General features: G+C 39.3%; 39 protein-coding genes and 1 pseudogene (1 of these 40 running past the window's edge). 13 read left to right on the forward strand and 27 right to left on the reverse strand.

Going from position 1 to position 57671, the window contains the following annotated elements; genetic code table 11:
- The 12 genes from SAE01_RS21390 to SAE01_RS21445 form a co-directional block, all read left to right on the forward strand.
- On the forward strand, nt 1-419 hold a 419-nt coding region (locus SAE01_RS21390; protein WP_147205856.1), incomplete at its 5' end, for a T9SS type A sorting domain-containing protein.
- A gap of 457 nt (nt 420-876) precedes the next feature.
- Nucleotides 877-1674 carry a polysaccharide biosynthesis/export family protein gene (locus tag SAE01_RS21395; RefSeq protein ID WP_147205857.1) on the forward strand — a complete coding sequence of 266 codons (798 nt, stop codon included), beginning with the start codon at nt 877-879 and terminating at the stop codon, nt 1672-1674.
- A gap of 10 nt (nt 1675-1684) precedes the next feature.
- Complete coding sequence (locus SAE01_RS21400) at nt 1685-4012, forward strand: GumC family protein (RefSeq protein WP_170234231.1); 2328 nt, start codon at nt 1685-1687, stop codon at nt 4010-4012.
- A 208-nt stretch (nt 4013-4220) separates the two neighbouring features.
- Nucleotides 4221-5753, forward strand: a complete 1533-nt coding sequence (locus tag SAE01_RS21405; RefSeq protein WP_147205859.1) for a lipopolysaccharide biosynthesis protein — start codon at nt 4221-4223, stop codon at nt 5751-5753.
- 126 nt (nt 5754-5879) lie between these two features.
- On the forward strand, nt 5880-6686 hold the full coding sequence (locus SAE01_RS21410; protein ID WP_147205860.1) for a glycosyltransferase family 2 protein: 807 nt from the start codon (nt 5880-5882) through the stop codon (nt 6684-6686).
- Nucleotides 6687-6778: 92 nt separating this feature from the next.
- Entirely contained in the window at nt 6779-8011 is a 1233-nt protein-coding gene (locus SAE01_RS21415) for an O-antigen ligase family protein (RefSeq protein WP_147205861.1), read from the forward strand.
- 37 nt (nt 8012-8048) lie between these two features.
- Nucleotides 8049-9107, forward strand: a complete 1059-nt coding sequence (locus SAE01_RS21420; protein WP_147205862.1) for a hypothetical protein — start codon at nt 8049-8051, stop codon at nt 9105-9107.
- 15 nt (nt 9108-9122) lie between these two features.
- Nucleotides 9123-9974, forward strand: coding sequence for a glycosyltransferase family 2 protein (locus SAE01_RS21425; RefSeq protein WP_147205863.1), 852 nt, complete (start codon nt 9123-9125; stop codon nt 9972-9974).
- Nucleotides 9975-10070: 96 nt separating this feature from the next.
- Nucleotides 10071-11015, forward strand: coding sequence for a glycosyltransferase family protein (locus SAE01_RS21430; RefSeq protein ID WP_147205864.1), 945 nt, complete (start codon nt 10071-10073; stop codon nt 11013-11015).
- A complete protein-coding gene (locus SAE01_RS21435; protein ID WP_147205865.1) occupies nt 11012-12169 on the forward strand; it encodes a glycosyltransferase family 4 protein in 1158 nt (385 codons plus the stop codon). The genes SAE01_RS21430 and SAE01_RS21435 overlap by 4 nt, the downstream gene beginning before the upstream one ends.
- A gap of 341 nt (nt 12170-12510) precedes the next feature.
- Entirely contained in the window at nt 12511-13290 is a 780-nt protein-coding gene (locus SAE01_RS21440) for a WecB/TagA/CpsF family glycosyltransferase (protein ID WP_147205866.1), read from the forward strand.
- Between the two features lie 673 nt (nt 13291-13963).
- On the forward strand, nt 13964-14845 hold the full coding sequence (locus SAE01_RS21445) for an FkbM family methyltransferase (protein WP_170234232.1): 882 nt from the start codon (nt 13964-13966) through the stop codon (nt 14843-14845).
- 295 nt (nt 14846-15140) lie between these two features.
- Here SAE01_RS21445 and SAE01_RS21450 read toward each other — a convergent pair whose 3' ends face one another.
- The 19 genes from SAE01_RS21450 to SAE01_RS21540 form a co-directional block, all read right to left on the reverse strand.
- Nucleotides 15141-15656 (reverse strand): SRPBCC family protein, encoded by a 516-nt coding sequence (locus SAE01_RS21450; protein ID WP_147205868.1) that lies wholly within the window; start codon nt 15654-15656, stop codon nt 15141-15143.
- Complete coding sequence (locus tag SAE01_RS21455) at nt 15653-15973, reverse strand: ArsR/SmtB family transcription factor (protein WP_147205869.1); 321 nt, start codon at nt 15971-15973, stop codon at nt 15653-15655. Before SAE01_RS21455 ends, SAE01_RS21450 begins: the two co-directional genes overlap by 4 nt.
- A gap of 278 nt (nt 15974-16251) precedes the next feature.
- Nucleotides 16252-16554 (reverse strand): DUF1330 domain-containing protein, encoded by a 303-nt coding sequence (locus SAE01_RS21460; RefSeq protein WP_147205870.1) that lies wholly within the window; start codon nt 16552-16554, stop codon nt 16252-16254.
- 34 nt (nt 16555-16588) lie between these two features.
- Nucleotides 16589-16822, reverse strand: a complete 234-nt coding sequence (locus SAE01_RS21465; RefSeq protein ID WP_147205871.1) for a hypothetical protein — start codon at nt 16820-16822, stop codon at nt 16589-16591.
- 146 nt (nt 16823-16968) lie between these two features.
- A complete protein-coding gene (locus tag SAE01_RS21470) occupies nt 16969-17760 on the reverse strand; it encodes an alpha/beta fold hydrolase (protein ID WP_147205872.1) in 792 nt (263 codons plus the stop codon).
- Nucleotides 17761-18044: 284 nt separating this feature from the next.
- Complete coding sequence (locus SAE01_RS21475) at nt 18045-20210, reverse strand: outer membrane protein assembly factor BamB family protein (RefSeq protein WP_147205873.1); 2166 nt, start codon at nt 20208-20210, stop codon at nt 18045-18047.
- Nucleotides 20211-20252: 42 nt separating this feature from the next.
- Entirely contained in the window at nt 20253-21224 is a 972-nt protein-coding gene (locus SAE01_RS21480; RefSeq protein WP_147205874.1) for a hypothetical protein, read from the reverse strand.
- Nucleotides 21225-21275: 51 nt separating this feature from the next.
- Nucleotides 21276-22637, reverse strand: a complete 1362-nt coding sequence (locus SAE01_RS21485) for an enolase C-terminal domain-like protein (RefSeq protein ID WP_147205875.1) — start codon at nt 22635-22637, stop codon at nt 21276-21278.
- 569 nt (nt 22638-23206) lie between these two features.
- Nucleotides 23207-24499: a glycoside hydrolase family 99 protein gene (locus SAE01_RS21490; protein ID WP_218029216.1), complete on the reverse strand. Its 1293-nt coding sequence runs from the start codon at nt 24497-24499 to the stop codon at nt 23207-23209.
- A gap of 266 nt (nt 24500-24765) precedes the next feature.
- Complete coding sequence (locus tag SAE01_RS21495) at nt 24766-27687, reverse strand: pectate lyase family protein (RefSeq protein WP_218029217.1); 2922 nt, start codon at nt 27685-27687, stop codon at nt 24766-24768.
- Between the two features lie 158 nt (nt 27688-27845).
- The gene (locus SAE01_RS21500; RefSeq protein WP_147205877.1) at nt 27846-28577 is read right to left on the reverse strand and encodes a DUF3823 domain-containing protein; all 732 of its coding nucleotides are present in this window, start codon (nt 28575-28577) and stop codon (nt 27846-27848) included.
- Between the two features lie 18 nt (nt 28578-28595).
- Nucleotides 28596-30554 carry a RagB/SusD family nutrient uptake outer membrane protein gene (locus SAE01_RS21505; RefSeq protein WP_147205878.1) on the reverse strand — a complete coding sequence of 653 codons (1959 nt, stop codon included), beginning with the start codon at nt 30552-30554 and terminating at the stop codon, nt 28596-28598.
- A 6-nt stretch (nt 30555-30560) separates the two neighbouring features.
- Nucleotides 30561-33695 carry a SusC/RagA family TonB-linked outer membrane protein gene (locus SAE01_RS21510; protein ID WP_147205879.1) on the reverse strand — a complete coding sequence of 1045 codons (3135 nt, stop codon included), beginning with the start codon at nt 33693-33695 and terminating at the stop codon, nt 30561-30563.
- 285 nt (nt 33696-33980) lie between these two features.
- Nucleotides 33981-36398: a GH92 family glycosyl hydrolase gene (locus SAE01_RS21515; RefSeq protein WP_147205880.1), complete on the reverse strand. Its 2418-nt coding sequence runs from the start codon at nt 36396-36398 to the stop codon at nt 33981-33983.
- Between the two features lie 385 nt (nt 36399-36783).
- Nucleotides 36784-39318 (reverse strand): galactose oxidase, encoded by a 2535-nt coding sequence (locus SAE01_RS21520; RefSeq protein WP_147205881.1) that lies wholly within the window; start codon nt 39316-39318, stop codon nt 36784-36786.
- A 417-nt stretch (nt 39319-39735) separates the two neighbouring features.
- Entirely contained in the window at nt 39736-42141 is a 2406-nt protein-coding gene (locus SAE01_RS21525) for a hypothetical protein (protein ID WP_147205882.1), read from the reverse strand.
- 48 nt (nt 42142-42189) lie between these two features.
- A complete protein-coding gene (locus tag SAE01_RS21530; RefSeq protein WP_147205883.1) occupies nt 42190-42693 on the reverse strand; it encodes a T9SS type A sorting domain-containing protein in 504 nt (167 codons plus the stop codon).
- 534 nt (nt 42694-43227) lie between these two features.
- A complete protein-coding gene (locus tag SAE01_RS21535; protein ID WP_147205884.1) occupies nt 43228-43977 on the reverse strand; it encodes a LytR/AlgR family response regulator transcription factor in 750 nt (249 codons plus the stop codon).
- A complete protein-coding gene (locus tag SAE01_RS21540; protein ID WP_147205885.1) occupies nt 43955-46015 on the reverse strand; it encodes a tetratricopeptide repeat-containing sensor histidine kinase in 2061 nt (686 codons plus the stop codon). Before SAE01_RS21540 ends, SAE01_RS21535 begins: the two co-directional genes overlap by 23 nt.
- Nucleotides 46016-46205: 190 nt before the next feature.
- On the opposite strand from SAE01_RS21540, the gene SAE01_RS21545 reads away from it, so the two are divergent.
- Complete coding sequence (locus SAE01_RS21545) at nt 46206-46391, forward strand: hypothetical protein (RefSeq protein ID WP_147205886.1); 186 nt, start codon at nt 46206-46208, stop codon at nt 46389-46391.
- A gap of 1152 nt (nt 46392-47543) precedes the next feature.
- Here SAE01_RS21545 and SAE01_RS21550 read toward each other — a convergent pair.
- From SAE01_RS21550 to SAE01_RS21585, 8 genes and pseudogenes are all read right to left on the reverse strand, one after another.
- Nucleotides 47544-48470 (reverse strand): polysaccharide pyruvyl transferase family protein, encoded by a 927-nt coding sequence (locus tag SAE01_RS21550; RefSeq protein ID WP_147205887.1) that lies wholly within the window; start codon nt 48468-48470, stop codon nt 47544-47546.
- Nucleotides 48467-50104 carry a GNAT family N-acetyltransferase gene (locus tag SAE01_RS21555; protein ID WP_147205888.1) on the reverse strand — a complete coding sequence of 546 codons (1638 nt, stop codon included), beginning with the start codon at nt 50102-50104 and terminating at the stop codon, nt 48467-48469. Before SAE01_RS21555 ends, SAE01_RS21550 begins: the two co-directional genes overlap by 4 nt.
- Entirely contained in the window at nt 50097-51323 is a 1227-nt protein-coding gene (locus SAE01_RS21560; protein WP_147205889.1) for a glycosyltransferase family 4 protein, read from the reverse strand. The genes SAE01_RS21555 and SAE01_RS21560 overlap by 8 nt, the downstream gene beginning before the upstream one ends.
- 41 nt (nt 51324-51364) lie before the next feature.
- Nucleotides 51365-53080, reverse strand: coding sequence for an ABC transporter ATP-binding protein (locus tag SAE01_RS21565; protein ID WP_170234234.1), 1716 nt, complete (start codon nt 53078-53080; stop codon nt 51365-51367).
- A gap of 177 nt (nt 53081-53257) precedes the next feature.
- A pseudogene (locus tag SAE01_RS25225) lies at nt 53258-53407 on the reverse strand (acyltransferase); the annotation flags it as partial.
- Between the two features lie 445 nt (nt 53408-53852).
- Nucleotides 53853-54458: an acyltransferase gene (locus SAE01_RS21575; protein WP_147205891.1), complete on the reverse strand. Its 606-nt coding sequence runs from the start codon at nt 54456-54458 to the stop codon at nt 53853-53855.
- 4 nt (nt 54459-54462) lie between these two features.
- Complete coding sequence (locus tag SAE01_RS21580) at nt 54463-55653, reverse strand: glycosyltransferase (protein ID WP_147205892.1); 1191 nt, start codon at nt 55651-55653, stop codon at nt 54463-54465.
- Between the two features lie 103 nt (nt 55654-55756).
- Nucleotides 55757-57671, reverse strand: the 3' portion of a protein-coding gene (locus SAE01_RS21585; protein WP_246113299.1) for a glycosyltransferase. Its footprint extends 665 nt past the window's final position; the window shows 1915 of its 2580 coding nt (coding positions 666-2580); its start codon lies beyond the right edge, outside the window — the gene reads right to left on this strand; its stop codon occupies nt 55757-55759.

The following is a 57671-nucleotide window of genomic DNA, read 5'->3' on the forward strand; positions in this document are numbered from 1 at the left end:
TTGCATGGCAACTACCAAATGGAACTAAAGAAGCCCCAATGTTAGGCAAATATTTATCGCCTGCTACTATAACTCTCCAACAAACTAACTCGACTTCAGTAAAAGAAAAATTAAGTGTTATCCAGCAAATAGGTCTAGAAAAGACAGAAGAGTCAGGGGGTTTCCAAATTAAAATTTATCCAAATCCAATTATTTCAACTGGTAGTATAATATTATCTTCCGGGCAGGCAGGAGTGGCGCGACTAAAACTTTATGACGTTCAAAACCGGTTTATATCGACAATATTTACGGGATTGTTGGAAAAAAATTCAAATAAAGCAATTATTTTCAACAGTAGCAGATTGCCGACTGGTACGTATTTCATTCACTACTCCTTTAATAATATCAATAAAACTACGAGGATTGTGATCGCTAGATAAAGGGGAACCTCTCCGCAAAACTGCAAAGAGGATCAGAACGTTTACAACTTGTTGCCTTAAATTGAAAAAGACGCGTCTTATTTGTTTTAAGACGCGTCTTTTTATAATACAAAAATATATTTTAGGCTGTGTATGCAGCATTTGTTACTTATAATGCTCTTCTAGTAGCGGTCGTTTAAATTTTTGAACCGATCATAAGCAAATTTTTAATTATATTATAATTGGTATTTTAAAAATTTATTCAAATATTTGTCCTCGTCATAGTATTTTTACTATGTCTTCAAACTAATCCCTATATTCTATCGTATACCCTAACGAAAGTTGCTATTATGGGGAATACTGCATAAGCAGTGTTGCATTATTCATTTTAAGGGGAAATTAGCTAGCCGTCCGTTTAAGCACCCTCTGGTTGTATAACCAGGAGCTATTGCAGTGCCCCTTATAATAATAAAAACTTATGTTGAAGAAAAGACAGGTAAGTCTATTTGCTATCGTTTTAATGATAATACTTGGAGCAAGCTCCTGCATCAACTCAAGGAAAGCGCTTTATTTTGCAGATCGAAAAGATGAAACGATCGCTGCAACTAATGCTGTTCCCCAATCAGTAATTATTAGTAATGACTTACTTAGTATAAGCGTTAGCAGTTTAAACCCTGAAGCTACCGCAGTTTACAATGCCCCAAACACTATAATAAGTGCTACATCCGGTAGTCAAAATACTGGCTCGAGTGTTCAAACCACCGGGTATCTGGTCAAAACTGACGGCAATATTCTTTTTCCCATAGTAGGAAGTGTAAAAGCTGCTGGTCTTACCACTGCTGAGTTAAGTGACCAGCTAATGAAAATTCTTGTTAGTAAAAAATTGCTTATAGATCCTATTGTCACAGTCCGATATTTAAACTTCAGAGTAACTGTACTTGGAGAGGTCGCACGGCCTGCTGTTATTAATGTGCCCAACGAAAAAATGTCCGTACTTGAAGCTTTAGGATTAGCAGGCGACATTACTATTTTTGGTAAGAAAGATAATGTTATGTTGATACGGGAAGAGAACGGGCAAAAGTTGGTAACGCAATTAAACTTGAATTCCAGGCTATTCTTCCAATCACCCTATTATTATTTAAAATCTAACGATGTCATATATGTAGAGCCAAATAAAGCCAGAATTGCAGGATCAACACGAACAACGCAATTTCTGCCTTTATTACTTAGCGGGCTTTCTTTTGCGGCAATAATAATTGACAGGTTAACAAGGTAAAATAATGCAGATGGAATTTACAAGAAAGTTTAATAAGGAACAATCTTCCAATTTATTAAGTCAGGCAATATTTAAATTTCTACCCTACTGGCCACTTTTTATAGGCTTAATAATCCTAGGGGCAGGTTCTGCCTGGGTTTATCTTCGCTTTACGACCCCTCTCTATGAAACTACGGCTACTCTACTAATTAAGGATGAGAAGAAGGGTGCAGTCGAGTCGAAAACGATTGAGTCTTTGGACCAATTATCTTCCAAAAAAATAATTGAAAATGAAATGGAAGTCATACAATCGGCTTCTTTAATACATGACGTTATCAATCAACTTCATCTTTACGCGCCCATTTATAAAAAGGCAGAGTTTAAAAAAATCTCGGCGTATTCTACTGCACCTGTACAAGTACAAATCGAAGCTCCGGACGATATCGAACCAATTGAAAACATACAATTCAAATTTAATAGACATGACTCTTCTGTTGTTATAGACGACAAAATTTATCCTGTTAACACCTGGATTTCAACCACTTTTGGTCGAATAAAATTTGAATTAAACGTTTCAGGTAAAAAGGAAGACGGTGGGGAGTACTCCTTTTCTCTAATAAAACCTAAAAGTGTTATTTCTTCTATTAAGCAAAGGTTAAAAGTAACGACGTCTAATAAAATGACGAGTATTTTGAATTTAAGCTTTATTGACGAAGAGCCAAAAAGAGGTGAAGCTATACTCAATGAATTATTACTGGTTTATAATAAAGCAAATGTTCAGGATAAAAATATTCTTGCTGATAACACTTTAAAGTTTATAGATGAGCGCCTAAAGAGCGTTGAGCAAGACTTAAAGGGTATCGAAGGCAAAATTCAGAACTATAAATCACAACAGAACGCGGTCGATATCGGTCCTCAGGGAAGATTGTTCCTAGAAAATGTAAGTAACAATGACCAAAAGCTAAGTGATATAAATATGCAGCTCGCTGTCCTTGGCCAGGTCGAACGTTATGTAAATTCAAGCAACAATGCTATCGGCGTTGTTCCTTCTACCCTTGGTGTTAGTGACCCTACCCTTTCCAAGTTGGTTGAAAAATTATATGCTTCTGAATTGGAGTATGAAACTCTTAAAAAAACTACGGGGGAGAATAGCCCGACATTGATAGCTGTTGTTGATAGAATTGAGAAAATAAAACCGAGTATTATTAATAATATTCAAAGCCAAAGAGGAAGTTTATTAGCAACGCGGGAAAACCTTTCTGCTACCAATGGTATGTATACATCAGTTCTTCGTGCTATTCCTGAAAAAGAAAGGGAATTAATCGAAATCAATAGGGAGCAGGGAATTAAAAATGGGATTTATTCCTTTCTCCTCCAAAAAAAGGAAGAGACGGCTCTATCTTATGCATCTACAGTCACTGATAGTCGGGTAATTGACAAAGCACAATCATCTGATAAACCAGTAAGCCCTAAGAAAAAAATAGTGTATCTATCCTCGGTAATGATAGCGCTGCTGCTAGGGATGGGTTTAATTTTAGGACGAGAGTCTTTAAGCAGGAAAGTGATGTTTAGGTATGAGATTGAAAATTTATCTGAGTTACCTATTATTGGTGAAATAGGAATAGAGGCTTCAAATGATCCGATAGTCATCTCGGAGGGTAAAAAAACTTTTGTTGCTGAACAATTCCGAAAATTAAGGATGAGTCTTAATTATATTGGCATTAATTCGAAGCACAAAAAAATTCTTGTAACGTCCTCAATTTCAGGGGAAGGAAAAAGCTTTATAGCCACTAACCTTGCCTTATCTCTTGCACTAACTAATAAAAAGGTAATTCTTCTTGATTTTGATTTGAATAATCCTTCGATCACCAGTAGTCTAAATGTTCACAATGAGAAAGGAATTACAGAATTTTTAATGGGAGAAAGCGACATACATGAGATAATACAACAGACTGAACATAATCCAAATCTCCATATTATTTCCACCGGTAATCTTCCTTCTAACCCTACCGAATTAATCATGAACGGTAAGGCAGAAGAATTAATAAGTTACCTTGACTCTTCCTTTGATTATATAATAATCGATACTGCACCTGTGATGCCGGTGACAGATGCATATGTGCTATCGCAGTTGTGCGACGCAACTTTGTATGTTGTGCGCCACAATTTCACTCCAAAAGTATTTGTTGAACGTTTAGACGCAAATAATAAAATAAATAGTCTTAACAATTTAGCAATAGTCTTCAATGGCGTTACTGCCAGAGGTATTGGAGGTTCGGGATATGGCTATGGATATGGTTATGGATACATTTATGATGACAGAAATAGCCGCAAAAAGCTTTCATACCCTGGTTCTTAAAATTTGCCCCCTTTCGACGAAAGCTGCCTCCTCCAACTCCTGTTAAACCAATAATCTCTTCAACCGATTATGTGTAAAGATCAGTACTAATGTAACTGACCGTGGCGAAGCCGTATTTTTAAATGTCCAGTCCTCATCCATATGATATCGGCTTTATCGGATTAAACATAGAATGCAAATAGGGTAAAAGTTGTAACTGAAGTAAGCAATGGATAAAAAATTATTAAGGTGGAATTTTGTATTTCAATATGGCTGGGTTATCACGAACGTAATAAATTCAATTCTTTTATTACCCTTATATGTAAAACATATCGATGCAAATACATTAGGAGTATGGTTGGCGACCTCCAGTATTCTTTACTGGATGACAATAATTGATCCTGGCATAGGAGAAGTTTTACAACAAAAAATTGCCGAATTACGTGGAAGAAAAGAACACAATGAAATAGGTAAGTTAATAGGTTCGGGACTTATTTCCTCTTTAGTTATATTGATAATAGCTATAATAGTTGGACTTGTCTGTTATTATAGTCTGAGCTTGATAATTAATAAAGATGTATCTCAATATCCAGGCTTATCTAAAGCTCTATTTTTTACCATTATTGCCACTGGAATGTCTTTGGTATCTTTTACTTTAACAGGTATTAATCAGGGACTTCATAATTCTGCACATGTAGCTATTTCTTCTTTGACAGCAAACTTTTTATTTCTTATAGTGAATGTCGTCTTCTTATTCCTTGGCTTTGGCGTTATGTCTATTGCAATTTCAAACTTAGTAAGGGCCCTCTACATCAATGCCTTCAATTTTATTTCTTTGAAACAGCTCTTACGTACGATCGGTATCCCTATTTTATACGAATCATCCCACTTTAAAAAATTCATCAAGATTTTTTCTTTTACCTCTACCTCAAAAATAATTACAGGCTTGTCTAGCAGTATTGATATGATTGTTCTGGCGCGGTATATTACGCCGGGGATGATTACAGTTTATGAGATTAATAAAAGGCCGATAAATCTTACCACAAGCTTGATTGGGAGACACTCTGTTGCACTTATGCCAATCATATCACACGCAAAAGGTATGGATGATAAAAACACAATTACCAACTTAATAAACAAACAGTTTAAATTCTATTTATACGCCGCCTTATTTGCCATTTTCATGTTTGCCATAAATTATTATAACCTAATAAATCTTTGGATTGGAGCAGGTAAGTTTATTGGCAACAATATTCTGGCTTGTCTCCTACTCTCTAATTTTTTCAACTTACTCAGCTACTTTATGTCCAACATGGGCTATGCATTGGGTGATATTAAAAAGAATAGCCAATTTCTCATTATAAGAAATGTAATTTTTGGCTTCTTCGTTTTTTTTGCAGCAAAATATTATGGGATAATGGGAACCATTTTAGCTTCCCTAGGCATGTCCTTATTTGCTGATCTGTCCTTTTTCACCTACCGTGTTTATAAACTCGGTTATCTTCAGATTTCTTTAATAAAAAATACACTAAGCTTCCTGGCTATCACGGTTCCACTCTGTTGTTTCGTTAGCATACTTTTAAACTTATACATTGAAAAATTGCTTACCGAAAAAATGTTTTTTGGTAAAATGCTAATAAGCTCGGCTTGCTTTACCTTTTTTTATATTCTATTAATTTTGCTTATCGATAGTAATTTAAGGAATGGCGTAAAACAGATTAAAAAGAAATTATTTTTGAAATTCAATCTAATTGCGGCGTGAAGGAAAAGGTGTCATTGAAATAGGTCCATCAATGCGTTTCTCCTGCTAGATACTATCATAATTGACCAAGTACTACCTATTCAGATAAAGCGGTGAACACACTATTCAAACCCCTGATGTAAGATTATGAAATTTATTGCAATGCTACGCGTGAAAGATGGCGCTCTTTTCGTCGAGGAATGGCTGTCATGCTTCGAGAAATTAGTAGATGAAATTGTTGTTTTGGATAATGGCTCTACCGACGGAACTTATGAAAAGCTTAGTGCCCATCCAAAGGTTGTAGAGATTATTAAAACAGAAGGATATAATGAAGGGCGCGACAAAAATCTGCTATACGAAAGACTTCGATTGAGAAAGCCTGATTGGTGTATTTGGGTGGACGTTGATGAAATATTCGAACCACAATTAACAAGGGCGCATTTTGACAAGTTGATGTCTAGTAAAACAATTACAAAGTATGCTTTTAGAAGATTTCATTTTATAGATAGAGAGCATTTTGCGGGTTCGTGGTTTCGCCTCAACTACTCCGCTGGCCATGACAGGATTATGTGGCGTGAGTCTCCTACTGGTTATTTTGAAAACCGTGTTTTAGACTCCCCTAATGTAAAAGGCATCAAGGGCATTAAATACAACACAAATTTTCGCCTGAAGCATCTGGGTTATATAAGTAAAGAGCTGGTTGATAAAAAGGCTGCAATTTACCGGGCAATTACCACCGACATAGAGCCTACTTTGCAGGAAATGTATATGAAAAATGAAAGGAAGATAAAATGGATTGATGAAAGGGACAGTTTGAAGGTAATACTTTTAAATTATCTGCTCTCCTGCATCCGGTTAGCATCAATTCCAACGAGAGCAATAAGAAAAATAAAGAAAGTCATCAGCAATAATAAAGAGAGCAGTTCCAAACATCAGACTGCAGGAGTAGCTTAAACTAAAGTGATAAGGTGAATTCTGTTATAAAAATTTTTAATTACCAGTTTTATCTAAAGGAATTAATAGTTCTTTTCTTTTGCTACTTTTTCATGGAGCCAATTTTTTCATGGCTGTTTACTCCGGTATCGACAATTGTTCAGTCACATCAAAAAATAGCCAGTTTTGTCATTTTTGGCTATATGCTTTTTTACCTTCCAAAATTGTCTCCAAGAGAACGGATCTATGTGGGAATAGTAACGGTACTTTTAATAAGACTGGTATTTGAATCGCTATTTGTTTTTGGAACGGTTTTTCAGCAACTAACAATGTTTTATATTCTGTTTCCGGTAGTATACACGGTCTTCATAAAATTTGTTTGCAGAAGCTTTGATCTTGATTTACTTGAATTTGTTGCTAAATTTTACCTCTTAACTTATATAGTCTTTATGGCTATTTATGGTAGAAATTTTTCTTTTAGTCTAGATCAAATAGAAATGGACGATTACGGTCCATTCTCCGGCGATGGGCGCACCATTCATGCAAGTTCTATACTCATGATGATCATACCATTTCTATGGTATCTTAATAGATTTATTACAACAAGAAAAATAGGCTCCCTATTAATTTTTATTCTCTGCTTTATTATTATCCTTATTCATCAGCATCGTTCTGTCTGGAGTAGTGCAATATTTTCTTTAATGATCTATTTTTTTCTTACGATGCGGTATAACAATAAAACTGCTCCGAGAATCTGGAATCTTCTTTTTGGGAGTATTATAATCGTTTTTTTTGTCTACATCTTCATCTCAAATATGTTTCCTGGAATAACCGACTTTTTTGCTGATCGCTTTAGCGAAATTTTTGATCCCGGAAAAGAAGAAAGTACAGGAAGATTTAGAGTTGAACAACGAGAAACCTACTTCAAGTTATTCTTGGAGAGACCGATTTTTGGATGGACGTTTGAAGGGTTTGAAATGGATAATCCTCTTGTTGATTGGTGGCCTAAATACTCGGGCCAGCACTTTCATGAGTCTTATATGGAAATGCTTTTTTATCAGGGAATTGTAGGCTTTTTCGTAAAATTCTCTTTTCTATTTTATCTTATCTACAAAGCCACCAGCAAAAAGCTTACTGAACAAACCATTATTATCCTTTCTTTTTGTCTTTCTGGCTTACTGTTCTCATTTAGTTATGTACTTCCTTTAATTTATTGGGGCCACGTTGGTCTGTGTTTGTATTATATAGAAAAGGATGAAGCCGGCGAAAATGAGGTAGATATGAATAATGATGAGAAGTTGCTGCCCCGTCAAAAGCGGGCGTTAAGAGAAATTTCCTATAACTAATAACCGTCGACTTGTTGACGCTTAATTGTGCTAAGTAATGAATTATATCTGTAGTTGGTTATGCGCAGATGAACCCGGTGAAGAAAGCGTTTTTTTTCAAACCGGGGAGTTGTCTTCTTCCCAAACCCATCAAAACATCTATTGGCGTTGTTTAATTGTTTTCTATGTAACTAGTAGGAGATTTAATAAAAATGAGAGACATGTACTTTTCACCAACGTGAAACAGTTGCCAAAAGTGGACGGTGAAAGAATAGGCTTTCTACTGGAAAAGTTAGGTGTGGAAGTTATATTTACTGATTTTAAGTATAAGACACCAAAGGGCTACTATGGAGCTTTTCAGAACCAATTCTACGAATTTTCAATACTTGAGTATATTTCAAACAACAACAACGGAAATGACGATTTGTATCTGGTACTAGACTCGGACTGCATTTTCATAAAACCTGCCGCTGACTTATTTCAGGAAGCCTCTAAAGAAGGGTTTATTTCTTTTGAAGATGAGGTAAAACCTGACTACATAATAAATGGCCTCAGTAGAAACAACTTAAAGGATTTATATCAGGAACTATTACAGAAAGAGATCCAGGAAATACCCTCCTACCATCTAGGCGAATTCATGTTAAGTAGCGTTGGAAACATTAAAAAATTCTTCTCCGACTTTAAAGATTTGTGGCCGCAACTACTGGAAAGAAATAAAGCGGGAAAACAAAAATTTAATGAAGAAGCTCATACCCTGAGTTACTTATATTATAAAAATGGATTTAGAGCACACCCTGGCAACACCTTTATGCGAAGAATTTGGACTAATCCTTTATTTTATAGAGAAGTAAGGAGTACAGATGTAGATTTAGCGATTTGGCATTTACCTGCCGAAAAAACTTTCGGAATTTATAAGTTGTACGAATATTTCATGTTTCACTCCAAAAACTTTGCGTTTGATATAGAAGATGATCAATTTAATGAGCTTGTTCAAAAAACCGTAGGGATTCCCCATCTTCCTTTAAAAATGAAAATTGAATATTATACCGTTAGCTATTATAAAGCCATAAAAAAAAGGCTTAAAAGACTAACCCTTGCACAACGGTTATTTGTATAAATTTCCCTTCCACTGATGAAAATTGCCGTTTTAATTACTGCTTACAATAGAAAGCAAAAAACGCTGGAATGTCTAAATAGTCTCGAGAAGCAACAGTTGCCCGCCGGCACTATATTAGAGATACATCTAACAGACGACGCCTCTTCTGACGGAACAGCAACTGCAGTGAAAGAGAACTTTCCCTATATAAAGATATATAGTGGCACGGGCAATCTCTTTTGGGCTGGTGGCATGAGGTATACCTGGAGCAAAGCGTTGGCAACAAAAGCGAATTTTTATCTCCTCTTAAATGACGACACAATATTATCGAATAATGCGATTCTTGTTTTGTTAACCCACATTCAACATTTTACAACCCCTACAATTTGTATAGGTAGCACCGTTGATGTGGGGACAGGAAAAACATCGTATGGAGGAAGCAGGCTCACGTCAAAAAGACGCTGGAAAAGTGAGATGTTAGAAGCCTCGCCCGAATTTAAACAATGTGATTTTGGTAACGCCAATATTATGCTTGTTCCAGCTGAAATAGTAGAGAAAATAGGTATATTATCAGATGTGTATACACATAGTTTGGCTGACTATGATTACACGTTAAAAGCAAAAAAAGCAGGTTTTAATGTGGTAGTTGCTCCGGGCTTTTTAGGAAGTTGCGTAGATGATCATGGAAATAACTGGAAATCTAAAAATACCAGTTTAAAGGAAAGAATTCAATATTTAAGAAGTCCCAAAGGTTTAGCGTACGACGAGTATTTGAAATTTATAAAAGATCATTTTCCTTTATCTTATCCTACTGCTTTTTTGAAGCTTTGGTTAAAAACTTTCTTTCCTTTTATATGGGACGTGTATAAAAAAAGAAGTGTATCCTAAAATCAGTCTCAGGGATAATGGGATGAGGATCGGTTGCCTTACTAAACAGACTCCTATTAACAGATTTAAACACTAAAAATCCTAGCGTAAATAATTATGATAGAAAATACAATTATAGCAGTCTTCTGTTATAAGCGTGCTGCCAAATTAAAAACGTCCATGGAGGCGCTTCTTAAGAATCCTGAATGCTCCGGTATGGACATTGTATTTTTTTGCGACGGACATAAAGGCGACAAGGATTTTCAGGGCGTGAAAGAAACAAGGGCTTATATCGACTCTCTCACTGGTTTCAAAAATATTTATAAACATTACCGCGAGAAAAACTTAAGTACTGGCCCCAATTTTAAGATGGGCATAACCTGGCTTTGCGAAAATTACGATCAGTTCATTGTTGTCGAAGACGATCTGGTTGTTACTTCCAATTACATAACTTATTTGCTGCAAGGTTTGCAGTTTTACAAACAAGAACAGTCGGTGTTTTGTGTTACGGGGTTCTGCTTTCCGATTAATGTAAAGAATTATGCTTATGATACTATTGTACATAAAAGGTTTTGCTCCTACGGTTGGGCATCCTGGTCAAACAGGGTTAAAAACGTAAAATGGGATAAAGACGAGCTTAAAAATATTATTAAAACTACTCCTGGTTTCAAAAACAGTCTAAATGAAGAAGGACGGGATTTGTACAGGATGGTTAAGAAACAAATAGACGGCACCATTTCAACGTGGGATATTCAAATGCAGGTACATGTGTCGCTTAACAGGTATAAAGTTATTTATCCTATCGTCTCAAAAGCGTATAATATAGGTTTCGATAATGAGTCTACAAATACTTTCGGGGTAGATTATTTAAAGACAACGCTGGATGATGGATCAAAAACTAATTTTAATTTTTGTCCTGTACATGTTGTTGAGCCGGCTTTACAAGACAAATTGAAACAACCATATTCCCTACCGGCTTTGGCCTACAGAAAGGTTGTTAATACGATTATTAAATACACGTCCAAAATTAGGAGACCAGCCCTCACGCTACTTTGGTTATGAAAATTTTAGTAGTGCATTGCGCGTATAAATACAAAGGAGGCGAGGACACAGTCGTAGAAGAGGAAATAAAGCTCTTACTTTCTCAAGGGCATGAGGTCGAGTTGTTACTGTTTAATAATTCAGGAAACGAGCTATTGAAAGTGTTGCAACTTCCGTTCAATATAACTTCCTATAAAAGAACAAAGGAAGTTTTAAAACGGTTCCGGCCTGATGTTGTTCATATACATAATCTTCATTTTGCGGCATCTCCCTCTGTGTTTTATGCCATTAAAAGCAGTAATATACCTTTTGTAAATACCCTCCATAATTACAGGTTGCTTTGTCCTTCAGGAACTTTGTTTGATAACGGTCAACTTTTCCTGGACTCTTTAAAACAACCCTTCCCATGGAATGCAATAAGAAAGGGAGTTTACAAAAATTCAAAAATGCTCACGCTTTGGTTAGCAATTTCTATTAAACTTCATCAATCGATTGGCACATGGAACTTGTGTAACAAGTACATTGTGTTAACCAATTACGCCAAGCAGTTGTTGCTTAATTCAAAGTTTAAATTAAATAAAGACCAGATTGTCGTAAAGCCAAATTTTTCGACCACACCAGCTTCAAAAAATTCTCTTAGAAACAACTATTTTCTATTTGTTGGAAGGCTTACAATAGAGAAGGGAGTTCGAATACTATTGCATACATTTTCTCAGTTAGACTATGAAATAAGAATTGCCGGAGATGGCCCGTTAAAAGATGAGGTAATTAATTTTTCTAAAAGATTTCCGAACATAAAGTTTCTGGGCATTTTAGAAAAGCAGGAGGTGCTCAACGAATTACAATCTTGTACAGCACTCACCTTTCCTTCTATTTGGCTTGAAGGCATGCCTCTTATAATCATTGAAGCGTTTTCATCCGGAACTCCCGTTATCGCATCCAAGATGGGTGCAATGGAAGATATGATTACAAGCGGAATAAACGGATTTCACTTCAAGCCGGGAGATCAGGAAGACCTTAAATCTAAAGTGATTGATTGGTTTCAGTCCAGCGAACATGTGAAGTCAGGCTTTCGACGCAATGCTCAAAAAACGTATAATGACTATTTTCTCCCTAAAAATAATGCAGATCAATTGTTAGGTATTTACAAAAGCGTAATGAACCACTCCAATTAGTGTTCAATTTGCTGAGCTTTCTGTAATGATTAGAAATTCTATTTGACTATTTCTTAATCTTATTTTCCCAAGTTTTAAGAATTCTTCAAAGCTTAACACTGGGGAATAGGATGAAGACTCCTTCCTTTCCTATTGAATAAATAAAACTTCGAATCGACGTTTTACGTTAATTAAAAACCTCCAATAAACGCAGCATTTGAAAATTCGACAATAAGCAACGTGCTTTTTTAAATGGTCAGAAGTTTTACTATTAAAAATTGCTCTGCAGTGTTAAAGTTTATATATCCAATCCTTTTAGGTAAACCAAATGTAAAAATTTTAAAAGCAGCTCTTTACAATTTATGACTACAATTCCACTACTAAGCATAAACGTACATACGGGTAGATCTGCTGAATTTGTCGAGTCTATAATATCGATGGCTGAACGCAGAAAAAGTACATACGTCTGTGTTGCAAATGCACACATGGTGGTTGAAGCACACAATGACCCTGCTTTTGCAGATGTTGTGAAAAATGCTGATATTATTACTCCTGATGGAGTTCCACTGGTTTGGGCGTTAAGATTGTTATATAGGCTGAAACAGGAGCGCATAGCCGGAATGGATTTACTTCCAGCTCTTTTACGTCAAGCTTCAATACTTAAACTGCCTGTTTTTTTCTACGGCGGTACAGAGCAAATGATGGAGAAAACTACCACGTATTTAAAGAAACAATTATCTCCACTTAATATTGTAGGCACCTACAATCCTCCATTTAGAAGCCTTTCTTACCATGAAGAGAATGAAGTTGTAAGACTTATTAATGATTCCGGCGCATCGTTAGTTTTCGTTGTATTAGGATGTCCCAAACAAGAGCGGTGGATGGCTTCCATGAAGCACCGGGTAAATTCAGTCATGATAGGAATTGGAGGAGCATTACCTGTGTTGATAAAAATGCAAAAAAGGGCGCCAGTTTGGATGCAAAACATAGGGCTTGAATGGTTATTTAGGCTCGGGCAAGAGCCAAAGAGGTTGTTTAAAAGATATGCAGTCACTAACTCTGTTTTTATTTATTTGGTTCTAAAAGGTCTTTATGACAAAGGTATGGCCAGGTCTAGAAGCCTGCTAAAGCTTACGCAATAAAGAGAAGTAACGATGCTTTGCTCCAACAGAAGGCATAAAGCTCGGATCTTTTTCTATTAGTTAATATCTTGATCTGCCAAGAGAAGAACCTTTCTCTCTACATACTACTAATAATCCTTTCTCATGTGAGATTTCTTTAAATTTTAAACAAAATAAAGCTGTAACAATATGATACTCCTAAAATTCTTTTTTATCATTTTTATCATTGGCGTCTTTTTTTTCTCTGTTTTTCTTTTAAAAGCGCTGTTTTCAAAACTTTGGGATGATGAGTATTAACGGACCAACCCGTCTTATTATTAAACCTTTACACTACCAATAAAGCCACTATGGTAGCAGCGGTTTTTGTCAAGTCGCTATTTCAATAAGGTGATTAGACTTTTCAATGCTGCTTATTGTTAAGCCCTAGAAGTAAGTTCTAGCTGAAACTACTTTTATTTTCGATTGAATTAATAGCTTTAACTAAAAGCAGCAATTGTAAATGAAATACAGTAAAACAAAGAGAGGTTACCCTGAAAGGTGACCTTTCTTTGTTTTTAGATTTTTGGGACTTTGGCAAATACGATTGCAATATAATTTAGTCTGTTACTTTTTAAAACATCCACTTTTAATAAAGCTACATAACCGGGGTAAGAGTTAGAAAGTTACATTAGATAGAATGCAAAATCTGCTAATAATGAATTCACCAAATAAAAAATCAACAAGCAAGGCTTTTTCCGAAGTCACTATCCGCCAAAATCCGGATCAGACTTTTAGTTCCACTAATGTTCAAAAAGCTATTGGAACCTACTTAAAACTTATCCAGCATTTTAAAGTATGGAGTGGAACAAGATTATTCTTACAATTGCTACTGCGCCGAGTTGATCGACTTGTTATCCCCAATATTCGTTATCCTATTTCTTTACGAAAAGGTACTTCTGACCAACAAGCTTTCTACCAGGTGTTTTTGTATAAAGAGTATGAAATTCTTTTTCCTGAAAATCCTAAAGTAATTATTGATGGCGGAGCAAACGTTGGATTATTTACTATCCTAATGAAAAATCGATTTCCCACAGCTAAATTCGTTTGTATAGAGCCTGATGTTGAGAACTTTCAGCAGCTTCAGAAGAATGTAAAAGCCTATGAGGACGTTTATTGCGAGAACTGCGGCTTATGGCCCATGGTAACAAATCTTAAAGTATGGGACAAATTTAATATAGGCAAGTGGGCAATGGTTGTTGAGGAGAATATGGATGACTGGAATGTAAAAGCTATATCGATCGATTACCTGATGAAAAAATACGGTATTGAAGTCATTGACGTGCTAAAACTTGATATCGAAGCAAGTGAAAAGGAGCTCTTTACCACCAATTATCATAACTGGTTGGCTAAAACAAAAATGATTATTATTGAGCTTCATGATACTATGAAAGAGGGATGTGCAAGACAATTTTTCGAAACAATTAATAAAGTCTACTCTAGCTATGAGCTATCAATAAAAGGTGAAAATATAATTTTAGTAAACAAGAACTTTACTCAAACTAAACAAGCTTTTGAACGATTAAGTTCAGTCTCTTAGATCTCCACATTATTGTTGCTATAAAACACGTCTTGTTTAAACTTTTTTAACCATTTCCTAATTTTAGCATTACTATTTTTCTTCTGTATAAAAGGAGAACTGTAGATTGTAGCTAGCGGAAAAGTACTGAACGGACAGTCTTGCAAAAGACCCTACTGCTGTTGCAGTTGGGTCTTTTTACAAAAAATAGTTTTGTTTTCTATAGATGATAAGCAAGCTAATCAGATCTTGTAAAGATTAACTTTAGTCAACTAAAGGACATCTGTGAAGGGCCATTAAATCTTTAGCCCGGCTATCAACAAATTCTCTCACTATTGTCTTGCGACATTTGCGTCAACAGATCTTCAAGGTTTTTCAAAGTCAAAGTAAACCCTTGTTTAAAGCCATCTAGCAACTTTTCCATGCGCTCAAAAGATTCATTATAAATAGTAATACTCACTTTTGTAACGCCGTCTTGTTCACTGAAATTCAACTCCCAATCCGAGCCCGGTAATTCAGGGTTTTCATCTTTGTCTGCAAAAGCATTAGTCATTTTAAAATTGATTTTTGGACTAATGGATGTATACTTTTGAAGGGACCAGCGTTCCTGTCCTTCCGGGCTTACCATAGCATAAAATCTTCTTCCGCCAACTTCAAAATTCATAACTTTTGTTTTTGAAACATATGGTTTGGGTGCCCACCATTGGTCAAGAATTTCTTGTTTGGTAAAAGCATCCCATACCAGCGAAAGCTCAGCATCAAATTCTCTTTTTACGAATACTGTTTTTGCTGATTTGTCAACGGTAAAATCGAATAGCAGAGTGTTTGTCATTTTTTTTGTTTTTTAATTGTTGATAAAACTGTGTCAAGCTGATTGAAGCGCGCTTCCCAGATTTTTCTGAATTGATCAAGCCATTTGTCGATCTCTTTCATTTTTTCAAGTTGTAGAGAATAGTAAATTTCCCTGCCTTGTTGTTCCTGTTTTACCAGTTGGCATTCTGTAAGTATGCGAAGATGTTTAGAAACAGATTGCCTCGTCGTGTTAAAGTTCTCAGCAATGGCGTTTGGTGTCATTGCCTGCAGCGCGATTAAGGTAATAATAGCCCGTCTTGTGGGGTCGGCTATTGCCTGGAAAATGTCTCGTCTCATTGCTTAAATTTTTATTCGGGAAACCGACTGGTTGCAAATATAGACGCAACCATTCGGTTTCCCAATTTTTTTTTAAATTTTATTGCACGAAAGTTTATAAAAGTAGCTCGAGAATTCGTCTTGCAACTTTAGCTACTTAAACTTCTGGGAGACCCGGGAGTAATAGAAGTTGAACGTAGGGCTACGTTTGAGTCGCAAAGCAAGAATTTATACCTGAACATGGACTTAGAAAAGAATAAAGCGGAGATTAGTAATGTAAGGCGCGTAAATATTTAAGGCTACAGTTTTGACCCTTTTATTAGCACGACAGATCTTATAGATTGCTCTTTCAAATGCAAAAATCTTTTTCGCTCTTCGTCTTGCATAAAATTATTTAAGTCCTGCTCCGCTTCAAATTCTACGAGATGTATTTCATATGGCTTTTCCATTTTGCTCTGGATGTAAGCATCAGCACTGGGCCTAACTCTAAACAGAAGCTCGCCATTATATCTGGAAATTAGTGGGATGGCAAAGGCTTCAAATTGGTCGAAAGTATCTTCCTGCCCTTCGAGAATGTAAATAAGTTGAGTGATAAAAATCATAGGCTTAATTAATGAAGTGGGTCTATTAGTTGCTTTACATTAAGGCACTTGGCCTGGGACGTGCCCATGCTCGGTATACCAGTACCCCTACAATTCCTGTAAATAAAACAAATAGGAACCACGCGATATTGAAAATCCTGTTTTTGAAAAGCGCTTGTGATATTTCAAGTAATGTTTTAAGCCAAACAATTACTAATGCTATTATTAGTAAAAATACAATCCATTCTTTCCAGTCAACCGGAAGTCCAATTAATAAGACTTGATTCATTGTTATTTTATTAAAACTAAATGTAAGGAATCTTCTCTGCTAGTGACCCCGAATCCCAATACATGCCTGTTTGAAGATATTGCGTTCAGCTCTATATTTCTTTTGACTTTAAAGTTGCTGCAGTAATAGTCATAAGATTAATTTCATTATGCTTCATTTAGGAATTTATTTATTAGTGACACGGTCGCTGCAATTAACATACTGTCCTGCGGTGTTGTTAACTCACCGATGTAGTCCCCGTGTCCGCCAGGAATAATGGCAAGCCGTGAGTTAGGGAGTAGGCGGTGCATTTCTACAGCATGTTCAGCAGTGGTTACATCCTTGTCGCCTATTACAATGAATGCCGGAGCTTTGATTGATTTTATTTGCTCTTCTGAAATATCGGTAAAGGACTGCATCCTTGCTATGTCTCTTTCATACATTCGATAAAGCGCCTTTTCATCAGGATTGATTTTTAAAAAAGCTTCTTTGTATGGTTGCGGCATTCCCTCGAATGTTGCTCCTGACATCATCTCCCAAAACCAACCAGGAGCACCTGCCTTTTTATAAAAAGTAGAAGCTACAATGATTTTGTTTGTCATCTCAGGATGCCGGATGGCAAATTGAAGTGTAGTGCTAGCGCCGTTGCTGAAACCGAAGATGTCAACTTTAGCAATATTTATATGTTTTAAAAGGGCTGCAATATCATCTGCATCTTGCGCAAAACTCAAAGGTCTATCGATGTCTGCAGTGTGTCCATGTGCCTGCATCTCAACTGCAATAATTTTTCGGGCTTTAGCAAAGTCATGTAATACGCGACCAAAAGTTGTTTGAATGGTAGATCCACCGCCATGAATTAAAACAAGTGGTGAGCCTGCACCGTGGATCTCGTAATACATCTTTAGTCCGTTCACAGTAGCGTAGTTGCTTGTGCTATAAGGCGTCGAATTATTGTCCATGTTTTAGTGTTTTTGAAAGAAAGCTCCTTCAACCCAGGTTGTTGCAGCTCGACTTTCAGTTAGTGCGATATCCTTCTTGACAATAGCATAACATAAAGAAGTTTCAAGTAGTTCCTTCTGACAAAAAGGAGCGTCGCAACGACTGCTGATAAAAGAACAAATGCTGGTGATAAAAATAATCGCATTACAGCATGTCTGTCGCACAAAGAGTTGGCGGGCTTTTCATCAATTGAATTCTTCTTTCAACCTTTTACGATTGCTTTTTGTAAAAGCACTAAAAGTGATTACAATGCAAAAGCAATATAATTGCCACCCAACTTCTGGTCCCTTCCCCCGCCCGCTGCTATAACAACAAACTGTTTCCCATCTACTTCGTAAGTAATTGGTGTTGCGAAACCTCCGGCTGGAAGTTGGTATTCCCAAACCATAGAACCTGTTTTTTTGTCAAATGCACGTATTTTTTCGTCTTTCGTTCCAGCAATGAAAACAAGTCCGCCGGCAGTTACCAACGGCCCGCCATAGGACACGGTTCCGGTTGTAGGAACACCTTTTTTTGCCAGTTCCGGATACTCTCCGAAAGGAATTTTCCATAGATATTCTCCCGTATTCAGGTCAATTGCATTCAAAGTTCCCCATGGTGGTTTGATACCAGGATAACCGTTTTGATCCGTAAATCTCTTCCAGGGATCGCTTACATAAGGCGGCTTATAAGGGAAACGGTTTTTTGAAACGTTTGTCTTTGCCTCAGTTCGCAATTCTTTCATATTGACCGTTGCCTTTCCATTTTCCTTGTTGGTAATAAAGCTTACAATGAGATTTCGGTCTTTTTCAGAAAGGTGCCGAAAAGAAGGCATTCTACCACTACCGGTTTTCAAAAGGTTTCTAATGTCAGTGACTGTCCGTTTTTTATCGATGTTGATTAAACTTGGAAGCTCCGGTCCACTGCCTTTTCTGTCTTGACCATGGCAAGAGCTACAATTGGTGAGGTAAAGAGCATTACCCGGAGTAACAGGGCCGTTTTGTTTGCCTGTTGCTGCAGTTTCCCTGTCAGACATTTTCAATTCCCAAGGTTCTTCGTTTGAATTTTGGTAAAGAATTCCGTCAGGATCTACAGCATTACCTCCCCACTCAGCTCCACCGCTGTAACCAAATAGAAGTGTTCCCGTGGTATTTGGGGGCGTCCATTTATTTGGTGTTTTTAACTTCAAGTATTGGGCTTTAACGTAAGCATGCGTCTCAGGTGAAAGATCGGAGATGTCAGCTTCAGTGTAAGTTTGTCGTGCAAAGGGAGCAGGCTTGAGAGGGAATTTTTGGGTCGGAAAAGGATGCTCTCCCGGCAGACCCTTCGTTGGAACCGGACGCTCTTCTACCGGGAACAACGACGTTCCTTTCTCCCTGTCAAGCACGTATACCAATCCATCTTTAGTGGCCTGGACCACCACGTCTACTTTTTTTCCATTCTGTTTTATAGTGCCGAGATTTGGAGGACAAGGGTGATCTCTATCCCAAAGATCATGGTGGATCGTTTGATAGTACCATTTTAATTTACCCGTTTCCGCTTCAAGCGCCACGATGCAATTTGCAAACAAATTTGAGCCGGCACGATCACCGCCGTAAAAATCTGATGAAGGCGAGCCGGTACCAAAAAACACCAGTCCCCGTCTTTCATCCAGCGTCATTCCACTCCAACTATTTGTTCCGCCAATAGTTTTATAGGCATCTTTGGGCCAGGTATTGTAGCCAAATTCTCCCGGTTGAGGTATTGTATGAAAAACCCATTTCAATTTTCCTGTAACTATGTCGAAGGCCCGAATGTGACCCGGTGCAGCGTCTCCGCCTTCTGACACAGCTGATCCTATCACCAAAGTATTTTTATAGATTGCTCCCGGGCTTGTAGCATTGACTGATAATTTTGAAACATCATGATCCAGGTTCGTTTGAAGTCCTTCGTGAAGATCTACCCGGCCATCCTTACCAAAGCTTGTTACCAATTCTCCGGTTTTCGCATTCACGGCATACAGACCAGAGCTGATTGAATACAAGATCCTTTTATCCTCTCCGTCTTGCCAATACATTACGCCCCGATTTTGGTTTGGCCTGTCACCTTTAGATGCTACAAACTTCCAGAGTTGCTGTCCGGTAGCAGCGTTCAACGCAAAAAGATTCAGATCAGGGGTTGTGCCATATAAGACGCCATCAACTACAATAGGCTGGCACTGGATTGACCCCTTTTTAGTCACGGCTGCATCATACATCCACGCCACTTTCAAGTCCTTTACATTTTTAAGATTAATCTGATCTAGAGGCGAATAACGGTTGCCTTCCTTATTTCCTCCATAGTAGGGCCAATCTTTTCCGGCCTGTAAGGGCTTTTCAATTTTATCCCAACCGTATATTACTGAAGCGGTAATAATGATTACGCCAAGTGTTAAAAGCTTTCGTGTGTTCATATTCTAACTATCAATTCCTGCTTTAAATGTTTCCGGTAGTATTTAGTGGAAAGTATAAAATTCGTAGGTAATGTTCCATTTGAATTCCTGTCCTGGTCCGGCTTGAATGTGGATATATGGCTCGGGGCAAGCTGTATTTGGATTAGCCCAAAATACCAATTTCGATAAAGGTTGATCACACCTGAACCTAACACCCGCTCCTGACTTCACATTCTCAATTCGAAAATCATAATCCTTCGCATCGTTTGTATAGCCATTAACAGAACCGATGAACATGTCTTCCTTATCTTTTAGCTCCCGTAAGAAATTAATTTCCTTACCCTTGAATTCTGCTATCGTGCCCAGTCCCCTTCCTGTGCCGCTTATTTCAAAAGGAAACTTTATCCTGATGTTTGGCCCTGTCAATTCTTTATCAATCAGAAAAAAGTTGTGATCATAGGCATTTGTTTCCAGAGTCTTGGTGCCGATGTTTTTCAAACTATGTTCTAAAATCAATTGTGGTTTGCCTTTCACAAGACGAACAGTTTTGGTGTAGATATATCCGTATCCCGATTCATCTTTCAACTCCTGCATAAACTCTATAGCATCCTTCCTGGTTTTAACTTTCCATGTTCCGGCATTTTCTATATCATAAAGGGCAAAGGCTGAATAGGGCTTTTCGTTTGTTTTACTTAGTGCCCCTACTCCTATCTTTAGAAACTTCTCTCCTACTTTGGCATCGTCATATCCTATAGGTTCAAACTCTTCTACCGGCCCTTTGATCGCATCATGCGTTTTGGGATTATAGTTTTTGAACCATTGTCCAAAGTAGCTATGTCCGTCAAACTCCAGGCTTTCAATTACTCCTGACCAATCAAAACGGGTAGCCTGGTAGTAGCCCTTTTCTTTGTCTGGTAGCAATAGTGTAGCCTTTACAACATTGTTCGAAATGCTGGCTGAAGGGAAATCTTCGTTAGGCGAAGCATAGGTGTTCCAGGCTAGCAGAACTAAACTTAAAAGCAAGAGCTTTTTCATATGTAAGGGCGAGTTAGTTTAATCAAAAAAAGGCCTTTTTTCTGCGCTTGGCTAAGGCTTTATGATGCCACCATCATTTTTTCTTAAAGTACCCATACCGTTGTATTTGATCGGGTATTTCGCAGCCTCTTTTTCATTGATATCGATACCTAATCCAGGCTCTTCAGTTACAATAAAATAGCCGTTTTTGATCATTGGGCATCCGGGAAAAACGGACTGCACCTTTTCATTAAACATTTGCCCTTCCTGAATTCCAAAGTTGTAGACAGCAAGGTCGATATGGTTATTGGCCTGGTGTCCAACCGGGGAAGTGTCTCCCGGTCCGTGCCACGCAGTTCTTACGTTATACCATTCTCCTAAACGAGCCACTTTCATTGCCGGCGTAATACCACCAATTTGGGAAATATGACAACGAATAAAATCAAAGTGCTGGCTGGCCATCGGGTCCCTGAACTCGTTAATATTATTGAACAATTCGCCCATTGCCAAAGGAACACTGGTAGTGGCCCTTAGTTGTTTAAACCACAACATATTTTCCGGTGAAAATGGATCTTCAATAAAAAACGGCCTGTAATCTTCCAAAGCTTTAATAGTGTTGATTGCCTGTATCGGCTCTACCTGCTCGTGCATGTCGTGCAATAACTCAACCTTTTCGCCACACTTTTTTCGCACGTATTCAAACATCTTTGGAACCCGCCTTAAATATTCGGCCTGGTCTGAATAACCATCGGTTTTCCTGGCATAGTTAGCGGCTTTAAAATCCGGAACCACTTCGCCAAAAGCTCCCACACCTCCATAGCCGCCCTGCTGAATTCGTACATGTCGCCAACCCTGGTCCATAAACTTTTGCACCTGGTCAGCAATGCCTTCAACGGTTGTTGAACTGGCGTGAATGTAAGTATCTACGTTGATGCGACTTCTACCACCCAACAATTGATAAACAGGCATTTTCGCCCGTTTTCCTTTAATATCCCACAGGGCCTGGTCGAGTCCTGAAAGAGCGTTATTCAAAACGGGTCCGTTGCGCCAGTAAGAACTTACATAGGCCGACATCCACATGTCGTCGATGTTGTCGACGTCTCTTCCTTTACAAAACTCGTTGAGGTAAATATCTACTGCAGGAACAACTACTGCTGCCCGTTGCGTAAACGTTGCACAGCCTAGTCCATACAACCCAGGTTCTGAAGTTTCGACCTTTACGATCACTAAATTCGATCCGCCTGGCGCAGTCGTAATAGCTCTGACCCTGGTGATCGTTACCGGTGGAGCTCCTTTTTGATAGCCCGGTGTTTCATATTTTTCAGCCCGTGCTTTAGCACTGCTGAACATGCTAAAAAGGCCGGTGGAACCGCCGAGGGCGAGCATCTTAAGGGCCTTGCGGCGGCTGTTTGTTGGTTTGTCAAATTCGCTCATAATTTCATATTTAATGCAGTCGTTAGATTTTTGGCTGATCTAAAATTCGTTTTTTTTGAATTCATTTAAAAACCCTTTTTATCAATCGGCGTAGTTTAAATTATTTCAGAGCCTTTTTCTTAAAACCGTAAAGTATTACTGAACCGATTTTAAACATTACAAGTCTTTTGTTTCGGCCGGATGTTTTTCAATGTCTCATCGTTGCGTCGCACACTTGTACTTTTTGTGCAATTGCAACGATTTTAAATAAACAGCACCGGGAGTTTCTACGGTAGTTAAAAACGTCTCTTATTAGCTTTAGCCCCTTTTATCCAAATCCGTTTTCTGACTTAAAAAGGTTCATTGCTGCTTATAGTTACTTCTTTAAAAGAGTGCGACGCAACGGAAGTTCAATAGAAATTCCGTTGCTGGTAACAAAAAAATTATTTTCTATTACTACAGGATCAGTTTGATTGCCGCTTGCCAGGGCTTCAAAAATCCCCTGTTATCGCACTTATTTATTTTACGTAGTCTTTGGCTATGATTTAGCAACGTCACTTTAGAAAATAAAAAGCCATTTCTAATAACCGTTACAAAGAACTTTTGGCATTTTTCGGCATTGGAATATCCTGCGGTAGTGGAATTTTCTTCTTCAGAACTCTGCCAGCATAGCCTGTCAAGTACAAATAATAATCGGATGGAATTCCTTCTTCAAATTTTATAAACGGACTTTGACCAACAGGCGGATTTTGAGAGACTTTCATAATGGCTGTTCCTTCATCCACTTCATCATACATAGCTACATAAATCATCTGTGCACCATTTTTTATGGCACCGCTTAGTTGTGTCCAAAAGAACTTCCCACGATTGCGGGGTATTTGGTTAAAGAGTGAGTTTGGATTGAGGTTGTGCCAGCTAAAGCCGGGAAAAACATTGGGCACATAATCTATCTTATTAGCCTTGCACCATTCCAGATCTGCCTTTTGGACGGAAGCATATTCTGCATAGGAGGCCTCGTCTTTATAACGTCCCACGGTCCATGGATGAATGATGTCTACCTTTTTTAGAATTTCATGCAAAAAAGGATCTTTCAAACAATCCCTTCCCATGTCTCGCCAGTAAGTAGGTACACCGAGCATTACAGAACAGCCGCCGTACTGTGGATCGTTTTGTAAAAAATCAACCAGCTTGTCAACCGTTTTGAGCGTATAGGCACGACCGTCATTAAAACCAACTCCCCATATTACTACCAAAGGTTTTCCATTATGGTAGAGGTACGTTTGCTTATTGCCGCCACTGGTCACCTTCAGGCTGTCTACCAGCATTTTCCAATCATTTATAAAAACAGGAATATCTGCAGTATCACGCATGCCGGACAGATCATACATGATGGCGATAGCACGATTGTATTTTTTAGAGACTTTAAAGGCATCATCTATCACTTTTATAAAATGATTGCGATTGCTTCCGTCGCCTGTTTTACGTGTATTGCCAACAAAGCGTTGCATAAAAACACCGTCGACATCGTAATCTTTCATCCATTTAAAACGCACATCCGCAGTTGACTCATCACGGTTGCTGGGAAGATAAGCAGTGCTGCCATCAGCATTTTTAAAAGGCGTGGGATAGACTTTTTTATATTCATCTACAGTAGGCCAAACATCAATTTTAATATTACCATCAGCCAGTGGCTTTTTAGTCCTGTTGTCAAGATAATGACCCCATCCCCGGCCGCCACCATCGTCGGGTGTGCTATGCCAGCCTTGATAGCCGGCCATAATCAAGCCCTTATAGCTTGTAAACTGCGAAGTGGCGCTATGCTTTCTTTGGGCATTTGCATGCAGGCAAAGAAGTGCTGTTATGAAATATAATAGAGGTTTCAAGAGAATGATTTTTTATGAGAAGTTTTTTAAAAATTAATATTAATCGTTGTGTTTAAGACTAATGAAAATCCCCGCAGGTAAACAAAACTCATCCAGCTTTTGAAAGATGCTTTATTATACATATTCAATCGATTCAATAACTTAAGCGTCATTGCGAGGAGGCACGACGAAGCAATCTGCTCTATATTAATCAACGTGCTGTTTAACTCAAAAAGCAGATTGCTTCGTTCCTCGCAATGACGGCCACCTATGCCTTACAAAAAGTGCTACAGAGGTTTCTCCTTTTTAACAGGAACAATATCAGATCCATAAATCTTACCCTGCTTTGCATTGTTTTCCTTAAAGCCCGAGATATAATAGTTATTGGTCAGCTCTGTCGAAACTTCGCTTGAGTGCAGCTTTGCATACACGTTGTCGCCACTAGCCTCCCCAGGCATTTTTTGAGCGAAGTAAGAAGAGTAGACATGTACCTTTCCGCCCCTGTTATCTATGGCTGGTGCACCTGACCGTTGAAAGTTGGCCTGTTGCAAACGTACAGTACCGCTATTGATGATAGCCCCTACAGTAGGACTACCCCAAAAGGCAGTATTGTAAAGGATCAACCTGGCATCAGGGTGAACTTTACTGGTACGGGCTGTGCCTCCCATAAAAACGTATGACCTAACCGGCTCTGCTGTTCGTGTATTAACCAACTCGGAGTTGATCGCCACTATTTTGGTGTTTTTGTCAGCATCTTCTACAAATAAAGAATAGGAGCATCCATCCGAACCGTGGCCTACAACCGTCATTTCTCCGGGATACTTACCGGTTATTGAATCTTTCAGAAAATGTAAACCGTAGAATGAACCGAAAACGAAGTTGTTGAAAATGGTCTGGTTTTTAATGTCGGCGAATTTAAGCGCACTGCAATTTGACTGTATAAAACGTGTCAATGATACTCTCGGATATCCCTGCCCGCCCTGCGGAAGTCGGGATCCATAGTGCGGGTTAAGTTGCATGTTGCGGATAAATCCACCTTCAGCGCCTCCGCCAACCCAAATGCCTGCTCTTGCCAGTACGCCGCCGAAATAATCAACATAGTGTTTGCTTGTGTTGTATGAAGCGAGGTCAATTCCTTTATCCCCGCCTCCTACAGTCACATTTACGATATATACTCCCGGACCTTGTCCCTGTATTAAAAAAGGCGTTCTCCTGGGATTTTCAATGCTAGAACCGTCTGTGGCTAAATTTAGTTGCGCAATGGTAATTCCCCTGATACCTGCTCCTGCCCCAAGTTGTATCAGTGAAGCCCCTTTCTCTCCATTTGCACCTCCGGCATAATTTGTAAATATGCCAACACCACCGCTTTGCGTATGGTGCTGTACATCCCATGTTCCCCGCAATTCAACTCCCGGAGGAACTTTGATTGGGCTATTCAGTAAATATCTTCCAGCCGGTAGATACACTGTACCACCGCCCGCAACCTTCACCTCATTAAGTGCATGTTGCAATTGAGCCGATACATCTTCTGTCGGTTGTTCGTTGTTAAAGCCGGTTGCTCTCGGCAGGTCTACCTTTAAGACCCTGTTCGAGACGGCTCTCGGGTGTACTTTAATGTCTGTTACTATATTTTTGGGAATTGGATCAAACAAATAACTTTTGCTATTATTCACGTCAACTTTGGCGGATTTGCTATTGTTCTTAATTTCTAATTTGCCGTTATAGCCTGAGTTCACTGATTTAAGCGTGTTAACATCAGATCCTAAAAACACGTGACCGAGAGGTTTTTTAAACACGCTTTGGGTAAGTAGCACGTTGCCATTGTTTATTTTTAGTGCGTATTCGCTGTAGTTGCTAAACGTACAATTTTCAAACGAAACAACTCCGTCGCTGCCATCGCTGACGATTGGCCCGGTAAAATCTACACCATTGAATTGGACCGAGGTTTTGAAATCGTTATAGAAATACACTGCGTTACCCCCTTTTGCCGCTCCAAAGGTAGAGTTGGAAATAAGCAAACCATATGGGTTCACGGCCTGTACGTAAATGCCGGTGTCACAGTTTTTCATATGTATTTCGTAAAACTGCGCATTTGGAGCATCGGCGAAACCGGGCTCTTTGCCAACCCACGTACCTGTCTTGTAGTCGGATACATACAGTTTAGACACATACTCCCAATCCGATCGGTGCATGTTGAAACCAGTAGCGTTCGTTCTCGTATATGCAGCAGCTTTGGCAAGAGAGGGTGAACCTGGAAGCCCGGAATTTGCCCAGTACTTCGGGTCTACTTTCACGTTCTCAATACGGCCAATATCTGTGCAAACATGCACTTCAATTCCTGTGCTAAGGGCAGTCATATAGCTGTTTAAAAGATAGTGCAGTTCGCTGGGAGCGGAATAAAAACCGTTGTAGGAATTTACAAGCGTTACGTTTTCAATTGTAGCGCAGTCGCCGCCTGGTTGAAACAGTGTCCATGGGTAAGGCTTTATGTTATTGATATCCTGTTCAGGGTACCAAATGGATAGGTTTGTGACGCCGGTGCCCGAATTCATATCTATAAACCTGTCCGCTATGCTGGTATAAGTAGTTCGTAATGCATTATTAGCCTGGGCATCGTTCCACCAGCTTTCAACAGTTCCGTTATAATTTGGTGCGTCTTTACCAACCCGTACTTCAAGAATAGTTCCCAGAACTTTTCCATTGTTCAATTCAGGATTTGCCCAGTCTCCCCGGAGCTGCACGCTCGATGGGAGGTTCAGCACGTACTGGTGCTCGAAGTCTTTCATTACCTCCTCTGCACCCTTTCGAACTCTCACCTTGCTGGTGGCGCTTTGCGTACTGCGAAACTCATAATTGCCGGCAGGTATATACACAACCCCACCCCCACTTTTATATGCGGCATCAATTGCAGCCTGGAAAGCGGCCCTGTTATCGAAGCCACGTTTAGCTTTAGCGCCAAATCTCTCATCCGTAACAACAAAGTCCGAAACGACCCAATCTTTTGTAGGATAAATGGTCTTTATACTGCGTTGGCTTACCTCCTGTTTAATAGGCGTTGTCTGAGCGTTAGCAACGTTTGCTATAAAGATTGCTATAACGGCAATCGTAGAGATTTTACCCAACAGTGAAATAGAACCGGTAATTCTAAAATTCATCATACTTATGTAGCCTTTCGGGCTGTCGGTTTTTGAAATAGTCTCTGTGTGCATCAAGCTGTTTAGTTTCTGGTCTATTCTTGTATGACTGGTGAATTATGAAGTAGAGTACAGCGGAGTGCAGTATGATTGATAAATATGAAAAAAATGAAAAAGGGTGCTTAAAAGCTTCAAACACCCTTAATGTTGCTTGAGATTTCAAATGATAAAACTTACTTTCCTACCTCGATTTTTTTGATCTCCGAGTAATTATACTTTCTGTTGGCATCGTTCACATTCGCACCTACCCGCACATTGTAAGTATAGCCAGACTTTAAAGGCAACGGTCCGATCGTGTATACATTGCTTGTTTCAACGTCGCCTACTTCTGTTAGCCACGACTTATTAATCTGGATCCTTTTGTTATTATACTCGGGGATATTGATGTAGTTTGACTCGCCGACAAATTCATTTAGGCTTAGGTACGGCTTGATCTCTACGATATTTGGAAGTCCGACACGTTTCGGTGCTTTTAACCGGATCTTTAACGTGAGGTTTGTCCCTTGCAGTGAAGTATCGAAATCAATCAACTGCAAGTAAGGGGTTACGGTGAAATCCTTCTGGGTTCCACCATTGCTAAAAGCTACATTCTTCACTGTATCGGCCGGCCAGAAGGGACCGCCATAAGGGAGCATATCGTAGGTTCCAGCAAACAACTTGTTGTTATTGTAGGTTCCATCCTGTTTAACCGGGATGCTTTGGTTTACAGGCACAGTTTCTTTCCACGATCTTTCCCAAATACGTATCGACCAATCTGCCTGCGAACTTAACAGCGGCTTGCCGGTGTATGAGTCAATTATGCTTCCTGATATTCGCGCGTCAGGAGCTGCCCAGTTGTCGTTTTTATAGCAGGAGGAAAACGCCATGAGCATCATCCCTAAAACTATATATGTTATCTTCTTCATGATTTGATTGAATGTTTATTAATACAAGGGATTGTTAGGCAAAAGCTTGCTGTTCTTTCCAATTTCGCCACCAGGTATTGGCTCGTAATAAACTGACCTTGAGGCTGTCCAGGTCCTGTTAAGCCTGTTTGTTTCATCCAGGTAGATATACTTTCCTTCATTGGCAACATAATAGCAACTAAGAACCCTGGGACGGAACTGGTTTAACACCTGGTCGGCAGTTCTCCATCTGCGCAGATCCCACCACCATTGGTTTTCGCCGTAGAGTTCACGCTCACGTTCGTCGCGTATAAATTGCAATGACTTTTCAAGCTGATACGAATAGTTCGCTTTGTTTATAGTACCAATATTTGTCATCGCCTGATCAATAGCTGGTCTTGCAACCTTAGCTCCTGCGCGAACACGTAGTTTTTCGATATAGTCAAACGCTTCAGTTCTTTTGTCTAATTCATAAAGAGCCTCAGCTGTATTCAAATAGATTTCGCCCAGCCGAAACACTATCCAGTGCTGACCGCTGCGATATTCTCTTACATCGCTAGTTGCCATATTAGGATTAATATATTTACGGACGTATGCCGAGCCCCATCCATTGTTTTCTCCACCCTGGTCATCAAAGTTTCCATGGGCTCCCGTGATATTTAGCAGAGTACCATTGATTGTAGTAGTCCAACCTCTCCCACCTAAAATCCGGTTTCCACCACTGTTGATTGGAGCGGCATTACTACCACCCTGCGCATCCGCTGCAAGGCCGTTATAACTTCGATAGATACCCTTTTGGATGCTGAAAGTTTTACCTCTTAAAACATCGCCATCAAAATACATGGTGCCCCTCATACGTGGCTCCATATCTTTTTTAATGTCGCTTCTGGTGTTAAATCGCACCGGTGTTCCATCAGAATTTGTATAGGCTGTCATATCATACAACTCCATAAAATCGAAAGGCGGATAACTTTCGGCGCCTACAAATGAAGACATATCGGGCTGAGGAGACATAAGAGCGTCGTAGCTGTGCCTCAGACGTGTATCGTTTGGAACAGTCTGGTCAAAATCTTTAATAAAGATGTTTTCAGTTGAGGTGATGTCTAAAAACAGGTTGGCAAAGTTGGTTGCTTTATCAGGATAGTCCTTAGTATACAAGCTATAAGGTCCCGTTTCAACAAATTTGCCTGCGTCTACCGCATACTGAAAAAACTCGCTTGCTTTAGATGGATCAATTCCTGCTAAACCAGCCTTGGTAGCCGCTTCTGACTGAAAGCCGAGGTACTGTGTATATTTTGCAACTGAACCGGCATAAAGCATCGCACGTGACATCAGGGCAGCAGCGACAAACTTATTAGCACGGCCTCTTTCACTGTTCGCGGGCATATTATCCATTGCGAACTTCAGGTCGGAATAAATGAATTTCCAGGTATCATATTCTGTATTACGGGAAACTGCGAGCGAGTCTTTGGCGCCAAGAGGATCCTGCACTTCTTTGATAATTGGAACTCCGCCATAACGTTTTGCAAGACCGAAATAAAAGAATGCACGTAAGAAAGAAGCTTCTCCTAACAGAGCATTATACGTGTTAATTGGAAACTTGCTTTTATAATTGGGGAAATTTTGAATAAAAAGGTTCACTTCCCGGATGCGGTTATAGGGCCAGTAGCCAAAGCCGCTGTTATTAGGTGTTTGCCAGGTATTAAAGAACTCACCACTCATATTTCCCTGGCTGTTTTTACCTGCTTCCCAATAGTTAGTTGGGCGAAAAGCGTCACCGCCGCTTGGGCCATTATTTCCATAATAGTTGAAGTCTTCAATGGGCAGGTAGTTATAAAGTCCGGTGAAGTATTTCTTCACACCAAACTCATTACCAAAAAGCTCCGGCTCGCCCAGTATGCCTTTAGGCTGCAGGTCCAACTTTTGGCAGGAGGAAATAACCACTGCCAAAAGCACCGCATAAAATAAAATATATCTATTCATAATATACTTGTTCATGTGTTGTTAGAATTTAAGTTTCGCGCCGATCGTGTACGTTTTCGTAATCGGGTCGTTATAAAAATCGATGAAATTTGTAGAGGAGCTACCAGCAGAACCGGGGCGTTCAGGATCTACATTTTTAAGCGGGGTAAAAGTCAAAAGATTATATCCGCTAACGAATAATCTAAAGTCTTTAATTCCGACTCTTGATAACATTCTAGGACTGAAAGTATAACCTAACTCGGCCGTTTTTAGACGCATGTATGATGCGTTCATTACGCCGTTGGTGCCTGTTCTACGTCCGTCATGACCCGTCGCTGGATAGTAGCCCGGAACCCACTTTGTACTTGGGCTAAAATAATCAGCACCTGGGTCTTGAGGGTGCCAACGGTCCATAAACCATGTCAACGTATTTTGTCCTCCAAAAGCCAACGCTTCAACAAGCACTTCTGAATATTGTACATATACCCCCTTTGCACCCTGCAAATCCAAAGCAACATCAAAGTTCCTCCAGGAAGCACCGAATGAGAGGCCATAATTAAATACAGGAAGACCAGTAGTAGCTATCGGATGGTCATCGTTGCCATCAACTACGCCATCACCATTCCAGTCATTTAGCCACCAGTCACCTGGCAAAGCGCCCTGACCAGTGGGACGTTCGAAGCTGCGTATTTCCTGTAACGAGTTAAACATCCCGCCAGACTCATTTCCCCACCAGATATTCTGGTAACGGTTCGCGGTGCGGTTTCTCCACCTATCGTAGGAATTATTAGCAGGCGTTTCCAACCATTTCGTCCGCATGTATTTAGTAGCAGAGATCTGACCAGTCGCCCAATAAGAAAGAGCATTTTGTCTTCTGCTGCGGTAAGTAAGCGAAACTTCATAACCAAAATTGCGGTCGCTATTTAGGTTTTCCTGAGGCAGGTTTGCACCTACTGTTCCCGGAATAACTGCAGCGCTCGTTGCCAGCAATCCGTTACGATCTCTTCTAAATACATCCAAAGTACCAGTAAGCTTATTCTGGAGCAAACCGAAATCAAGACCGGCGTTATAAGATTTAATCTTATACCAGGTTAGATTTGGGTTGGGAATGCTTGAAGCAGCAACACCGCCATTCAGCACATCGCCGAAGTACCAACCCACACTGTTTCCAGCGAGGTTATAACCTATTGCCGGAGGATAGTTACCTGCTGAAGCGTCATCGCCCAATTCTCCATACGATGCTCTTAGTTTTAGGTCTGAAAGGAAATTGACATTGTTTTTGATAAATCCTTCTTCGCTCAGGCGCCAGCCAGCTGATACAGCCGGGAAGAAGCCAAAACGGCTGGTTGCAGGAAAACGCGAAGAACCATCGTAACGGAACTTGAAATCAAGGAGGTATTTTCTGCCATAGTCATAAGTCACAGATCCTACAACAGATTTACTTGCGCGGTCAAACGGGGTTTGCCCGATACCGCGCTGACGATTTTCTTCACCTGCAAACAGGTATTGAGATTCAATCAGGAGTTCACGAGATGCCAGGAAACCGTCGCGCTGCAGGTAGGTGCCTTCATACAAAAGGAAACTATTTATATTATGCTTATTAAAGGAATTAGTATAGTATAATCCACCTTGTATTGTCCTGTCATAGTTTAAACTCGTTCCTTTCTCCACCAAAGAAGGTGTGTTCCTTGGGATTGGTGAGTAAGTATCATCATTAGGATTATAACGATACACGTTATAGGCGCGCCTGTAATTATTGTAATCTGGAAGACCCATAGTATAATCATACAAACCTCTTGCGGACAAACCCTTGATCCCGGGTATTTCATATTCCAATCGCAGTGTTCCATTATACCTTTTGTCTCTGTTTGTGTTTAGACCAACAAAATCTGCATCTGTCTGCACAATCATATTGTTTCCATCATACTGGAGGAGGTTATCTCCGTTAGGGTAAGCCGGATTATCATTAGCGTAGTAAGGAGCGTCCGGGCGCATTAACCAGGTGGCTTTATAAGTAGGCCAGCCTGAACCATTCGGCTCTTGTGTATTCGTTAATATAGTTCCTATCTGAATTCTTGCTTTCAATCTTTTTGTCAACTGCGCATCTATGTTGCTTCGCATCGCCCAACGCTCCGACTTTAGATCACCACTTTTATAAGAACCTTCTTGTTTTGTATAACCAAGGTTGAAGTAGTAACGCAGTTTATCACTACCACCATCTATGCTAAGATTGTTATCATATTGAGGTGTTGATTTCCTGAATACCTGATTCATCCAATTATACGATTGTTTTGTTCCTTCCTGGTAAGGCTTAAACTGTGCATCTGTAAATGCCGGGTTTCTACGAACGAGGTAATTTCCTGCAAAATCCTGCCAGTTCTGTTCATTCCTTAAGGTCATATATTCCGTTGCGTTCACCCCTTCCGGAACATACAAATATTGCTGCATCGAAAGGCTTGAGTTGAACGTGATGTCCACTTTACCACCTTGCGATCTACCGCTTTTAGTAGTTACCACAATAACTCCATTAGCAGCACGCAAACCATATATGGCGGCCGTTCCGTCTTTAAGAACAGAAACGCTCTCAATTTCCTCAGCGCTCATGCGTGAAAAGAAACCTTTATCACGAACAACTCCATCAACTACAAAGAGCGGATCGCCCATACCACGAATATCAATCGTTGCATCATAGGCACCCGGTCTGGAACTTCTTTGGGCCACGCGTACTCCAGGCAATTTACCGGTTAACATGTTTAGCACGTTCTCATTTCGCGTACGAACCATATCGGAACCTTTGATAGATGATACGGCACCGGTTAAGGTTTCTTTTCTTTGAGTTGTATAACCAACAACTACCACGTCTGCCATCTGTTCGTCAATAGCAGACATTACAATATTGATGACTGTTCTACCTGCGATTGGTTCGGTAATAGTCTTTTTACCTACAAATGAAAAAACAAGTTCGGCCGTAGCGGAGGGAACGCTAATGCTGTAAACTCCTTCATTGTTTGTAGTTGAACCTGTTCCGGTAGCTCTCGCACCTCCGGCAGAAATGTTTACACCGGAAAGGCCTGCACCCGTTGTGTCAGTTACCCTTCCACTGATCACTTTTTGCTGAGCAGCCAGGCAAAGCGGGAAAAGGATCACCGACAGTAGTAAATAATAAATTTTTTTCATGTCATTTTTTGTAATTAAATAATTGATTCTATACCCAATGCAGCGAGTCGTTTACGATCTTTCGCTTTTACTGTCGTGTAATTAAGGCGGGAAGAAAAATGAATAAGGCATTAATTGGGATTGAGTTTTAATTAGAGTTAGAATTTATTTGAGAGCGGTTTTCCATTGTTGTAATCGTTTTGCTGCTACTATCTTTTGTTTAACGGACAGTGGTTTTCATCTCCCCATCCTTGTGTCACTCACTTGTACATGTGGTTAGTAGAATGGACCTTTTTACAGCTTATGTTATTTTGCCGAAGAAACAGCGGCTGTCGAACTTTCCCCTTTTTCATAAATTCCCCATGTTTTGTTTGGTTTTGGCCCCATCTCCAACTCCAGGTGTCCGCCATCAATCAACTGCTTATGCGTAAACCATGGAGTATTCAGAACCTTTCCGTTCAGCTTTGCACTTTGAATGTATTTGTTCACCACCGAGCAATTTTTCGCGTTCAACGTAAACTGCTTCTTGTTAGGTAGATCTATAATTACCTTACTGAAAAGGGGACTTCCAATAGTATAGACCGGCAGCCCGGGAGTTACAGGATAAAAACCCATTGAAGAGAATACAACAAATGCAGTCATTCCGCCGCCATCTTCGTCTCCCGGAATTCCATTAATGTTATCCTTAAACCAAACATCCAGGAGGTATCGGATTCGCTTTTGTGTTTTCCAGGGGGAGTTGGTAAAGTTGTACAGGTAAGGAATGTGAAAACTTGGTTCGTTGCCCATAGAGAATTGGCCAACCAACCCGGTCGCATCAGGAAACTTATTCCAGAACTCTTGTTTTGATCTGCCGAGACCTTCCCTAAACAGTTGATCCAGCCTTTCTTCAAAAGACTTCTTGCCACCCATTAAATCAACCAGGGCAGGAATATCCTGTTGCACCTGCCATAAGTAAGTATAGCCGTTGTTTTCGTCGTAGTATTCACGGCCACCCACTCCGCCATCAAACTTCGGATCAATTTTAATCCAGTTTCCCTTATCATCTTTGGGAAGGAAAAACTGCTTATCGGAATTCCATAGGTTCTTATAATTTTTTCCTCTTGCAGCAAATTGTTGATACTCCTGTTTGCCTAGCTCTTTGCCTAATTCTCCCAAAGCCCAATCGTCGTAACTATTGCCTAGCGTGACTGCAACTGCCTGCCTTTTTTCAAAACCGTGCACCTGCTTAACCGTGTCTTTTTCACCAGGATTTAAAGCAGGGAAATAACCATTTGCATGATAAAAGTCATCGAGAACTGTCTTAGGACCATTCACCCACGGTAGCATTGTAGCTTCCATAGCGTTCTTTTTCATCCCTTCATAGGCCTTCTGGGTATCGAAGTTTTTCAGCCCTTTTCTGTAAGCATCCAAAAAAACGATGGAAGAATGAAAACCATTCATACAAGGATTGTCGCCGAATAAGACCGGAAAAGTTGGCATCCATCCGCTTTGCTCGTACATCTTAACGTATGAGTTAAGCATGTCCTCTTCTAAGGCAGGATTTAAAATGGTTCTTAGCGGATGCAGGGCGAGGTAAGTGTCCCACGACCAATCGTCTACATAAAAAGGACGACTGTCTTTATTCACCTTTTTATTATAACCACTATAATAAGATGAGTCTTCTGAGATGTTAACCATTCTTTCATAACACCGGTACAGCGCAGTATAAAAAGATCGTTTCTGAGCCTCGGTGCCGCCTTCGACCTTTATCTGGGACATTACCGCCTCCCATGTTTTGCGCCCATTATCTGAAACTGACTGAAAACTTAGATTCTTAATTTCTTTGTCAAAATTTCTCTTCGCTTGCTCGGCACTTACGTAGCTAATGGCGTACTTAAACTCAACTTGCTTTACAGTTTCAAGGAAACTGATATAAGCCTTCGCTCCCCTGTCTTCTATAAAATCACCGCTTTGTAATTCGCCGTTCTTTATAAATCCTGTTTTTCCGGCACTACTGAAAAGACCGTAGACATACACTTTAATATCTCCGTGATAATTCTCGATCCCAACCAGTTCTGTTGGAGATAGAAACTTCCATTGGGCTCTTCCTCCATTATAGACGTCAAAAAGAATAGAGCGATCTTTTGCTGCTGGAAATGTGAAACGGTATAACCCTGTTTTTTTACCTGGAGCAAACTCGACAGTAATTCCATCATCAATTAAATAGGTTGAATAGTACCACGGCCGGTTCACTTCCAATTGGTGATCGTAGGTCATTCTATTACGCCAACTGGCAACTGTTACCAGTTTTATGCTTGGTTTAATTGCAAACACTTCCCCCAAACGGTGGGAAACAATATTCAGAGGGAAACTTGAGATTTCGTCGTCGAGGTAGTCTTTCCGCTGCGGGGCAACGCGGATCATTTGATTTGGTAAATGGATAGTTGGCTTTGTTGGCTCAAGCAATTGGCCCACGGTTCCAATTGTAGGATCAATATAATCGACATTAGATTTTAGCTCTTTTTTGCTTTTCTGCCCGAAAAGATTGATACTAAAAAAGCTTGTAACCAGTAAAAAACAAGGAAGAATATAGCGACCAAAGGGTGAAGGGGGAAAGCGGCCCCTGACAAAACGTCCCTTTTGTCTCCCACTTTTAGTGGCAGCAAGAGGAGCAGTTAGATAAGTATTTTTAGTGGCGGCACTGAAAGAGGCACCAATTCGCAAACGTGAAAATGTGGGCATAGGGGCAAGTGTCTCGTTAGAATGAGAGCGCAATTAAGCCTTGAGGCATTAACGCAACCGTTAATAAATGGACTAATTGTTAAATTAATTTCACTTTTTCGAAAATAAATCAGCAAAAGAGGCTTCTTGAGCGGTGCAATCGAGCATAAACATTGAAATTTCGCAAAAACTGCATAAAAACGTCTTTAGGTAAGAAGCTCGAATAATGGCAATTTTAGTGTGGGGTTGATGGGAAGACAAACTGATAAAACGGCAGGAAAATAGTTATTTAAAAAAAGCAGCGTACACCGACTAAAGTTGAAAAGTGCGACGCAACAGCAGTAGATTTTACCTTGCTGGCCGGGCTCCAAAAATCTGTTCGCGCTCTATTTTAGCGGCTAACGAATTAATGTCCCGTAATTGCTGCGAACGATTTTTCAAAGTCCTGGCCGTAAGTCTCCTTATACTCTTTTGCGAATTTGAGGTAGGCGTCCTTGGCCATTCCATGACGCCCGAGGACGATAAGGCTACGGCATTTATAAGCGAGGGCGTCTTCGTTCAGTTGGTCAAAATGAAAAATGGAATTGGTGAGTTTGATGATCCATTCTGCCTCCATCTGGACATCGGCGGTCGACAAATATTGTAGAGTAGTGTCGACAACGAAACTGGTAACCTCCGATTTAATATCGTCAAGCCAATCGTATTGCGTCTCCGAAAGAAAGGAACCACGGTCTATCATATTTTGCAGATCATGGATATACTTTTTATCTAGCTGTTGCTTCTTCGCGACCATTTCCGTGAAATGCTGGTAATCGATTCGGATTGATTCATTTAAGACTTCAAACTTCCACTTGCCAGTCTCCTTGCCAATGTGGTATTCTCCGACCTTGTCGAGTATCCCTTTTAGTTTTATAATATTTACAGAGAAATTATTTCTTGCATCTTTCGCTGACTTGTCGCTCCACAGCATTTCGTACAATTTTTCTGAGGATATGCCTTTCCCATCCCTGAATGTATAAACAAGCAGAAGAAGAAATAATTCTTTTACGAGCGGAGTAAACTGCCTGGTGATATCTGCGCCGTTTTTGTCAATCACCTCAAATTGCCCGAACAGATAAACAGCGTAATGAAGGGGAACGTCCACTACAATTTCTTGCGCCGGAGAGGCTGGTTGAATAACTGCAGGCTGATTAGAAGCGGCAGTGGAAATTACAGGCGCTTCCTCCGTTGGTGCACTAGTCGCTACTTTTTGTTTACGCCTCTTTCTAATTAACCGGCCCGCAATCAAAACAACCACCGCAATAAGTGCATATAGTAAATAGGGCGGTTTTTTACCACTAGCTTCCTTGGCTGCGGTAAAGGGGTTTGGTGGAAAATCAAGGGTAAAGACCTTTACAGAGGTGATATTGTCTTTAGAACTAAATAAGGTGACGGCAACCAACTTTTGGCTGGCGGGACAATAAAAAAGATCAGCAAATGACTCAATATCATGATAGGCATAAGGAATACTATCGCCAACCAACTCGTAAGCGGGAGTGGTCAAAGAACCTTTGATTAACTGTATAGACGAATTAAATCGGTCGATTGGATAGATCAAAGAATAGAAATCGGTTGTACCTGGAATAATGACGAGGCTGTTGGCAAAACAGAACTGTTTGGCGGGATCATTTAAATGATAGATCTTCTTGAACGAACTATTTCTAACACTATATGCAATCAGGTCGTAGTTGTATTTCGGATTAATGGTTTGATCGCCCGTATTGCTTCCATAACCGCCAATAATGAAAGCGGTGTCTGTAGCAGCATTTGTTCCAAGCGCAGCCAGGTAACGTGGCATAAAGAAGTCGCCTTTCGCCTTCACTACTTCCCAGCTACTATTAGGGAAGCTATATCGCTGTACAAGACTCTTGTATTGTAATTGTCCGTACCCGGCGACAACATAGAGTGAAGAGTCGACAGTAGAAATAAATTTATTTGCCTGCCAGAACTCGGTAAGTTGTTTAGGATTGAAATTATGACTCCATACCTGAGAGTTGGGAAGATAGGTAGAGACTTCTTTCTCATCCACATAAAAATTGTACAACTGGCTTGCTGCCTGATTGAAAACAGACTGGTTTCCGGGAGGTAAAACACCATGGCTTTTAGAAAGCTTCACTCCTGAGATCTGGCCGTTTTTCAATGATAATTGGTACAAGCTATCTGTTGAAACAATGTACAATACTTCGCTATTTTTATCAAACGCTATGCTGGCGGTTGCCGCAGTTGCAATCGAACGGACCTGTTGCCAGTTCTGGTGTCTCGGTTTGATCCAGGTAGGGTTTTTTACAGTGGCTATACTTTTTCCAACAGCATCCAATGTTTGATTTCCTAAAATTTCCGCTAAAGGGTAAAAAGATTTTTCGCTATTGCCCTGCTTAACTTTTATGTCTTTGATTCGCATTGGAGGAATGTCAATGGTCTTGAAACCCTCATAATCGTTTGCTCCAAAAAAGACACGGGAACAAGTAGCTTCACTAAAGTTGAATTTCTGCCTACACACTAATTGGTTATCCAGGTAAAAAAGGACCTCCTGAGATTTCTTGTTAAACCTAATACTGCAATGATTCCAATTGTTATATAAGCGGCTTTGATCTATTCTAAAGACAAATGAAAAGTTCTCGCCTATAACAAAATTGAAGTTGAGTAGCTTCTGGTTGTAAACAATGTCTATGTTCTGATTATTGTTGGTGATTATTCTGATAATATATCCAAAATACGTTTCAAAGTTTGGAGCAAAATTAAAGTCAAAGGAAATCTCAGTATCATCCGTTAAACATATTGGATCAGTAGGAGTTAAATTTAAGGAGGTGCGTTTTTCCGGTACGACCTCATGACTGGAAAATTGTAACCCGTGCGACTGTTCATAAGCAATAACCGAGGTGAAAAGAAATCCGAGTAACAAAAAGAGGTATTTACCCATACTTAATAAAACAGCTAATAATGCACAAAATAGCTATTTCTATTAGAAGCAACAGTTATTAATGATAAGGGAATTCTGTATAAAAAACCACGTTTCTGAGTTGAGATTGAGGTCTTTTTATCCTTCTTGACAATGACCTGGAGACGTAAAAAAAGCAATAGTTTGTTTGTAGGTTTCAAATTAAGTCATTACAGGCCCTATCTCACGATCAACTAATTTTTTGAAATGGAAAGAATAAAAAAAGCCAGCCAATGTTAAATCGGCCGGCTTTGCATTATTGACAAAAGTCACTAGACAATTCCAATAATGTACCAGGCAAATAGTTCCTGGGGCATTTAAAAAAAATAAGGCCGTCTCAGATTTAGTTTTGAGACGGCCACTTCACTATAGTCGTATTTGTTAGCTCTTTGTATTTGTTTGTTTCACCTTTTTCATTTCTTCTAATTGATTCTTTGCTTTTACCAGAACTTTTGAATAATGATCATATGCTTTTTGCATTGTTTCCGGGGTAGGGTTATCAAACATTTGGGACAAGTAGGGATATTGTTTCAGATCGAAACCCTGAGCTTCAGCATACTTTTTTGCCTCTTTGAGCGTCTCCTTTAAATCCTGATGATTACCATGAATAATATTATTAGTAACTGTTTCCTTTAGCGTAGGCGACTTTGAATAACCTTTCTGATTAAATACGGTATTGCCTCGTGTATCAAAGTAATTCGGCTTGAAATCGGGTTTTAACTTGGTCAAAGCAGTTTGCATATTGTTTATCACTACCTGCATATCCTGGATTGTGTTGGCCATATCATTTGAATTGATGCCAACTGCTGTATTGATATAGTTGAAGACTTTGTTACTATCTGCTTCAGCCCATGAAATACCAATAATACGCTGATAATCCCGTGTTTTCATCTGTGCTGGAGCAACGGCGAGGGCCATACCATCATCATTGCCCGAAGGAAGTATATAATCACCCTTTTTTACGTGCCCAACTACTTTTACAGGAATTTGTCCCAGGAAAGCAACTTTCTCATATTCATTTAGCTTGTCAGGATTCGGCATACCTCCGACCATGGCCGGAAGGTGAGATATAACCATAAATTTTTCCGCATCTTTAAAACTTTTTGAAATTAAACCACCTTTTACACCAACAACATCTCCATAAGAAAAAGTTTCAGTTGTATCAAACTTGTGCAGCCATTCTGCATAATCGGCGCCTCCGGACTCGTAAGCAACACTGGCACCTCCAGCTTCATTATATGCTATGTATCCGCCAAGCTGTAAACCACCAACAACAAGATCAACAACACTCCATGCCACATCATCACAATCTCCCGCGATGCCAAGACCAGCTGCGCAAGCAGCAGCATTTACTATAAGTCTGACAATATCATCTACCAGGGTTAATGTTAATGAGTAAGCGCCAAAGGCATAGTTGGTACCAAAGTAATCTGCTGCAGACCCAGGAATATTGCCCGAAACCGCTTGGTTCTTATCTGTCGAGACGTCATCCGGACCCGGATCTCCGATAATGCCAATAACGGCGCTTCTTAACCCACCAGCAATCCCACTAAACCCTTCTACCCTGCCTAGCGCAGCTCCACCACTATTATAAAACGTAATAAAGTTGTTCCCCCTGTCAGGAGCTGAAGCATTGAGCTTTATTGCAAGGCCCTGTTCGTTACCTTGAACTCTCAGCGGGTAACTGTTGTAATCATCCTGACTATTCGCAAGGTCTGCATTAACTGTTACCTGGCCATTTGCATTAAGTGTGTTGTTTAAGGTAGTAGCGCCTGTAACGATAAGGGTACTCTTTAAAGCAGTGGCACCGTCGGTAGTTAAGGTGCTTTTTAAGGACGTTGCGCCATCGGTAGTAAGTGTACTTTTAAAGGAAGTTGCGCCGTCGGTGGTAAGTGTACTTTTAAGGGACGTTGCGCCATCAACTGCTAACGTATTTTTTAGTGCAGCAGCACCATCTACTGATAATGTGTTCTTCAGAACAGTGGCACCATCAGTGGTGAGCGTACCGGTTAAGGAAGTCGATTTTGCATTGGCAACTGTAAAAGTGCCATTGTTAGTAGTACTGCCACTTATCGTATTCAAAAAAACGTTCTTTTTCACAATAAGATCATTACCTACTTCTACATTAACACCAACTTTTAAACTATTTGCTATACTAATATCCCCTTCCTTTGTTATGCGTAATCGTTCGAGATTGTTAGTAACGAATATTAGGTCTTCATAATCTGTCGTGCCTAGTTTATCAACTGTTGCATCACTCTTACTATTTCCTTTTAACGACCAGTTTGCTGACGGTACCCCTGCTTGTACAGATGTCGGTGAAGCTGCTCCTGCAGCAGAAACATAATTTTGTTCGCTTTTTCCTTTGGAAACAAGTTCCGAAGCAGTAGCTGCATGAAATGCATAGGGCACAGCAAACAGTTGGCTGCTGCTAATTGGAGCAAAATCGGCCTTACCTTTATCTTTCAAAGCCACCTGCAGCCAAACATCGTCCGTGCTCCATGGGATAGTTTGAAAAGAACCTTTTTCAACTTTACCTCCACCAACTACAAGGTTAAACAAACCGAGTTGATTAGTAGTAACAGTATGTACCTCAGTATAATAAACAGAGGGATTACTGCCTTTTGAAAGCAGGCTGATCTTTAATGAGATTTCTTGGCTCGCAATTACGCCTCCAGCGAGGTTTCTTGCTACTGCCTGGTATTTCATACCTTGAGGTACACTCTGTGCGTAGGTACCTGCACCGAATAAAATAACAAGCACAAGGAGGACGGATACTTTTTTCATTTTAAAAAATTATTATAGGTGAAGGAGATTTAATTAATTGCCAGTACTCTATTTGGCTTTGATTACTTTAAACTCGCTATGTATACTACCGGCTGCGTTAGTTATGCGAAGAACATAAGTTCCATGAGGATAGCGGCTAACGTCTAATTTAGAAGCAATAGCATCTTGGGGTAAAGTGCTATTTAATAGCACTTTACCAGTAACATCTACCAGGGTAACTAATAGCCGCTCATCTACGGGCTTATTAATTTGAATGTTTAGAATAGAAGTTGCCGGATTTGGAAAAATCCGAAAAACATTTTTAGGTGTAGTGTTGTCCGCAACGTTAGTGCGCTTTACCTCGAGTAGTGGTTGATGAAAGCCTTGAGTGTAAAGCGATGAGGATGTAGAAACACTTTCAACTGCAGGCTCCCCAAGCGTCCATTCTAAAATTAGGTCCGAAGATTTTGATACCTCTCCTGCCGCAGCAATAACAGAGTGGTTCTCTTTCTGAGCAAAAGAATTTGTTGAAGTAGCAGCGGCAATGGTAATTAAGTAGAGATGAAGTTTCATACGCTTATTGTTGTAATGATGGAAATATTTAATAATGCTTTTAATCTCGCACAGTAAGCAAGTAATAATGTGAAAAATGAATTATAGATAGTGAATTGGTCTCTCGCTTTTCTTGTTAATAATTGTGCTTAAAAAGTTGCTTGTAGAGATTGCTTTCATGCTAGCACGCGTTTAATTAAAAAAGTAGAGAGGTAACGAAAGAGAAAATTTTTGCTACTATCCAGAAAGTTCACAACACTTTCTTCGTTTCTTATTCAAACATAACTTACCCAATCCTCTGTTTTGGTTCAATCTCACCAAACACCTCTTTCATCTCTCAAAACCCGCTTCTGGCTTTACGGGAATTTTGGCTGCTAATTGTTTGAAACTAAAGTTGTGAGTGAGTACGGAAAGAATTATTACTGTAGTCTTTTTTAAGATCTTAGCAGCAGTTATTGTACGCCATTTAACATGCAACGCAAAAAACCCCAGGGCTTATAAAATATTTATGAGAGAGGATGCAGATTAGGCAAACGCTGCCACGTGTGAGGGAAATTATAAAGTTTGTAATACCTCAATGATCCGTTCCATTTTATCTTCAGCAACAGGCAACTCTGCCTTATTTTCAAGAAGTAATATCCCTCCCTCTTTTCGCAAAATTTTTCTGGCGTAATTTATATTAGCGATATAACTGCGATGGATTCTTACGAAGTGATTTATCCCCGAGAGAATGAATTCGAAATGTTTCAGGTTCTTACTAACCAGGAGGCTTGTATTGTCTGCAAAAAAAATATTTGTATAGCTGCCTTCCGCCTTAAAATAACAGATGGTGGTAATGTTGAGAATATCAAAGCCAGTGGCAACAGGCACCACAATTTTTTTAAAATTATTTGTTTGAAGATTTTGCTTTAAAGCAGGTAAAAGTTCGAAACTAGGCGGTACTTGCTTCACATAAGCTCTCTTGATTGCAGCTGCTAACTTCTCTTCCTGCAAAGGCTTTAACAAGTAATCAACAGCACTCATTTCAAAAGCCTTCATTGCATAATCGTTATAAGCTGTTGTAAAGATGACTTGAAAATTAATTTCCTCAGGGTTAAAAAAATCAAGCAATTGAATACCGCTATAGACAGGAAGCTCAATATCGAGGAATACGAGATCAGGCGAATGCCTTCTTATACTTTTTACTCCTAAGGGAAGATCGGGACACTTATCTAACACTGCAACTTCTGGCTCTATTTCTTTCAGCATTTCTTCTAAAAGATTTGCTGCAGCGGGTTCATCTTCAATTATAATTGTTTTTAACATAATAGTCCGTTTTCAAGGGCGTTGGGGCCAAACTGCAAAATACCATGGGTATATGTATAATAACTGTAGTTCCCGCAGAGGAACCGTCGATATTTAGCTTATCAATTATTTTAAGCCTTGTTTTTTTATCGGCCGTTTGGTTGATTAGCTCTATTCTTTTTTCATTTGCCACTGTTGCAAACGATTGATGAGCAATCCTGTTTTTATTAATTTCTCTACTTCTATCTCTTCCAATACCGTTATCATCTATAATCACCTCAATTATATCCTTCTCTTCTGCCTCTTTAATCGTTAGCATCAACGTCTTGACTCCCTGAAGATGAAAAACACCATGTTTTATAGAGTTTTCGACGTATGGTTGTATTAGCATAGGAGGTATAAGTATATACTCCTGATCAAGCCTTGGATCGATATCTATTATTACATTGAAGCTGTCACCAAACCTGGCCTTCTCAATTTCGGTGTATAGCTTAAGAATTTCAATCTCTTCTTCCAACGTGATAGTTTCTTTATTACTGCTATCTAATATTTTTCGGATTAGTTGACTGAATTTACCCAAATATCCACTTGCACTTTTTTTATCATTGAAATAAACAAAATTTTGGATAGTATTTAAAGCATTGAAAATAAAATGTGGATTCATTTGCGAACGAAGCGTTGAAAATATGAGCTCATTTAATTTATGCCGGTACCCGGTCTCCGCTAATATTTTCGAAGTCTTCTCACCTGCTAATTGATTCTGTAATTGTAGTTGACGTAATCGATGCGAGTAAAGGATATATCCACCAATTGAAAGCAGAGTTAGGATTATTATAATACTATACAAGCGATGCCTATGTAACAATTGGCCGTTTAACTTTCTTTCGTTTTGTATTTGCAATTTTTGATTTTGCACTTCCAGAAAAGCAACTTTTGCATTAGAGTTAAGCTTATTCAAACTATCCCTAATTTCGTAATAGCGGCCGAAAAACCGATTGGCAGTCTTATAATCCCCCCTACCCTCGTAAGCCTTGCTTAAACCCATCAGCGCCTGCAAAAACTTATCGCGATCGCCCTGTACTTCCGCCTTGCTTTTTAATTCCTCAAAAGCTATGATAGCGTTTCCATAATTTTTTCTTTGTAAGTAATACTCCGCCTTGAGGTAGTCGAAAAAACCAAAGCAGCTACCAAGAGAATCCATCCCGTTTTTTTTTGCACTGGAAATATAATACCCGGCTATGTTGAGGTGACCAGCCTTCATGTTGATGGCAGCTTTATGAAGGTCAACTAAGGCAACCGGTAAAAAAAGACGGTTGTTGAAATGACTATCCAACAACTGTATAAAGCCATTATCAGTAAGTAAACCCAATGCATGTTTCTTCAATGCTAACCAATACATATACGAGGTATATACCTGTAAGTCTTCCTGCAATCGCTCCGCCTCATTCACATACTTTATAGAACCTATAGTATCCTTCATCATTAGATGAACGTCTGCTAAAATATAAGCGGCAATAAAAAGACGATTATTTTGCCCTGTCTTTTTATAGTAATCGTATAAGCTCTTTGTCCATTGCCTTGCATTTTCTTCCTGCCCCGGCCACTCCCAATACAGTTGCGCCAAATTATTAACAGCCTGTATTTTTAATGCTTCATTTTCGTTCTGTTGCGCATAGTTTTGTTGTTCGAGTATAATTTGCGCAGCCTTTTCACCTTCTTTCTTATGAATATATACATGCGCCAACCTGTAATACACCTCCAACTTTAGAGAATCCTTTTTGGTTGAGTCTATATTCCAATGATGCAGTAACTGATTAGCCTCCAAGGCAAACTTCTCTGAAAATTTCAAACCTTTATAAATGTTTATATCCGCCAACAATAAGTTGGCAGTAATGGCTTGGGAGTATAAGTGCTGTTTTGTAGCAAAATTTAAAAGACTCTTCGCTTTTGATATAGCGTGTTCAGTTTCATCATTTGCACCGCAGGCACAAACTTGTGCATTCCAATACAAAGCTTCTACTAAAGGCTCCTCGCGTCCCGCGCTGGCAATGCTAGACAAAAGATGTAAGTATACGTTTGATAAGCTATCCTGAAACTTTGATTTATAATGTAACGCAAGAACCCCCGCTGCATCAACTTGTTCAGCCGTCGTTTTTGCATTTTGAAAGCTTATAAGCAATTCTTTCTCTGAATAATATGTTGGGTATAGCACTTGTGTCACCGCAATGCAGGGGCACAACAACACAAAGATGATAAGTGAAACTTTGAAGGAATGTAGAAAACGGAAAGTATATAAAGAAATCTTCGTGTTTAAGCAAGCGCAGGATGACGAAACAGCTGCCCCTCTGCCAATACTATATGTCTCTATTTTAGAGCTACAAGGTTTAAAAAAGGGTAGAACGTTTAACAATGACTCTATAGGCAAAGCTGTTTGAACTGTGTAGATGATAAATATGTTGTAATAGAAAACAATGAACGCTAGTTAGAATAACCCGCATCATGCACAGCATAAGCTTATTAACAAAGCTAAATTAGTAAAAGCAGTAATACTAATTTCTTACAAAGTCAAAAGCACCATTCAAAAAATGAAAATAGTGTTTGATAAAATCAACATAGAAGGCGGCTTTGCTAGAACAGATAGTTTGTATACAGATGCATATTCGACAAGTGGAGGAAAGAGACTTTTTTTTCAAAGACAGATAGCCAGAAAATAAGAAATTTTCACTTTCACTAAAAAGGGACGAATTAGTTTAAAACTATAAAGCTTGTAAAAGATGTTCTAAGCTAAAATTATACAACTCTTATCCTTAATTATGTAACAGTAAAAGTTTAACGCAACGGTAGCGTTGTGTCGTAAAAAAATAAACCTATGACATATACATACAACATTCCCGGCATGACTTGCTGTAATTACCTAGCGAAAGCAAAAGCAAGCTTCTAATAAGATGATGACAAGATAATTTTTAGAGTCGTACAACATTTTATTTCAATTTCTTATAGACTTTCTGTTAGTAATGTCACATAATTGGTATCACCCTTTTTTTCAAATAGTTTCTGAAACAATTATTGCTCAAGTTTAGTGAAATTGAGCGTCAGGAAGTCTTATTTGATCTCCAAAAGGCTTTGGTGAATTGTAACGGAACTTGAATGCCTCTTCTTCTCCCAACCATTAGAGCCTATAATGTCAATAAGAATTTGTGTAATTTTAATTCCTCGGCAACACTTGAATAATAATGATCAGCAAGTACACAAGATGAATCATTACATCAGGAAAAACCTCTCGCTACTCCTTGGCCTCATAATCTATTAGTGCTTAAGCTTTCAGATAATTTAGTCTGCCACAAAACGGATAGTAAGTTTCAAAACTTTTTAAATCGACGTGAAACACTATGACATTTTTATACAATCCTTCTGTAAAAATATTTCACCTAGTGGCATTCGTAGAAGTGGAGCAACGAGCACTAGTGGACTACTTGTCATTTAACTTTTATATTCTTTATCTAAACTAGTATCGATAAAGTTCTATTTCCTGTAGTTGAGTTTATCAATGTTTATATTAGGATCAATTATCTTTATAGTTTATTTAATTATTGAAACTGCTTTTCGATGGGAGCTTCTAGTAAAAGCGACCTAATGTTATATGCTATACCGCGATTTTTTTCTTTGATACCTACAATCCTCTGCTTCGGACTAATTTGAAAGCTTATTCTAGTTAGATATTCAGAAATCTTTTCTATTTGACCCACATCTAATACCCAATCTTTCAGCCCGACTGCTTCCATAAAAGCATCAACTTTGCGATCACCAGAAACAGCGATCACTTTTAATCCCATGGCAACACCGATTATACAACCATGCAGCGCCGAACTTACCACCAGCTCTGATTTCTTATACCGCAATAGCACATGCTCCATCTCCTTTTCACTATCTCTTTCAATTCGATTATTCGTTTCCCTATACAAACCACCTGTGCTCTCCGCGAAATTCTGACTTATTTCTCTCATAGTATTATAAGCTATTTCACCTGCGGTAGTATAATTTGCAACATGTAAAATTCCGTTGCCATGCTGTGGAAGAAGTTCAATATAATTGATGCTTGGGCAAGGTATAGGATCGGGCAAATTACAATTGCTAAGAAAGCTTCTACTTAGTTCATCTCTAACTATGCACAATTTACTTTTTTGTACAATTTCTTCTATTAAAGCAACAGGGGGTAAGGTTCCTTCTCTCTTTAAATCACAGCAGCCAATTCCCCAAATAACAAATGGAACTCGGTCAGCGATAGACTTAAATGCCTTCCAAAAAGGAACAAAATAATCCATGATAAGTCCACCGCCTCCAATAACTATCAAATCGTGTTGTGTTGCTTTTGACAATATTTTCATCGTTTCCTCGACAAAGGGCGCATCACAAAGACATTCCTGAAGAGGCAGACGATGTAAAAGTTTTTGGATTCCTTTTGCAGACAGCCAGTCCCCTATGTTTGATCGATTCGCGTAAACATGATAAATCATACTTCTAATTCTTTAAATATTTCTGCATAATCGCCACCTGGCCAACTATGCATCTCTCCTCTATACCTATTTAAACCGATGATAGCCTCATGAAATTTTACCATCGAACACTGGCTGTCGTATGCAGCAATTGCATTTCGCTTTACCTCAACATAAGGCGTTATATCTACTACATGTTGAAACTTCTGAATTGGCGTCCAAACTTCGTACATTAAAACATTGGGTTTATGCTGTAGAGAAGATGGCAATAGGTTAAGCACCTCCTTAACTAATTGTGCTGCCGCTTTATGATCGGGATGTTCTTCATTTTCATGAGGTACATATATTATTGATGGCTCCAACTCTAAGATCTTATCAACTAGTTTCTGAAGGTTATCATTGTTCACTTCAAACCTGCCATCTGGCTCACGCCAGAAATTAAGCGTAGTAAGTTCCAGAATAGAGGCGGCTTTCTTTGACTCCTCTTCTCTTAGGATAACTGTGTTGTCAGCCATCGTTTTGCCTAGACCTCCATGTTCTCCTGAAGTAAGAAATATAACCTCTACTGTATCGCCTTCAACAATATGCTTTCTTATTGTTCCACCGCAACCAATGGATTCATCATCAGGATGTGGACTTATTACAAGAACTTTCCTTGCCACTTCTTTGTACAATCCCCAATTCTTCACAACTTTCTTGCTGGTTGCGAAGCGATCTTTAAATACCTCCTCTCCTAAACCAAAATCAAATGTGTGGGCACCTTCTTCTAATGCCTGCAATAAAAGTTGGCGAAGCAATACTTCACCCGGCGAATGTTTTGCATGTTGTATATCAAAGGATGGCTTGTACCAAAAAAAGTTTCCCTTATAGTTAAAACCAAAATGATAGGCTACGGGTGCATTGTTAGAAATAATTGCGGTGAAACGCATCCAACCTGTTGCATCAGCAATTTCTGCCAGTTTATTAAAGAACTCTTTTTGTTTCACATCAAGAAATAAACTTGGAAACCTTGTAGTGGCCCACCTGTTAATATGCTGCTCAAAAAAATCGTCCAAGTGTGCTTTAATCTCTTCAGACTCTTGAAGATGCTTAATCGTGAACTCCCCATTTCTTTTAAAATACGATTCATGACGAAGTAGACTCTTCTTCCTGGTGGCTGCTAAAGCTTCTTCCGGATATGTACTTAACTCCAATCTTGGGCAAACCCAACCTCCCTCATCATATATTTTCCACCTTTGCTGTTGTGCAGCCTTAACCAATAAGGAATTTGTTTTCGACTCCTTGGGTATATGATAAAACTGGAAACCAGCAAAATCCTCAACCTCGTTTGAAGCCAGTCGCAGCATTTCGCCCAGCACGTCTTCGTCAATATCGCCAATAAAGTCAAGATAATCTGAACCACCTGAGCCTACGAAATATAGCATCCCATACTCGGAAAATAATGGCGCTATTGCGAAGGTTTCATTCTCCTGTTCAGCTACGATTATAGATAAATTTCCCCGTCCAAAAACTTTCCACCAAACCCTCTGCCATTGCCATGTCATGAAGATTACATCACTTGTACCTTTCGCAAGTACCTTATTCCACACCTCTGCTGAAAGCTCCCTTTCATCAAACGAATTCAAGACGCGATATGTGACATTTCGTTTAGCCATTTTGTAAAGCCAATGGTTGAACAGATTTTGTATCGATGACTGAATAGTAATATTCTTCAAGCCTGCTTAAACAGATACGGCTGTCCGCCTCCCTCAATATATATTCACGGGCATTAACGGCCATCCTATTTAGTAATTCCCCGTCTATTAAAAGCTTTCTTAATGCCTCTTCTAATTTCTTGGTATCCTTTGGTGGAACGAGCAGACCATTCTCACCCGAATTGATTATTTCATCAACACCGCTTCCACTACAGCCTATAACTGGGAGCCCACAAGCCATTGCTTCTAAATACACAAAACCAGGTCCGCCTTCGTAATATGAGGGAGCGCAAAATATATGTGCTTTTGATAGTTCTAACGCGAGAGACTCTTTATCCACAAAACCTGGCAAGTCTAATAACTCAGATGCTCCCAGTCCACTAGCTATTCCTTTCAAGTGAGCAATATATTTTTCTTGTCCTCGCCCAACTAACCGTAGTTGTATGCCCGGAAAATCTTCCACAAGATTAGCTGCAGCTTCAACCAACTCTTCCACTCCCTTATTCTTAACAATCTTACCGGTAAAAATTATGGTGAGCCGTTCATTTTTTGCTACTGGTTGCGGCTTGAAGGTTTCTGTATTTACTCCCAAATGGATTGTTGGAATATCTGATTTCTGCGGATCATAATACTTGTTAATCCATTCTGTAGAACAAGCGCTTGATGAATAGACTGCATCAGCTAACCGAACACAAGTAGCTTCCATTTGTGTACCTGTGCGAAAAAAATCAGTAGTTATTTCGGGCCACCCCATTGCGTAACCAAACATAGCTAAAGGACCATGCAATTGTATCACAGATGGTACATCATACCATTTAGTCCTGTTAAGCAAGTAAACGTATCCCTCGGCAGCCCATTCAGGAAAATCAATAATATCCAAACCTACCCGTTTGTTCAATGCATCTATTTCTGCAGCAACTACCACACTATGGGTGATCCATTCAACAATATCTGTCATCTCGTACATGTAATCCTCCATTCCCGGGATTCGTATCACACATATATCTCCGTCGATCTTTTCGTATCTGTCCGTATCACTCCTGGAAATAACAAACACTTGGTGGCCTAAAGCAGAGAGGCCTTTTGCCTTCATATAGGTCTGAGAACCTATACCGCCACGTGCAGTTTCAGGAGGATACTCCTGCGACACCAATGCTATTTTCAGTTTTCTTCTTTCCATCAAAACTTAACGAAATTGTATTTACTCTGCGCCTTTCTGCGCTAGACCGCGGGATTTAAAAAAGAGGCTTTTTTGTGCGCTATGTAGTTAATATCATGATCTCGTACTACCTCTACTAGTTTCCCTTCTTCAAGATGTAGAATAAAATTGCACGAGCTGAGAGTATCAAGCCTATGAGTAATCATGAAAGTTGTTCGTCCCTCCATCAACCGTTCCATTGCTTCCATTATCTGCGCTTCAGTTTTAACATCCAACGAACTTGTTGGTTCATCCAAAATAAGTATAGGAGCATTCTTGATAAAAGCCCGGGCGATGGATATCCGCTGGCGTTCACCACCTGATAATTGCAGACCCCTCTCCCCAACCATTGTATTATAGCCATCTTTGCTTCTTATAATAAAATCATGAGCATTTGCTGCTTTGGCTGCTTCAATGATTTCCTTTTCAGTTGCACCAGGTTTTCCATACCTGATGTTTTCACTTATTGTAGTCGAAAAAAGCACAGGCTCCTGGAGCACTATACTAAATTGGGACCGGTAATCCTTTAACTTGTATTTCTTAATGTCAACCTCATCAACCATTACCACGCCTGTAGAAGGATCATAAAACCTGTTCAATAGGCTTACAAGAGTTGATTTACCTGCTCCTGTCGAACCCATAATACCGACTCTGTCCCCGGGCCTTACCTCGAAGGAAACTTCCTTTAAAATAGGTCTCTCGACATCATAGCAGAAAGAAACATCTTTAAACTGAAAAGCACCTTTTGCCCGATCCAAATGAATTGCATGTGGATTATCATCGACTTCTTTTTCTTCATCCAATACTGAAAAAACCCGGTCCACGCTAACAAGAGAGGATTGTATTTCCGCAATATTTTTACTAATTGTTTGCAGTGGTCCAAACACCTGACCGATATAAGCTAGGACTAAAGTCAACTCACCTAGTGTCATTTCTTTGGCATGAACGTACTGTGCACCGAAATAGATAATCAAAACAGAACCGATGGTAAATACCATACTGACCATAAACTGAAAGGTTGCTCCTAAACGTGCCATTTGCATTTGGCCTTCTACTGCTTTATTAGAACGTTTCAGAAATCGTTCGCTTTCATTTTCCTCTTGCCCAAAGGCTTTCACAACTCTTAGAGAACCCAAAACCTCATGAATAACAGACATCACGTTACTTTCAGCATCTTTTACTTTATACCAATCTTGTCTTAGCCTCTTTGAACGTAAAACCGTAAGTGCATAAAGTGGAGGTATAACACATATTGCAATTATGGCAAAAGACCAATTTATTATGAACATCACTACAATCATCGAAAATAATGTGATAAATGATGATACAAGCGGTGAAAGTTGACCTAACAATAAAGAGCGTATACACATAGTGTCCCACTGGATACGATACAAAGAATCTGATGATCCCTTTTTGTCATGATAAGCAATAGAAAGCCGCTGAATGTGATTGAAAAGAAGTATCCTAAAATTCATTACCAACTTTTCGCCTGTATAAGTAGAGAGCAGCCATGAAACATACCCATTAATATTTTCTAAAATTGCTATAAGAATAATAAAGGCAACTGCAATTACAATTGTTGATTGAAAATTGAAGGAAAACGATTGGGAAAAAAACATGGTAATGAAACCAGGTAGTGGTTCAGAGCCAAAGCCGCTATCTATTACAATTTTCATCCCCAGCGGTTTCAATAAGACAATAGGTGTAGCTAATAATGTAAGTACAAATAATACTATCATAGGCAACCAATAAGGTCTTGCATGCACAAAAATTCTTTTGACTAATTGAAACATTGAATACTTCATAATCGCTTACTCCCTTCTATGATTTTTTTTATATGACTCGCCTTTTACTTAATTAATAAAAAGCCTTAATGCAGCTTCCTTTTCCTGTTCTGTATCAGTAGGGTCGAGGTATTTTATTACTCGTGCAGGATTACCTACTACAACTGCATACGGAGAAACATCCTGAGATACTACCGCCTTGCAACCAATGACAGCACCTTTACCTATTGTAACCCCTGGTAAAATGATTGCTTCAAATCCAACCCATACATTCTCTTCAATTGTTACAGGTTGGGGATCAATAAACTCAAGATGTCGATTATAAGAATGTGCAGCTTGTTTTAGCATAGCTTTTCTAGCCGCTGGTGATTTTGTTTCCAGACCTAGCCAACTATCAGTTATAACTGATCCCCACGAAAACATACAATGATCTTTGATAATTACGGAGAGGTTACTAATGATTCGAGTGCATTGAAGAACAACAAACTTTCCAATATTTATTTCCCCATTTTCCCCTGTTGTAAAAATCCCATGTCCGTAATTTCCACTCGCATATCCCAACTTAAATCCTACAGGTTTCTTTGAATAAAAAGTAGTGAATGAGTACGACGTATCAGGATAAGCCATTTCTTCCAGCTCTATATTCGTCGGAAGGGGATTAGGATGCCAGTCACCCTCAATAAACAACTGCCCCGCCTCATTTTCAACGATCTCTTGTGCAAGTTGTTTATGCATATTCTAAAGATTTAATAATTGCCGGATTACCAGAAACAATTGAACCCTTAGGAACATTTTTAGAGACTACGGCACCTGGTTCAATTATAGAACCCTTTCCTATAGTCACCCCTTTTAGTATCGTAGCGTTAAAACCAATCCATACATCATCCTCAATTATAACAGCAGCAGATTCGAAAAATGGCCTGCGTGATTTATTCCCCACCGTAGAAATGGTTATAGTATCTATTAGCCGATCTGCGGGATCAAGTGGATGAAAGTCAGTATCTACAATTGTAACTCCCCCTGCTATATGACAATATCTACCTATAATAATCTTTGAAGTAGCAGCTAAGGTTGCACTTGAAATAAAACTATAATCCCCTATTTCTATATACCCATTCTTTTCGGGAGCAAGTGCAGGACTTTGAAGTGTGACATTGCTACCTACTTTTAATCCAACTGCAAGCTGAGAAAAGAACTTTTTGAAGCATGACGATGAATCAATGACGGTATTGGTACCTATTTCAATGTTTGCTGGTATAGCGAAGCTGCACCAATCTCCATCGATCTTCTTTCCCGGTACAAGCAAATGAAAAATTTTTGCGTTCGTTTTCATAATCTTAATTCAGTTGTTCCAGCATTCTTAGCAAAACCACATCACTGCTAAAATATGCACGGGCAATTTGCTCTGCTTGTTTAGAATGATACGGGAGATTAGAATTTATCTCCTTCAGTGCTTCAATGGCTGAAGAAATGTTATCAAAGGCAATTACACCATTGCCTGAAGGGATATATTTAGACCAACCTGTTTCCTCGGTAATAACGGGTTTACCTGCAGCTAAATAGCAGGCAGATCGACAAGAGAACCATCCACTGTTGGACTTTACATAAGTTTCTTTTGCCACAGAAAATTCACCAATCGATTTCAATATGAAAGCTTTGTAATCTTTGGTGTTACCGACCGTAGTCGACGGTTCAAGTATTTTCCAGCCAAGTCCTTCTAATTCTATCCCACAATAATTACTTTCTTTATTCAAGGGTTTATTAACTACAACTTCAAATTCAACCCCAGGCAGCAGCGCTGGCACTTGTTTAAATTTCTCAAACTCAACATCTTTTTGGCCCCATTCTTCATTGTTGTATTCCAGTTTTTTTCTGCCGCTCCAATTCATTATACTCGTAAACTTTTTCCCGGAAACTCTTGAGTTGTTTTTCCACAGGTCCAGGCAAATAGGTTGCCTTGTTGCATGCCATTTATAATTGAAAGTTGGAATTTCACAATCTTCCGCCCCAATATTTTCCCCAAACGAAAACAAATAATTGTGATTCTCAATCATTTTTTTCGTGCTCCAATTTCTAGACTCAGAATCATTTTTTATCTCAATTGCATATTGTATTTGAGTAAACATTGGATCAGAATCTATTAATATACGATGGGGTATTTTCAAATATTCGTCTCTTAAATAGGTTGAACAGGAAATATTAATAAACACATTTGCTGTTTCACATATTTCCAGAATTCGTTGTTCAGACAAACCGAATGACAAGCCGGAAGCAATATCACGATACGCCCATCTATCCTCTAAACCAAAACTCTCCATCATTTCTTTCAAATAACTAACACATCTGGACGCATCATCCCAGGAACTGCCATTCTTTTGAAAAACAGGGTATTGCATTGTATCTTCAATATAATAGACATCATGACCCAAAAGCTTTAAACCTAGTGGATATTGAATATAATCCCACGTAGCTCCTCCTGTAGGATATAACCCTATGTAACCCCCAACTATAATTCTTAATTTTTCCATTATATGATAAAAGGAGTGCTCTTTTCTTAAGGTAATTTGCGGACCTGAAATATTATTATTCGTACGTTGGTTTCAATTCCTGCATTTCATCTTCTAATTGCTCCTAAAATAAACCTACATACTGCTCTTTCTCTTCCCTCACTTTTTCGCTATGTACAATATTCAACTTACTTTCTTTCTCATCAAGCTTAGCCAAATTAGTGAAGCCGGTAACAATACAATTAACAACAGATGCTGAGTCAAGAATGTATTTTAAAAATATAGCTGCTGTAAGGAAACAAAGAATAGCTCCAGCAATCCAACTATGGTCAATCAAGGCAAAAGTGGTTATGGCAGTAAGTACTCCTATTAAAAACAATCCGCCTAAAGAATATTTAGACCAATATCTAAACTTTACATACTGCTTATTCGCCCCATGTTCTTCAACTGTAAGCACTCCTTTAGCTGTGGAAAATAAGCCATTGCGTGTTTTAATATCCCACTTGTCAAAATCTCCACCGCGCTTCACTCGTGCTTTTAAGCCTATTATATTTTGCTCGATTTCTTCAAGCCATGTTTCATTTGATTTCCAGCTGACTTCGTTCCAATGGGTTAAAGTCTTTGATTTAAAAAGGGTTAGATTTTTAAAACTTGCTTTTGCGCCTCTTATACGCCATGGTGTTAGACCATTTTTTATTCTTCCCCGTAACCTTGCAACCGGCTGAACAATATGGAGTAGCACAATTAATAAAAAGTATTTCCAGTTATGCTCCTGCCCTTTAGATAGCGACGTATTCTTTACAGCGCTTATTATTCCCTGGATAATTATTACTGCAATAGATGCAATAAATACGGGCCATAGAGCTAGCAAAGGAGTCCACAAAGAGCCGAGACATGCCATAACTCCAAACAATGTAGATAATAAATACCACTCAGGCATTAAGGGAATACAGTTAAGAAATCCTTCTGCTGGTTGATATACGGATTGAAATAACGCACTTCCCCAGGTGCCGTGAAACACTTTGCCTTTTTTTACATTTATTGGTAATGTAAAACCATTACCATAAATACGCCCAGCCCAAGTCAGATGTCCAAACCCATTATATTTTTCAGGCCATTTTGACTCTAATAAAGCTTCCGCTTTACCATAACCTTGTTGTTGTTTCCAGTATGCTTTCAGCGAATTACGACGATGATGCCATACTAATGCTGATGGATGAAACCCGATGGTATATCCTGCTTCCTGAATTCTCCAGCAGACATCCACATCATCACCGGCAGCACGATACATTGGATCAAACCCACCAATTTTCATTAGTACGTCTTTCCTAACGGACAAATTACAACCAGGAATATGTTCAGCAATCTCATCAGTTTCTAACACATGAACAGGTCCACCGGGGGCATTAGCTACACAGGTTGCAATGGGTCCATCTTCACTCGGAATAATATTAGGTCCTCCCATTGCAGCATGTGTACTGTTGTTGTAAGCATAAGCGAGGTAATGTAACCAGTGGTCGTCAGGATAAGCATCATCATCAATATAAGCTAGTATTTCGCCTTTTGCATTATACATGCCTGTATTACGGGCACTGCTTAATCCACGATTGGATGTATTGATTAACTTAACCGGGTATTCGCTTACTATTTGAGCTAAATTATCTTTTGAACCGTCATTTACCACTATTACCTCAAACTTAGGATACTTCAATTTTACCAGTCCCTCCATTGTATCACGAATAGTGGCAGAACCGTTATAACTACATACTATTACCGAGATAAAAGGAAAGTTTTGAATGCCTGCAAACGGAACCTTAGCCATAGCCTTAACAACTGCAGACAATGCCGGCTTGGGTCTTCTTTCCCTGTCAACTAATCCAAAGTCCCAGTCCTCAATTTCGAATCCTCCGCGCCACCATTCGTCGGTCCATGCAAAAACAAACATACCTGCACAACCTTTACCAAACACAGTTTCGATTTGCCACTTTAATACTTCGGCTTGTTTTTCATGCCCGTTACGCATACTGTCTAATCCAATC

The sequence above is a fragment of the Segetibacter aerophilus genome, from assembly GCF_007991655.1.
GTDB lineage: Bacteria > Bacteroidota > Bacteroidia > Chitinophagales > Chitinophagaceae > Segetibacter > Segetibacter aerophilus.

What these genes read in the sequence shown, in the direction of transcription:
- SAE01_RS21395 (WP_147205857.1), top strand. Translation starts at nt 877, where the DNA reads ATGTTGAAGAAAAGACAGGTAAGTCTATTTGCTATCGTTTTAATGATA.
- SAE01_RS21400 (WP_170234231.1), top strand. Translation starts at nt 1,685, where the DNA reads ATGGAATTTACAAGAAAGTTTAATAAGGAACAATCTTCCAATTTATTA.
- SAE01_RS21405 (WP_147205859.1), top strand. Translation starts at nt 4,221, where the DNA reads ATGGATAAAAAATTATTAAGGTGGAATTTTGTATTTCAATATGGCTGG.
- SAE01_RS21410 (WP_147205860.1), top strand. Translation starts at nt 5,880, where the DNA reads ATGAAATTTATTGCAATGCTACGCGTGAAAGATGGCGCTCTTTTCGTC.
- SAE01_RS21415 (WP_147205861.1), top strand. Translation starts at nt 6,779, where the DNA reads ATGGAGCCAATTTTTTCATGGCTGTTTACTCCGGTATCGACAATTGTT.
- SAE01_RS21420 (WP_147205862.1), top strand. Translation starts at nt 8,049, where the DNA reads ATGAATTATATCTGTAGTTGGTTATGCGCAGATGAACCCGGTGAAGAA.
- SAE01_RS21425 (WP_147205863.1), top strand. Translation starts at nt 9,123, where the DNA reads ATGAAAATTGCCGTTTTAATTACTGCTTACAATAGAAAGCAAAAAACG.
- SAE01_RS21430 (WP_147205864.1), top strand. Translation starts at nt 10,071, where the DNA reads ATGATAGAAAATACAATTATAGCAGTCTTCTGTTATAAGCGTGCTGCC.
- SAE01_RS21435 (WP_147205865.1), top strand. Translation starts at nt 11,012, where the DNA reads ATGAAAATTTTAGTAGTGCATTGCGCGTATAAATACAAAGGAGGCGAG.
- SAE01_RS21440 (WP_147205866.1), top strand. Translation starts at nt 12,511, where the DNA reads ATGACTACAATTCCACTACTAAGCATAAACGTACATACGGGTAGATCT.
- SAE01_RS21445 (WP_170234232.1), top strand. Translation starts at nt 13,964, where the DNA reads ATGAATTCACCAAATAAAAAATCAACAAGCAAGGCTTTTTCCGAAGTC.
- SAE01_RS21450 (WP_147205868.1), bottom strand. Translation starts at nt 15,656, where the DNA reads ATGACAAACACTCTGCTATTCGATTTTACCGTTGACAAATCAGCAAAA.
- SAE01_RS21455 (WP_147205869.1), bottom strand. Translation starts at nt 15,973, where the DNA reads ATGAGACGAGACATTTTCCAGGCAATAGCCGACCCCACAAGACGGGCT.
- SAE01_RS21460 (WP_147205870.1), bottom strand. Translation starts at nt 16,554, where the DNA reads ATGATTTTTATCACTCAACTTATTTACATTCTCGAAGGGCAGGAAGAT.
- SAE01_RS21465 (WP_147205871.1), bottom strand. Translation starts at nt 16,822, where the DNA reads ATGAATCAAGTCTTATTAATTGGACTTCCGGTTGACTGGAAAGAATGG.
- SAE01_RS21470 (WP_147205872.1), bottom strand. Translation starts at nt 17,760, where the DNA reads ATGGACAATAATTCGACGCCTTATAGCACAAGCAACTACGCTACTGTG.
- SAE01_RS21475 (WP_147205873.1), bottom strand. Translation starts at nt 20,210, where the DNA reads ATGAACACACGAAAGCTTTTAACACTTGGCGTAATCATTATTACCGCT.
- SAE01_RS21480 (WP_147205874.1), bottom strand. Translation starts at nt 21,224, where the DNA reads ATGAAAAAGCTCTTGCTTTTAAGTTTAGTTCTGCTAGCCTGGAACACC.
- SAE01_RS21485 (WP_147205875.1), bottom strand. Translation starts at nt 22,637, where the DNA reads ATGAGCGAATTTGACAAACCAACAAACAGCCGCCGCAAGGCCCTTAAG.
- SAE01_RS21495 (WP_218029217.1), bottom strand. Translation starts at nt 27,687, where the DNA reads ATGCACACAGAGACTATTTCAAAAACCGACAGCCCGAAAGGCTACATA.
- SAE01_RS21500 (WP_147205877.1), bottom strand. Translation starts at nt 28,577, where the DNA reads ATGAAGAAGATAACATATATAGTTTTAGGGATGATGCTCATGGCGTTT.
- SAE01_RS21505 (WP_147205878.1), bottom strand. Translation starts at nt 30,554, where the DNA reads ATGAACAAGTATATTATGAATAGATATATTTTATTTTATGCGGTGCTT.
- SAE01_RS21510 (WP_147205879.1), bottom strand. Translation starts at nt 33,695, where the DNA reads ATGAAAAAAATTTATTATTTACTACTGTCGGTGATCCTTTTCCCGCTT.
- SAE01_RS21515 (WP_147205880.1), bottom strand. Translation starts at nt 36,398, where the DNA reads ATGCCCACATTTTCACGTTTGCGAATTGGTGCCTCTTTCAGTGCCGCC.
- SAE01_RS21525 (WP_147205882.1), bottom strand. Translation starts at nt 42,141, where the DNA reads ATGAAAAAAGTATCCGTCCTCCTTGTGCTTGTTATTTTATTCGGTGCA.
- SAE01_RS21530 (WP_147205883.1), bottom strand. Translation starts at nt 42,693, where the DNA reads ATGAAACTTCATCTCTACTTAATTACCATTGCCGCTGCTACTTCAACA.
- SAE01_RS21535 (WP_147205884.1), bottom strand. Translation starts at nt 43,977, where the DNA reads ATGTTAAAAACAATTATAATTGAAGATGAACCCGCTGCAGCAAATCTT.
- SAE01_RS21545 (WP_147205886.1), top strand. Translation starts at nt 46,206, where the DNA reads ATGATAAGTGAAACTTTGAAGGAATGTAGAAAACGGAAAGTATATAAA.
- SAE01_RS21550 (WP_147205887.1), bottom strand. Translation starts at nt 48,470, where the DNA reads ATGATTTATCATGTTTACGCGAATCGATCAAACATAGGGGACTGGCTG.
- SAE01_RS21555 (WP_147205888.1), bottom strand. Translation starts at nt 50,104, where the DNA reads ATGGCTAAACGAAATGTCACATATCGCGTCTTGAATTCGTTTGATGAA.
- SAE01_RS21560 (WP_147205889.1), bottom strand. Translation starts at nt 51,323, where the DNA reads ATGGAAAGAAGAAAACTGAAAATAGCATTGGTGTCGCAGGAGTATCCT.
- SAE01_RS21565 (WP_170234234.1), bottom strand. Translation starts at nt 53,080, where the DNA reads ATGATAGTATTATTTGTACTTACATTATTAGCTACACCTATTGTCTTA.
- SAE01_RS21575 (WP_147205891.1), bottom strand. Translation starts at nt 54,458, where the DNA reads ATGAAAACGAACGCAAAAATTTTTCATTTGCTTGTACCGGGAAAGAAG.
- SAE01_RS21580 (WP_147205892.1), bottom strand. Translation starts at nt 55,653, where the DNA reads ATGGAAAAATTAAGAATTATAGTTGGGGGTTACATAGGGTTATATCCT.